51 protein-coding genes (2 of these 51 cut by a window edge) are annotated in these 57056 nt (G+C 67.5%); 28 read left to right on the top strand and 23 right to left on the bottom strand.

All coding sequences use genetic code 11. The annotated features are described in order from the left end of the window. Positions 1–338, top strand: the final stretch of a protein-coding gene (locus ACFVWL_RS16575) for a diacylglycerol/lipid kinase family protein (RefSeq protein WP_387185052.1). Its footprint begins 583 nt before the window's first position; 338 of the gene's 921 nt are visible here — the last part of the coding sequence; its start codon lies beyond the left edge, outside the window; its stop codon occupies positions 336–338. A gap of 35 nt (positions 339–373) precedes the next feature. Here the strand turns inward: ACFVWL_RS16575 and ACFVWL_RS16570 are convergent, their stop codons facing one another. Both ACFVWL_RS16570 and ACFVWL_RS16565 read right to left on the bottom strand, forming a co-directional pair. Then, positions 374–1522 carry an AI-2E family transporter gene (locus ACFVWL_RS16570; RefSeq protein WP_387185050.1) on the bottom strand — a complete coding sequence of 383 codons (1149 nt, stop codon included), beginning with the start codon at positions 1520–1522 and terminating at the stop codon, positions 374–376. A 91-nt stretch (positions 1523–1613) separates the two neighbouring features. After that, on the bottom strand, positions 1614–3089 hold the full coding sequence (locus tag ACFVWL_RS16565) for a LuxR C-terminal-related transcriptional regulator (RefSeq protein ID WP_387185047.1): 1476 nt from the start codon (positions 3087–3089) through the stop codon (positions 1614–1616). Between the two features lie 212 nt (positions 3090–3301). On the opposite strand from ACFVWL_RS16565, the gene ACFVWL_RS16560 reads away from it, so the two are divergent. The 4 genes from ACFVWL_RS16560 to ACFVWL_RS16545 are packed head-to-tail and all read left to right on the top strand — an operon-like array spanning position 3302 to position 7837. Continuing rightward, the gene (locus ACFVWL_RS16560) at positions 3302–3676 is read left to right on the top strand and encodes a hypothetical protein (RefSeq protein ID WP_387185044.1); all 375 of its coding nucleotides are present in this window, start codon (positions 3302–3304) and stop codon (positions 3674–3676) included. A 31-nt stretch (positions 3677–3707) separates the two neighbouring features. Beyond that, positions 3708–4661 (top strand): DUF1214 domain-containing protein, encoded by a 954-nt coding sequence (locus ACFVWL_RS16555; protein ID WP_387185043.1) that lies wholly within the window; start codon positions 3708–3710, stop codon positions 4659–4661. 40 nt (positions 4662–4701) lie between these two features. Beyond that, positions 4702–5505 carry a tyrosine-protein phosphatase gene (locus ACFVWL_RS16550; protein WP_387185040.1) on the top strand — a complete coding sequence of 268 codons (804 nt, stop codon included), beginning with the start codon at positions 4702–4704 and terminating at the stop codon, positions 5503–5505. A 28-nt stretch (positions 5506–5533) separates the two neighbouring features. After that, positions 5534–7837 (top strand): arylsulfatase, encoded by a 2304-nt coding sequence (locus ACFVWL_RS16545; RefSeq protein ID WP_387185038.1) that lies wholly within the window; start codon positions 5534–5536, stop codon positions 7835–7837. A gap of 109 nt (positions 7838–7946) precedes the next feature. On the opposite strand, the gene ACFVWL_RS16540 is transcribed toward ACFVWL_RS16545, so the two are convergent. Continuing rightward, entirely contained in the window at positions 7947–8375 is a 429-nt protein-coding gene (locus tag ACFVWL_RS16540; protein ID WP_387185345.1) for an Hsp20/alpha crystallin family protein, read from the bottom strand. Between the two features lie 478 nt (positions 8376–8853). Here ACFVWL_RS16540 and ACFVWL_RS16535 point away from each other — a divergent pair, with 478 nt between their 5' ends. Together ACFVWL_RS16535 and ACFVWL_RS16530 are read left to right on the top strand one after the other, a co-directional pair. Then, positions 8854–9198, top strand: coding sequence for a MerR family transcriptional regulator (locus tag ACFVWL_RS16535; RefSeq protein WP_387185035.1), 345 nt, complete (start codon positions 8854–8856; stop codon positions 9196–9198). A gap of 1 nt (position 9199) precedes the next feature. Beyond that, positions 9200–9538: an ATP-dependent DNA ligase gene (locus ACFVWL_RS16530; RefSeq protein WP_387185032.1), complete on the top strand. Its 339-nt coding sequence runs from the start codon at positions 9200–9202 to the stop codon at positions 9536–9538. Positions 9539–9704: 166 nt separating this feature from the next. On the opposite strand, the gene glnA is transcribed toward ACFVWL_RS16530, so the two are convergent. Continuing rightward, positions 9705–11129 (bottom strand): type I glutamate--ammonia ligase, encoded by a 1425-nt coding sequence (glnA, locus tag ACFVWL_RS16525; RefSeq protein WP_029262830.1) that lies wholly within the window; start codon positions 11127–11129, stop codon positions 9705–9707. A gap of 147 nt (positions 11130–11276) precedes the next feature. On the opposite strand from glnA, the gene ACFVWL_RS16520 reads away from it, so the two are divergent. Continuing rightward, on the top strand, positions 11277–11705 hold the full coding sequence (locus tag ACFVWL_RS16520; protein WP_387185028.1) for an RDD family protein: 429 nt from the start codon (positions 11277–11279) through the stop codon (positions 11703–11705). 16 nt (positions 11706–11721) lie between these two features. Here ACFVWL_RS16520 and ACFVWL_RS16515 read toward each other — a convergent pair whose 3' ends face one another. Next, entirely contained in the window at positions 11722–12213 is a 492-nt protein-coding gene (locus ACFVWL_RS16515; protein ID WP_029260308.1) for an ATP-dependent zinc protease, read from the bottom strand. Between the two features lie 20 nt (positions 12214–12233). Between ACFVWL_RS16515 and ACFVWL_RS16510 the strand changes: the two genes are divergently transcribed. Then, positions 12234–13421 carry a RimK family alpha-L-glutamate ligase gene (locus ACFVWL_RS16510; protein WP_029265073.1) on the top strand — a complete coding sequence of 396 codons (1188 nt, stop codon included), beginning with the start codon at positions 12234–12236 and terminating at the stop codon, positions 13419–13421. A 57-nt stretch (positions 13422–13478) separates the two neighbouring features. Here the strand turns inward: ACFVWL_RS16510 and ACFVWL_RS16505 are convergent, their stop codons facing one another. After that, positions 13479–14189: a DUF4191 domain-containing protein gene (locus ACFVWL_RS16505; RefSeq protein ID WP_387185025.1), complete on the bottom strand. Its 711-nt coding sequence runs from the start codon at positions 14187–14189 to the stop codon at positions 13479–13481. Between the two features lie 163 nt (positions 14190–14352). Between ACFVWL_RS16505 and ACFVWL_RS16500 the strand changes: the two genes are divergently transcribed. After that, positions 14353–15825, top strand: coding sequence for a hypothetical protein (locus ACFVWL_RS16500; RefSeq protein WP_387185022.1), 1473 nt, complete (start codon positions 14353–14355; stop codon positions 15823–15825). A 9-nt stretch (positions 15826–15834) separates the two neighbouring features. Here the strand turns inward: ACFVWL_RS16500 and sucB are convergent, their stop codons facing one another. The 3 genes from sucB to ACFVWL_RS16485 all read right to left on the bottom strand — a co-directional run bounded on the left by sucB (position 15835) and on the right by ACFVWL_RS16485 (position 20470). Further along, on the bottom strand, positions 15835–17553 hold the full coding sequence (gene sucB, locus ACFVWL_RS16495) for a 2-oxoglutarate dehydrogenase, E2 component, dihydrolipoamide succinyltransferase (protein ID WP_387185019.1): 1719 nt from the start codon (positions 17551–17553) through the stop codon (positions 15835–15837). A 67-nt stretch (positions 17554–17620) separates the two neighbouring features. Beyond that, positions 17621–18994, bottom strand: a complete 1374-nt coding sequence (lpdA, locus tag ACFVWL_RS16490; protein WP_387185017.1) for a dihydrolipoyl dehydrogenase — start codon at positions 18992–18994, stop codon at positions 17621–17623. Positions 18995–18997: 3 nt separating this feature from the next. Then, positions 18998–20470, bottom strand: coding sequence for a leucyl aminopeptidase (locus tag ACFVWL_RS16485; protein ID WP_387185014.1), 1473 nt, complete (start codon positions 20468–20470; stop codon positions 18998–19000). 113 nt (positions 20471–20583) lie between these two features. Here ACFVWL_RS16485 and ACFVWL_RS16480 point away from each other — a divergent pair, with 113 nt between their 5' ends. The 3 genes from ACFVWL_RS16480 (at position 20584) to ACFVWL_RS16470 (ending at position 23624) form a co-directional block, all read left to right on the top strand. Further along, positions 20584–21525, top strand: a complete 942-nt coding sequence (locus ACFVWL_RS16480; protein WP_387185011.1) for a proteasome assembly chaperone family protein — start codon at positions 20584–20586, stop codon at positions 21523–21525. 168 nt (positions 21526–21693) lie between these two features. Further along, positions 21694–22932 carry an RNA polymerase sigma factor gene (locus ACFVWL_RS16475; protein ID WP_105670126.1) on the top strand — a complete coding sequence of 413 codons (1239 nt, stop codon included), beginning with the start codon at positions 21694–21696 and terminating at the stop codon, positions 22930–22932. After that, the gene (locus ACFVWL_RS16470; RefSeq protein WP_387185008.1) at positions 22929–23624 is read left to right on the top strand and encodes a coenzyme F420-0:L-glutamate ligase; all 696 of its coding nucleotides are present in this window, start codon (positions 22929–22931) and stop codon (positions 23622–23624) included. The genes ACFVWL_RS16475 and ACFVWL_RS16470 overlap by 4 nt, the downstream gene beginning before the upstream one ends. A 75-nt stretch (positions 23625–23699) precedes the next feature. On the opposite strand, the gene ACFVWL_RS16465 is transcribed toward ACFVWL_RS16470, so the two are convergent. After that, the gene (locus tag ACFVWL_RS16465) at positions 23700–24716 is read right to left on the bottom strand and encodes a sugar-transfer associated ATP-grasp domain-containing protein (protein WP_387185005.1); all 1017 of its coding nucleotides are present in this window, start codon (positions 24714–24716) and stop codon (positions 23700–23702) included. A gap of 80 nt (positions 24717–24796) precedes the next feature. On the opposite strand from ACFVWL_RS16465, the gene ACFVWL_RS16460 reads away from it, so the two are divergent. Both ACFVWL_RS16460 and ACFVWL_RS16455 read left to right on the top strand, forming a co-directional pair. Continuing rightward, complete coding sequence (locus ACFVWL_RS16460) at positions 24797–25501, top strand: alanine racemase (RefSeq protein WP_387185002.1); 705 nt, start codon at positions 24797–24799, stop codon at positions 25499–25501. Then, complete coding sequence (locus tag ACFVWL_RS16455) at positions 25498–26538, top strand: alanine racemase (protein ID WP_387185000.1); 1041 nt, start codon at positions 25498–25500, stop codon at positions 26536–26538. Before ACFVWL_RS16460 ends, ACFVWL_RS16455 begins: the two co-directional genes overlap by 4 nt. Positions 26539–26596: 58 nt before the next feature. Here ACFVWL_RS16455 and ACFVWL_RS16450 read toward each other — a convergent pair whose 3' ends face one another. Beyond that, a complete protein-coding gene (locus ACFVWL_RS16450; protein WP_021200689.1) occupies positions 26597–26815 on the bottom strand; it encodes a hypothetical protein in 219 nt (72 codons plus the stop codon). Between the two features lie 181 nt (positions 26816–26996). Here ACFVWL_RS16450 and ACFVWL_RS16445 point away from each other — a divergent pair, with 181 nt between their 5' ends. After that, positions 26997–29117 carry a type IIA DNA topoisomerase subunit B gene (locus ACFVWL_RS16445; protein ID WP_387184996.1) on the top strand — a complete coding sequence of 707 codons (2121 nt, stop codon included), beginning with the start codon at positions 26997–26999 and terminating at the stop codon, positions 29115–29117. A gap of 81 nt (positions 29118–29198) precedes the next feature. Here ACFVWL_RS16445 and ACFVWL_RS16440 read toward each other — a convergent pair whose 3' ends face one another. After that, entirely contained in the window at positions 29199–31640 is a 2442-nt protein-coding gene (locus tag ACFVWL_RS16440) for a DNA topoisomerase (ATP-hydrolyzing) subunit A (RefSeq protein ID WP_387184993.1), read from the bottom strand. Between the two features lie 44 nt (positions 31641–31684). Here ACFVWL_RS16440 and ACFVWL_RS16435 point away from each other — a divergent pair, with 44 nt between their 5' ends. Next, positions 31685–32806, top strand: coding sequence for an alkaline phosphatase family protein (locus ACFVWL_RS16435; RefSeq protein ID WP_387184990.1), 1122 nt, complete (start codon positions 31685–31687; stop codon positions 32804–32806). Between the two features lie 70 nt (positions 32807–32876). Here the strand turns inward: ACFVWL_RS16435 and sepH are convergent, their stop codons facing one another. Further along, positions 32877–33926, bottom strand: coding sequence for a septation protein SepH (sepH, locus tag ACFVWL_RS16430; protein WP_387184987.1), 1050 nt, complete (start codon positions 33924–33926; stop codon positions 32877–32879). A 198-nt stretch (positions 33927–34124) separates the two neighbouring features. On the opposite strand from sepH, the gene ACFVWL_RS16425 reads away from it, so the two are divergent. Beyond that, positions 34125–34418, top strand: coding sequence for a DUF4193 domain-containing protein (locus ACFVWL_RS16425; RefSeq protein WP_029259298.1), 294 nt, complete (start codon positions 34125–34127; stop codon positions 34416–34418). A gap of 105 nt (positions 34419–34523) precedes the next feature. Here the strand turns inward: ACFVWL_RS16425 and ACFVWL_RS16420 are convergent, their stop codons facing one another. Then, positions 34524–34988, bottom strand: a complete 465-nt coding sequence (locus ACFVWL_RS16420; protein ID WP_387184985.1) for a DUF3093 domain-containing protein — start codon at positions 34986–34988, stop codon at positions 34524–34526. A gap of 12 nt (positions 34989–35000) precedes the next feature. Here ACFVWL_RS16420 and dut point away from each other — a divergent pair, with 12 nt between their 5' ends. From dut to dxs, 5 genes are all read left to right on the top strand, one after another. Continuing rightward, the gene (gene dut / locus ACFVWL_RS16415; RefSeq protein ID WP_387184983.1) at positions 35001–35474 is read left to right on the top strand and encodes a dUTP diphosphatase; all 474 of its coding nucleotides are present in this window, start codon (positions 35001–35003) and stop codon (positions 35472–35474) included. Then, positions 35467–36054 carry a DUF3710 domain-containing protein gene (locus ACFVWL_RS16410; RefSeq protein ID WP_387184981.1) on the top strand — a complete coding sequence of 196 codons (588 nt, stop codon included), beginning with the start codon at positions 35467–35469 and terminating at the stop codon, positions 36052–36054. The genes dut and ACFVWL_RS16410 overlap by 8 nt, the downstream gene beginning before the upstream one ends. Next, the gene (locus ACFVWL_RS16405) at positions 36051–36785 is read left to right on the top strand and encodes a DUF3159 domain-containing protein (RefSeq protein ID WP_387184979.1); all 735 of its coding nucleotides are present in this window, start codon (positions 36051–36053) and stop codon (positions 36783–36785) included. Before ACFVWL_RS16410 ends, ACFVWL_RS16405 begins: the two co-directional genes overlap by 4 nt. Before the next feature lie 153 nt (positions 36786–36938). Next, positions 36939–39773, top strand: coding sequence for an aconitate hydratase (locus ACFVWL_RS16400; RefSeq protein ID WP_387184976.1), 2835 nt, complete (start codon positions 36939–36941; stop codon positions 39771–39773). 156 nt (positions 39774–39929) lie between these two features. Continuing rightward, a complete protein-coding gene (dxs, locus tag ACFVWL_RS16395; RefSeq protein WP_387184972.1) occupies positions 39930–41870 on the top strand; it encodes a 1-deoxy-D-xylulose-5-phosphate synthase in 1941 nt (646 codons plus the stop codon). A gap of 50 nt (positions 41871–41920) precedes the next feature. Here dxs and ACFVWL_RS16390 read toward each other — a convergent pair whose 3' ends face one another. From ACFVWL_RS16390 to ACFVWL_RS16380, 3 genes are all read right to left on the bottom strand, one after another. Then, positions 41921–42616, bottom strand: a complete 696-nt coding sequence (locus tag ACFVWL_RS16390; RefSeq protein WP_387184969.1) for an SPFH domain-containing protein — start codon at positions 42614–42616, stop codon at positions 41921–41923. Between the two features lie 140 nt (positions 42617–42756). Next, entirely contained in the window at positions 42757–44208 is a 1452-nt protein-coding gene (locus ACFVWL_RS16385) for an FAD-dependent oxidoreductase (protein WP_387184966.1), read from the bottom strand. Then, positions 44205–44783, bottom strand: a complete 579-nt coding sequence (locus tag ACFVWL_RS16380) for a TetR/AcrR family transcriptional regulator (protein ID WP_387184963.1) — start codon at positions 44781–44783, stop codon at positions 44205–44207. The genes ACFVWL_RS16385 and ACFVWL_RS16380 overlap by 4 nt, the downstream gene beginning before the upstream one ends. Positions 44784–44803: 20 nt before the next feature. On the opposite strand from ACFVWL_RS16380, the gene ACFVWL_RS16375 reads away from it, so the two are divergent. From ACFVWL_RS16375 to ACFVWL_RS16365, 3 genes are read left to right on the top strand one after another with little or no spacing between them, the layout of a single operon-like run. Then, a complete protein-coding gene (locus ACFVWL_RS16375; RefSeq protein WP_387184960.1) occupies positions 44804–46426 on the top strand; it encodes an FAD-binding oxidoreductase in 1623 nt (540 codons plus the stop codon). A gap of 1 nt (position 46427) precedes the next feature. Beyond that, positions 46428–47336, top strand: a complete 909-nt coding sequence (locus tag ACFVWL_RS16370; protein ID WP_387184957.1) for a YegS/Rv2252/BmrU family lipid kinase — start codon at positions 46428–46430, stop codon at positions 47334–47336. Then, the gene (locus ACFVWL_RS16365) at positions 47333–48955 is read left to right on the top strand and encodes an FAD-dependent oxidoreductase (protein ID WP_387184954.1); all 1623 of its coding nucleotides are present in this window, start codon (positions 47333–47335) and stop codon (positions 48953–48955) included. Before ACFVWL_RS16370 ends, ACFVWL_RS16365 begins: the two co-directional genes overlap by 4 nt. 61 nt (positions 48956–49016) lie before the next feature. Here the strand turns inward: ACFVWL_RS16365 and ACFVWL_RS16360 are convergent, their stop codons facing one another. The 4 genes from ACFVWL_RS16360 to ACFVWL_RS16345 form a co-directional block, all read right to left on the bottom strand. Continuing rightward, on the bottom strand, positions 49017–51176 hold the full coding sequence (locus ACFVWL_RS16360; RefSeq protein ID WP_387184952.1) for a 3-hydroxyacyl-CoA dehydrogenase NAD-binding domain-containing protein: 2160 nt from the start codon (positions 51174–51176) through the stop codon (positions 49017–49019). Between the two features lie 8 nt (positions 51177–51184). Then, positions 51185–52390 (bottom strand): thiolase family protein, encoded by a 1206-nt coding sequence (locus ACFVWL_RS16355; protein ID WP_387184949.1) that lies wholly within the window; start codon positions 52388–52390, stop codon positions 51185–51187. 72 nt (positions 52391–52462) lie between these two features. Further along, complete coding sequence (locus tag ACFVWL_RS16350; protein ID WP_387184946.1) at positions 52463–53656, bottom strand: ribonuclease D; 1194 nt, start codon at positions 53654–53656, stop codon at positions 52463–52465. Next, positions 53649–54230: a DUF3000 domain-containing protein gene (locus tag ACFVWL_RS16345; protein ID WP_387184943.1), complete on the bottom strand. Its 582-nt coding sequence runs from the start codon at positions 54228–54230 to the stop codon at positions 53649–53651. The genes ACFVWL_RS16350 and ACFVWL_RS16345 overlap by 8 nt, the downstream gene beginning before the upstream one ends. A gap of 25 nt (positions 54231–54255) precedes the next feature. Here ACFVWL_RS16345 and ACFVWL_RS16340 point away from each other — a divergent pair, with 25 nt between their 5' ends. Continuing rightward, positions 54256–55410 carry an alpha/beta hydrolase family protein gene (locus tag ACFVWL_RS16340; protein WP_387184941.1) on the top strand — a complete coding sequence of 385 codons (1155 nt, stop codon included), beginning with the start codon at positions 54256–54258 and terminating at the stop codon, positions 55408–55410. On the opposite strand, the gene ACFVWL_RS16335 is transcribed toward ACFVWL_RS16340, so the two are convergent. Together ACFVWL_RS16335 and ACFVWL_RS16330 are read right to left on the bottom strand one after the other, a co-directional pair. Next, positions 55394–55825, bottom strand: coding sequence for a SufE family protein (locus tag ACFVWL_RS16335; protein ID WP_387184939.1), 432 nt, complete (start codon positions 55823–55825; stop codon positions 55394–55396). The genes ACFVWL_RS16340 and ACFVWL_RS16335 overlap by 17 nt on opposite strands. 19 nt (positions 55826–55844) lie before the next feature. Further along, positions 55845–56738, bottom strand: a complete 894-nt coding sequence (locus tag ACFVWL_RS16330) for a sulfurtransferase (protein WP_387184936.1) — start codon at positions 56736–56738, stop codon at positions 55845–55847. Positions 56739–56883: 145 nt separating this feature from the next. Between ACFVWL_RS16330 and zapE the strand changes: the two genes are divergently transcribed. Then, on the top strand, positions 56884–57056 hold the 5' portion of the coding sequence (gene zapE / locus ACFVWL_RS16325; RefSeq protein ID WP_387184933.1) for a cell division protein ZapE. It continues 865 nt past the right edge of the window; only the first 173 of its 1038 coding nucleotides appear in the window; its start codon is at positions 56884–56886; its stop codon lies beyond the right edge, outside the window.

The following is a 57056-nucleotide window of genomic DNA, read 5'->3' as shown; positions in this document are numbered from 1 at the left end:
CCATGCTCATCGGCAACTGCGGGATGGTGCAGGGGGGCATTCGTCTGCTCCCCGACGCCGTTCTCGACGACGGCAAGCTCGATGTGCTGATGATCAGCGCCGACGGCGCGTTGCAGTGGCTCGACACGCTCCGCTCGTTCGTCTGGGACAACGGCATCCGTCGCCTCTTCGGAGCCACGGATGAGGCTGTCAGCACTGATTCCGCTCGCCACCTGCCTGTCGAGAGCATCTCGGTCGAGCTGAAGACGCCCCTCGTGTTCGAGATCGACGGCGAGGAGATGGGCGAGGTCACCGCGTTCGACGTGCGCGTCGATCCGGGTGCCCTGCTCGTCCGCTGAGACGAAGGGAGCGCGCCGTCTCGGCGGACGACGGTTCAGCGCGTGGCGGGTGGGGGAACGATCTTCCGGTCCTGCGCGGGGAACGTCACCTTCTGAATGATGATGATGATGCTCGCGGCGACGGGGATGGCGACGAGCGCGCCGAGGATTCCACCGAGCGCGGCACCGGCGACGGCCGCGATCACGACGAGCGCGCCCGGCACGGCCACCGCCTTGCTCATGATGCGCGGGGAGAGCACATATGCCTCGATCTGCATGTAGATCAGGTAGTAGATGATCGCGATCAGGGCGGTGAGCGGCGAGACGAAGAGGCAGATCAGCGAGTTGATGATCGATGCGGTCAGCGTGCCGACCAGCGGGATCATCGAGCCGATGAACGCGATGAGCGCGAGCAGGGCCGGAACGGGGGCGCCGATGATGCTGAGGAAGATGAGGCTCAGGATGCCGTTGATCAGCGCGAGGCTCACCTGCCCGATGACGTAGCGGCCGACGGCGCCGGAGACATCCTCGAGGAGCCCGCTGAAGGTGTCGCGCTGGTAGGCCGGGACGAAGCGTGCGGCGACGTGCTTCATGCTGCGCAGCGACGCCATGAAGTAGAGGGTCAGGATCAGGACGATCGTGATCCCGGTGAAGCCGCCGGCGATGCCCGCACCCACGGCGAACACGCCGCCGCCGATGTCGAGGAAGTTGTTCGGGTCCTGCACGAAGCTGAGGATGCCCTGCACCGCGTCGTCGATCGTGGAGCCGAACTGACCGCTGACGTCCTGGAACCAGTCGCTGGCCATGAAGTCCTTGATCATCTGCGGCCCGTCCTTGATCAGGTTGCTGATCTGCTCGACGAGAAGCGGGACGATGGCGAGGATGACGCCGGCGAACGCCAGCACGACGCCGGCCACCACGATCGTAACGGCGGCAGGGCGGGGGAGCTTCTTCTCGATGAAGGTGACGATCGGGTCGAGGCCGAGCGCGAGGAACACCGCGACGCCGACGTAGACGAGAACGGTCGCGAGCTGCCCGACGACGCTGCCGATCCCCAGGGCCACCAGAACGCCGAGGGCCCCCAGCAGACCGAACATGAACGGGTTGGTCCTGGCGTATGCGGCGACCGCATTCGACGGCTGCGACGACCGCGGCTCCGCGGATGTGCGCAGCTCGGTGTTCGCGGTGACTCTTCTACGGCGCATGATTCCCCCGGTCGACGGTCAGACTCACCAGTTGATCACCCCGGATCCCGCGCGGTCAAGCCGATGGCGCGGCGTGGCGATGTCTGAATCCTCACCTCGCGTCGGCGGTGAGGACGGCTGCTCGTCGTGAGGTGACGCCGAGCTTCCGATAGATCGAGCGGATGTGCGTCTTGACGGTGGGGTAGGCGACGCCCAGGCGCGTGGAGATCTCCTCGGCGGTCATCGTCGTGCGCAGATATGCGAGGACTTCACTCTCTCGAGGAGTGAGCACGCCCGTCCGCCGTCGGGCCAGCTCTCCACGTCGTTCGAGAATGGTTCCGAGGAATTCGTCGTGGCGGGATCCTCGATGGGCGTGGGCGATCAGGAGATCGCCGATCAGGGGGTCATCCGAGAGGAACGGCGTGAGGATCCGCTCGGGAGCCGCGGTTTCGAGGGCCCTGTCGAGGTGCTCGTGCGCGTCGGCACCATGCCCCGAAACGGAGCGCAGTGCCGCTGATGTGACGAGCGTGCTCACCCTCGCGTAGCGCGGGAGCGCGCCCGCCGCCGCCAGCCGCAGCGCCTGCGCAGCCAGCACAGGCTCATCGAGCACCCGATAGAGCTCGGCGAGCACCGCATGCGCGACGGCAGCGCCGGGGCGGGCGAGCGCCGGCGCGGCGATGGTGCGGGCGCGGTCGTCATGCCCCTCGGCGTGCGCGAGCAGGGCGGAGATCACGCGGCGCAGCGTGTCCCACGGGATGCCGTGCTTGTCGGCCTTGCTCACCCCGTGGAGCAGGCCGGCTGCGGCGAAGTAACGATCCTGCCGCTTGAGGGCGATGAGACTCATGACCAGATACAGGCGGGCGAGGGCTTCGAAGTTGTCACCGGGGCCGCTGTCGTCCACGACCTCTTCGAAGCGGGCGATCGCATCGTCGTAGTCGCCGCGCCAGTACGCGATGCTGCCGAGGTTGGCCTGGGGGAGACCGCCCTCGAAGATGTCCCAGTCGGACGGCGAGGACGAGACGGGAAGCCCATCGAGAGTCCGCTCGGCCTCGGTGAAGAGACCGGCGTGGGTCTGGGCGAAGGCGAGGTTGGACTGGGCGAGCCGGAAGGTCTCCGACCGTCCGCGCAGGCGGGCTTCGTCCGCGGCGGAGCGCAGAAGACCGATGGCTCCGGAGAGGTCGCGACGGAGGCGCACCTCGGTCCAACCGAGGAGGAAGAGTGCCGAGGGGTAGTCGTCATCGGGCCCGCACTCGGTCAGCGCCTCCCGCGCGCGATCGGCGGCCGCGGTCTTCGTCGGGGTGTCGGCAGCGAGGAGGAGCTCGGTGAAGCAGACGACGAAGTCGTCGTCCGCGATGCGCATTCCTTGGCCCCGCAGGAACTTCGCCCCGTGCGGGTCGCCGAGGAGGTCGCGACAGCAGGCGCGGATGAGGAGCACGTGCGGGGCGTGCGGCTCGGGGTGGGTGATGCAGAGCTGCTCGAGCTCGCGGGTACGGGACTCGAGGATGAGGCGGAGCCAGTTCCGGCGCAGCGACGCGCGGGCGAGTTCCGGATCACGGGGGGAAGGGTCCTCACGGACGGGGTCGATCACGGGTCAACGATATCGGCGTCGGAATCCCTCTGGATCGAGGATGACGGCGGATCTCATCCGGTGAGGATGACACCCGCGTTCAAGGCCTCTGCGACTGGCCAGACTCGCAGCGGAGCCTGTGCGTCCGGACGGCGTTCGGACACGGCTCCCGATACCTGACCTTCACCCCGCGGATCTCACGAGTGTGCCGCGGAGATCGGAATTCAACAGACATGCTCTTCTGGGAAACGCTCGGCTGGATGCTGTGGGCGACCGTCTTCATCGGCTACCTGTTCGCGCTGTCCGCGATCATCGGCGACCTGTTCCGCGACCGTGGTCTCAGCGGGTGGTGGAAGGCGGTCTGGGTCGTCTTCCTGATCTTCCTCCCGTTCCTCACCGTTCTCGTCTACCTGATCGCTCGTGGACAGGGGATGGCCGAGCGGAGCAGCAGAGCAGCGCGCGAGGCAGAGGATGCGACAGCGTCGTACATCCGCCAGGTGGCAGGAAAGACGCCCACCGAGGAGATCGCCGCCGCCGAAGCGCTTCGTGATGCCGGGTCGATCAGTGCACAGGAGTTCGAGGTCCTGAAGGCCAAGGCCCTCGCCTGATACTCGCCGACTCGCGACAGGAAGGAACGACATGTCCGCCACGAAGGTGAACATCGGCAATTTCGCCCGGGCCGAGTCCGATCTGATGTTCTCGCGCCTCGCCGCGGGGGTCGGACTCGGAACGTGGAACCACACGCGGGGGCTGACCTCTCTCGACGAGCAGCCGATCATCCGCCAGAATCGCGACACCCTCTACAGCAGCGCCATCGTCGATGTGCGTCAGGGGGTCGCGCTCGTGCTGCCGGACACCGATGGTCGTTACATCTCCGCGTTCGTCGTGAATCAGGATCACTATGCCGCGTACCTGCTGAGCGAGCCGGGCGAGCACCTGCTCACCCGAGAAGAGGTCGGTACCGACTACGCGGCGGTCCTGATCCGCATCCTCGTCGATCCAAACGATGCCGAGGACGTCGCGAAGGTCAACCGGCTGCAGGACCGGCTCGGCCTGGTGGGTGGCGGAGGGGAGGACTTCCCCCTGCGGGCGTACGACGTGCCGTCACACATCGAGACGCGCGAAGCGCTGCTCGTTCTCGGACGCGGTATCTCCACCTATGGCCGCGCGTTCGGCGCCAGGGACGAGGTCGATCCCGTCATGCACCTGCTGGGCACGGCGGGTGGGTGGGGCGGCCTGCCCGAGTACGAGGCCACCTACATCAGCGTGGACGAGGGGCTACCCGTCGCCGACTACCGTCTCGGCCTGAAGGACGTGCCGGTCGAGGCGTTCTGGTCGGTGTCCCTCTACAACGCGGCCGGATACTTCGAGGAGAACGAGCTCGGAGTGAACAGCATCAACAGCCTGACAGCCGTCACAGACGATGACGGGGGAGTGACGATCCATTTCGGTGCACACCCCGCCGGGGCGCCGAATGCACTGCCCATAATGCCCGGCTGGAACTACACGCTGCGACTCTATCGACCGCTGTCCGCCGTGCTCGACGGCAGCTGGGTCGCTCCGCGGCCCCGGGCGATCGAGTCCGACGAATGACGACGACAGCAGCGGCTGTCACCGACGGGGGGAGACCCGGATGACCACCACCGATCGCCGGATCGCGCTGCGCAGCGCCCCCAACCTCCGTGACCTCGGCGGGCTGCCGACAACGGGTGGCGTCGTACGTGCTCGCGTGATCTATCGTTCGGCGACTCTCGCCCGGCTGCAGGACGATGACCGGGAAGCGTTCCGTCGCCTCGGTATCACCACCGTGTATGACCTGCGGACCGTCGGTGAGCGCAGCACGTCACCCGATCAGCTTCCCGACGGCGTGAGGCTCGTGGGGTTGGATGTGCTGGCCGACAGCACCACCGACGTCGCAGCGGGGGTCGACCGACTCGCGAGCGACCCCGCAGGTCTCGCCGCCTCACTCCGCGAGGGACGCGGGTCCGCTCTCATGCGGGAGTCGTATCGGAACATCGTGAGCCTGCCCTCCGCACTCGCTGCGTACCGGTCCTTCTACTTTGATCTCATCGATCCCACGCGGTCCGGTGCGGCGCTGTTCCACTGCACGACCGGCAAGGACCGCACGGGGTGGGCCGCGGCGTCACTGCTGCTGTTGCTGGGCGTGAGCGATGACGACGTGCGTGCCGACTATCTGGAGACCAACGCCGATCTGCTTCCGGCCCTGCAGCCGCTCCTCGCTGCGGCGACCGAGAGGGGAGTCGATACACAGCTGCTGCTGCCCGTGCTCGGGGTGCGCGGCGAGTACCTCGACGCCGCGATCGACGAGGCGCGCACACGGTTCGGCAGCGTCGAGGGCTATGCGACGGAAGGCCTCGGACTCCACCTCGCTGACCTCGATGCGCTGCGTCGCCGATTCGTCGTGGCGCAGGCCTAGATCCGCCACCCGCTGAAAGGTCTCCCTCATGAATCCGCAAGATGTCCTTCCCTTCCCTCCGACGCCGTCCGCGAGCATCGCCGGGCGGACGATGCAGGAATCCGTGTACGGCCAGCGGGTCCCGCCGTCACGACTTCCGGACGATGCCCCCAACATCCTGATCGTCCTGATCGACGACGCCGGCCCCGGACTCCCCGACACTTTCGGCGGCGAGGTGAAGACCGACACCCTGTCCCGGGTCATCGACGAAGGAATCGGCTTCAACCGGTTCCACACCACGGCGATGTGCTCGCCGACGCGCGCCTCGCTGCTCTCCGGTCGCAATCACCACCGGATCGGCAACGGTCAGATAGCCGAGCTCGCCAACGACTGGGACGGCTACGCGGGCGAGATCCCCCGCTCCAGTGCCCTGGGTGCAGAGATGCTGAAGGACTACGGCTACTCGACGGCGGCATTCGGCAAGTGGCACAACACGCCCGCGATCGAGACCGGAGCGACGGGCCCGTTCCACAACTGGCCGTCCAGCATCGGGTTCGAGTACTTCTACGGCTTCCTCGCCGGTGAGGCCTCGCAGTACGAGCCGCACCTGGTGCGCAACACCACGAGCGTCCCCCCGCCGAAGACGGCCGCAGAGGGATACCACCTGAGCGAAGACCTCGCCGACGACGCCATCGGGTGGCTCCGCGATCACAGGGCGCTCGCGCCCGACACGCCGTTCTTCCTGTACTGGGCATCCGGCGCGATGCACGGGCCGCATCACATCATGAAGGAGTGGGCGGACAAGTACGCCGGACGATTCGACGGCGGCTGGGATGCCTACCGAGAGCGGGTCTTCGAGCGCGCGAAGGAGAAGAACTGGATCCCCGGTTCTGCAGAGCTGACGGCGCGGGATCCGCGTATGCCGGCGTGGGATGACATTCCGGAGGACGAGCGGGAGTTCCAGGCTCGGTTGATGGAAGTGGCCGCCGGTTTCGGTGAACACGCCGACGTGCAGGCGGGGCGGGTCATCGATGAGATCGAGGCGCTCGGATACGGAGACAACACCCTGATCCTCTACATCTGGGGAGACAACGGCTCCTCCGGCGAAGGGCAGAACGGCACCATCAGCGAGCTCCTCGCGCAGAACGGCATCCCCTCGACCGTGCAGATGCACGTCGAGGCCATGAACGAGATGGGAGGTCTGGACGCCCTCGGCACGGCGAAGGCCGACAACATGTATCACGCGGGCTGGGCCTGGGCGGGAAGCACCCCCTACAAGGGAATGAAGCTGCTGGCCTCGCATCTCGGTGGCACACGCAACCCGATGGCTGTGCGATGGCCGGCGCGGATCACGCCCGATGCCACGCCTCGTTCGCAGTTCGTGCACTGCACGGACATCGTTCCCACCATCTACGATCTTCTCGGCATCCATCCTCCCCGCGAGGTCGGCGGCGTGCCTCAGGATCCCCTCGACGGATCCAGTTTCGCCGCGGCACTCACCGACGCGGAAGCCGAGGAGACGCACCGCACGCAGTACTTCGAGATCCTCGGCAGCCGGGCGATATACCACGACGGCTGGATGGCATCGGCCTTCGGTCCGCGGGCGCCCTGGGTTCCCGGGCTGCCGGAAGGGATCGCCGACTGGACGCCCGACCACGACACTTGGGAGTTGTACCACCTCGACGAGGACTGGACACAGGCGCACGACCTCGCCGACGAGCATCCGGAGAAGCTGGCCCAGCTCAAAGAGCTCTTCGCCATCGAGGCCGCGAAGAACAGCGTCTACCCGGTCGGAGGCGGTCTGTGGGTGCCGATCTATCATCCCGAGTTCCGGATATCGACGCCGTATCGGCGCTGGAACTTCACCGGCAGCCTTCGACGCATGCCGGAGTTCATCGCACCGGCCTTGGGTAATCGGGCGAACACCGTGACGATCGACGCCGACCTGCCGGAGAAGGCCGACGGCGTGCTCTACGCACTGGGCGGCGCGGGTGGCGGACTCACCTGCTACCTGGACGACGGCTACCTCTGCTACGAATACAACACGTTCATCATCCACCGGACCAAGATCCGATCCTCGGAGCGTGTGGCGGCCGGGAGCGCCAGGATCGTCGTGGAGACCAGTTACATCGATCCCCGGCCGACGGGCCCCCTTCGCATCGACATCTCGATCGGTGGACGGCAGATCGCGACCGGCACGGTGCCGGTGAGCGTCCCGTTGCTGTTCACCGCGAACGATTGCCTCGACATCGGCGTCTGTCTCGGGGGGTCGGTCTCGCTCGACTACTTCGACCGCGCCCCGTTCCCCTTCACCGGCGAGATCCACTCGGTCGACGTGCGATACACGAACTGACCTCTGCGGAAGTGTGGGCGGAACGTGGGATCGATGCGCCGTCGTGGGTGGCCGCCGGCATGCCGGCGACCACCCACGACGGCGATCTTCTTCGTGACCTCAGCTCGGATCAGGCGGTGACGGCCTTGGCGCCGTGAGCGCCCATCGATTCGATCTGGATCTTGCGCGGCTTGGCGCGTTCGGCGATCGGGATCACAACGCTGAGCACGCCGTTGTCGTATGTCGCGCTGATGCCCTGCGCATCGACGTCGTCACCGATGGTGAAGCGGCGGACGTAGGAGCCGAAGGGGCGCTCCTGTGCCAGCCAGCGCGAGTTGTCGCGGTTCGCTTCCGTTCGTTCCGCACGGATCGTCAGCAGGTGACCGTCGACATCCACGTCGACCGAGCCCGGATCGACGCCGGGAAGGTCAGCATTGAGGACGTACCGGTCGCCTTCCCGGAACAGGTCGACGGGCATCAGGCGGGGCTGTCGGCTGGTATCGAATACGCTCTGCGCGATCCGGTCGAGCTGGCTGAAGGGATCGAATGACATCGACATGGTGGGGTTTCTCCTTCCGGTGAGTGACGGCGTGACGAGCCGTCCGATGAGGGTGGTCATGACGGCGGCCTCGACGGCCGCGTCGAGTGGGGGGGCGCACGCACCCTCTCCGGAAGCTCTTCGGGCCGAGGGCTCTCGGCGCCTGCCGTGAGACATCGCCGTACGGTGGCGTGATCGCCGACCGCCGGTGGAGCCGTTGCCGTGCACGTCGATACCGTGATGAGCAGGTCGGACACGACCTGTTCGAACTCCGCTAGGAGCAGGTCCGCATCGGCATAGACGATGTCGGCGAACGCCATCGCGTCGTCGATCAGGCAGCTCGCTGCCACGGAACATCACCTCCATACCTGTCGTCGCTTACCGTCGCGGCACCGAAAGAGGATCGGCCCCGCAACCCGGATAGATGTGGATCAGTTGATGCATATTTTGTACACCTAGGGGTTGACCAAATGCAAGGGGGCGGAGCAGAATTCCTGTCATGACCACGACGCCACCCAGTCGACCGGTGTACACGATGGGCATCGCCGCCGAACTCCTCGATCTGCCCCCGGCGACCCTGCGGCTCTATGAGCGAAAGGGCCTCGTCTTTCCCGCGCGAAGCGAGGGAGGAACACGGCGGTACAGCGAGGACGACATCGACCGCATGCGCCGCATCTCGACGCTGCAGACCGACGGCGTCAACCTCACCGGTATCGGCAAGGTGATGGGTCTCGAAGACGAGAACGCCGAGCTCAGAGCGACTCTCGACGGTCATGAAACCGGCCGGGAAGCGGCCACACATCCAGATGACGACGCGCGACGACGTGAGAACGGAGAACAGTGACGTGGGAAAGTTCATCTACGAGGGCGGGCCGAAGGTCGAGATCGAGGACCGTGCCCTCCTGCATCTGCAGCTGGTGATGTCGACGAAGCTGCGCCGCGGTGAGCCCTTCGCCTTCACCTGGCGTGAAGACCAATCCGTCGGCGGCGGGCGGACCACGGTGTGGATTCATCCCGGAAGTGCGCTGGTGTTCAAGTTCGCCGGGAGCCGCCAGCCTTCCATCAGCCGCGCGTGGACCGAGGCGCTCGCATTCACGGCGAACTCGCCCGGCGGTCTCCACCTCGTTCCGGAGCCCGCCGAGAACGCACTGACAGGGCCTGCCGCCGAGCCTGTCTCTGTGTGAGCGTCGCCCGATGGGCTCCGCGACATCCGCGCCACGTCATGGGACGGATAGCCACATCCGCACCCGGCTCGGACGCACGAAAGAGCCCGCCTCAGCGCAACGCTGGGCGGGCTCTCTCGAACTCGGACTTCCTGCGGGCTAGGCCCCGGACCTCCGCGTCATCCGACTAGACGCCGAAGTACAGCTCGTACTCGAACGGGTGCGGGCGCTGGGCCATCGGCAGGATCTCGTTCTCGTACTTGTAGGAGATCCAGGTCTCGATGAGCTCCTTGGTGAACACGCCGCCCTCGAGGAGGAACTGGTGGTCGGCCGCCAGCGCGTCGAGCGAGTCGAGCAGCGAGTTCGGGACCTGCGGGATGTCCTTGGCCTCCTCGGGCGGAAGCTCGTAGAGGTCCTTGTCGACCGGCTCGTGCGGCTCGATGCGGTTCTTGATGCCGTCGAGGCCCGCCATCAGCTGTGCGGCGAAGGCGAGGTACGGGTTGCCCGAGGCGTCGGGCGCACGGAACTCGATGCGCTTGGCCTTGGGGTTCGAGCCCGTGATCGGGATGCGGATCGCGGCGGAGCGGTTTCCGGCCGAGTAGACCAGGTTGACCGGAGCCTCGAAGCCCTTGACCAGACGGTGGTAGCTGTTCAGCGTCGGGTTGGTGAAGGCGAGCAGTGCGGGCGCGTGGGCCAGGATGCCGCCGATGTACCAGCGCGCGATGTCGCTGAGCTGGCCGTAGCCGGCCTCGTCGTAGAACAGCGGCTTGCCGTCGCTCCACAGCGACTGGTGGGTGTGCATGCCCGAGCCGTTGTCACCGTAGAGGGGCTTGGGCATGAAGGTCGCGACCTTCCCCCACTCCTCGGCGGTGTTCTTCACGATGTACTTGAACTTGAGGATGTCGTCCGCCGCGTGGACCATCGTGTCGAAGCGGTAGTTGATCTCCTGCTGGCCGCCCGTGCCGACCTCGTGGTGCGAGCGCTCCAGGATGAAGCCGGCGTCGATCAGCTTGAGGGTGATGTCGTCACGGAGGTCGGCGGTCTTGTCGACCGGGCTGACCGGGAAGTAGCCGCCCTTGTAGGGGGTCTTGTTGCCGAGGTTTCCGCCCTCTTCCTCGCGGCCCGTGTTCCAGGCCCCCTCTTCGGAGTCGACGCTGTAGAAGCTGGAGTTCGACGTGACGTTGTAGCGGACGTCGTCGAAGATGTAGAACTCGGCCTCGGGAGCGAAGAAGGCGGTGTCGGCGATGCCGGTCGAGGTCAGGTACTTCTCGGCCTTCTTGGCGACCTGACGCGGGTCCTTCGAGTAGATCTCGCCGGTGCGCGGGTTGTAGATGTCGAACAGCATGACGAGCGTGCTCGCCTCGCGGAACGGGTCGACGTACGCCGTCGTGACGTCGGGGATGAGCTGCATGTCGGACTCGTGGATGCTCGCGAAGCCGCGGATCGAGGAGCCGTCGAACAGCTGACCGTCGGTGAAGAAAGCCTCGTCGACCGTCGATGCAGGAATGTTGAAGTGCTGCTGTACACCCGGGAGATCGGTGAAACGGATGTCAAGGAACTTGACGTCGTTCTCCTTGATGTAGGTCAGTACCTCGGACGAATCTTTGAACATGTACGACTCCTGTAATGCGGATCGATGGCTTCACGGCCACTCTGCAGAGTACGGACGGGGGATTTCTCTACGGTATCCGCTTTGTTTCGGGCGTGTTACAGGCGCGAGGGCGTCAGTGCGGCATTTCGTGCTCGGTAGGCTGGGGGAGTGACGGATGCAGTGAACGCGTACCCCGGTGAACGACTCGGACTCCCCGAATCCGGCTCCGGGAGCATCGCCCGTCCCGGACGCCGCATCGGTGCACTCCTGATCGACTACACGGCGGCGACCATCATCGCCACGGGATTCCTCGGATTCGACCAGTTCGCGCTGCCGACCGAGGCCGGTCTGAGCCAGTTCGCCCCGATGCTGGTGTTCGCCGTCCTGCAGATCGTCTTCATCCCGACCGCCGGCGGCAGCCCGGGACACCGCATCCTCGGTATGCGTCTGGCGCGTATGGACGGCAGCTGGGTCGGGCTGTGGCGTCCGATCGTCCGCACGCTTCTCCTCGTCGTCGTCGTACCGGCCGTGATCTGGGACGCCGATCAGCGAGGTCTGCACGACAAGGCGGTCGGTACGGTTCTGATCCGCACCTGACTTCCGAGGGGCGGAGTCAGTCGCGGCCGCGGTTGCGCCGACGTGCTTCGCGAGGCGCCCGTCCGCCGAGGAAGGAGCGCGCGGGGTCGACGACGTAGCCCCGGCGCAGGGCCTCACGCCCGATGAGCATCCGGAAGCCCATCTCGTCGCGGTTGCTCAGGGTGACCTCCGCCAGCACTTCGCGATCCACGAGACGGATCAGGAGCTCGACCACGAGGCGCTCCTGGGCGTGACCGGAAGAGCTCCGCACCGCGCGACGATCATGGATCGGGCACTCCACGACGACCGCGTCCTCCTGGCTGTCCTGCCAGGGCTTGACCTTGAAGCGGACCCAGGGCTGCTCATCCTGTTCGAACTCGACGATGTCGAAAGCATGGAGAGATGAAGTGCGCGCACCCGTGTCGATCTTGGCTTTGAGCCAGTCGACTCCGAGATCGGGCAGGCTCACCCATTCTCGCCACCCCGTAAGGGTGTTTGAATGGGGGGTAGTCCTACTCACCTGATACATCCTGGCAGGAAAAATCCCCCGTGAAGATCGCAGTGCTCTCCCGCGCGCCGCAGGCGTACTCCACCCAGCGTCTGCGTGCAGCCGCGCTCCAGCGTGGGCACAACGTCAAGGTGCTCAATACGCTGCGCTTCGCGATCGACCTCACGGCCGATGAACCGGACCTGCACTACAGAGGGCGCCAGCTCAGCGACTACGACGCGATCCTGCCGCGCATCGGCAACTCGATCACGTACTTCGGCACAGCGGTCGTGCGACAGTTCGAGCAGATGGACGTCTATACCCCGAACACCGCGAACGGGATCTCGAGCGCCCGCGACAAGCTGCGCGCGAACCAGATCCTCTCGCGTCACAACATCGCGATGCCGCCGACCGCCTTCGTCCGCAACCGCGCGGACGTCCGACCCGCGATCGAGCGCGTCGGGGGAGCCCCGGTCGTCATCAAGCTTCTCGAGGGCACGCAGGGGATCGGGGTGATCCTCGCTCCTCAGGTGAAGGTCGCCGAGGCGATCATCGAGACGCTGCACTCCACCAAGCAGAACGTGCTCATCCAGAAGTTCATCTCGGAAAGTCGGGGGCGCGATATCAGGGCTCTCGTCGTCGGTGACCGTGTCGTCGCCGCCATGCGACGCTCAGCGGCCGGAGACGAGTTCCGATCGAACGTGCACCGCGGCGGATCGGTCGAGGCGATCGAGCTCGACCCTGTGTACGAGCGCGCGGCCGTGCGCTCCGCCCAGATCATGGGCCTGCGCGTGGCTGGCGTCGACATGCTGGAAGGCGATGACGGTCCGCTCGTCATGGAGGTCAACTCCTCGCCGGGGCTGCAGGGTATCGAGACGGCCACGAAGCTCGACGTCGCCGGCGCCATCATCGACTACATCGCCGGCCAGGTCGCCTTCCCCGAGATTGATGTCCGGCAGCGTCTGACGGTCTCGACGGGGTACGGTGTCGCCGAGCTCATGGTCCACGGCGCCGTCGACTTGGTCGGGAAGACGCTGGGCGAGGCGGGTCTCTGGGAGCGGGACATCACTGTTCTCACGTTGCACCGTGGCGTCAGCGTCATTCCCAACCCGCGCAAACACGTGGTCTTGGAAGCCGATGATCGGTTGTTCTGCTTCGGGAAGCTCGACGAGATGCGCTCGATGGTTCCGGAACGTCGTCGTCGTCGCGCGAAGGTCCGTCGGCTGCCCCGGCAGCCGCTCTCCGAGTGAAAAAGAGCGCGGCCGTCCTCGTAGGAGGACGGCCGCGCTCTTGGCGTGTGCGAGTGCTCAACGAGGCCGCTGGGAGCGCACCTTCGTCGGGTCGATGCCCTTCGGGATCGGCAGTGACGACAGCGACTGCGAAACCGAGTCCACGCGGCGGATGACGGCGGCCATCGTGGCCTTGTCGATCGCCTTGGGGAGCTTCTTGATGGTCTTCGAGAGATCGGCGATCGCCACCTCGTCCTCGCCGTGTCCGACGTAGAGGACGGTGACGGGGACGCCGTGCGCGACGCGCTGGGCTTTGCTGCGCTCTTCGTTCACGAGACGGGTCAGCCGGCCGCGCGCGCCTTCGCCGACCACGACGATGCCACCGCGGCCGATGGTGCGGTAGACCGCTTCCTGCGTCTTCGGGTTGATGCCGACGGGCGTCTCGGATGCCTGCCAGCTGCGACCCAGGCTGGTGCTGAGCACGTGGCCTGTCGCACCGGGCATGCCGTCGATCTTGCTGTACATGGCGGACGTCGACAGTCGCGTCATGAGGAACAGGGCGCCCAGGATGCCCAGCATCAGACCGGTGATGCCCCAGAGGACGAGGGTCCACACCTGGAACGGCGGGATCAGGTACCCGGCGACGAGACCGAGAAGCACGCCGCCGATGAGGATCGCGGCCTGCGCCCACGGCAGCCACGAGTAGGCCTCACGTGTGAACCGGAAGAGGGACTTGATCTGGGAGAAGAACCCAGGACGCTTTTCGGGTTCAGGAGCACGCTTTGCCATGAGGACCAGCCTACCGAGTCTGGCGGCGTCGTGATGTCGGCGTTCGCGCGAAGCGGAGCAGAGGGTGGTCCACTCTTCCTCCACATCGGTGACCCCGGGCGGAATCCGTCCGGATTGCCGCAGAGGCGGTCGATCGTTGTGATCCCTGCGCTGTGATGGAGGAATGGACGACAACGCGATCGACGACGGCGGGGGGACGCCGCTCGTACCGGGGGCGCATCGCGCGGTGAGGACACTCGATCCTACGGAGGGGCCGTTCGCGGGAACACTCGTCACTCACGGCGAGGGTGTCGCGGTGCGGGTGGATGCGGCGACTCTCGGCGGGTGGGCGGGGTGGCGGTTCTCCGGAGCCGAACATATCGCGGCTCCGATCGATGTCTGTCGTCGCAGGGGAGGGCACGACGCCCTGCTTCCCTGGTGCACGGATCGAGTGCTGGGGTTCCTGGTCCGTCGCTCAGCGGGAGGCGGGAGCATCGCACCCGGGGAATCCAGCACCCTCGTCGTCAGTCTTCTGCGAGGCCTCGACGAGCTGGGAGAGGGCGTCGACGGCGTCCGTACCGGTACGTGGTGGATCACGGATGGTGGCCGTCCGGTCTTCGTCGTGGGGCGCGGCCCCGGTGCCAGGGCTGGTGTCCTGGAGATCCTGGAGCATCTGACGGAGCAGAGCTCTGACAAGGTGCTCCGACGGGCGCTGGGGGTGATCGACGAGGGGCTGCGGAAGACACTCACCCAGCCGCGCCTCCCACGCAGGCTCACGGAATCGTGGGAGCAGTCGATGCTCGACGTCGCTGCGCCCCAGCCGCTCGCGCGAGAGTTCCAGGCTCCGGGGCGGGCACGGGATCTCGCTCGTACGGTCGCCCCGCGGGCGCCCCTCGAGCGTGAGAGCACACCTCGTCTTCGCGCGGATCGGGTCCGCACCGGCGAAGCACGTCGTGGGGTTCGGGGGCTGAGGGCGATCCGCGACGCGGTGTACGCGTCTGTCCGCGAGACCCTTGCGTGGGGGGAAGCGGTGAGACGGAACCGTGCTGCGACAAACGGGCCGCAGCAGCGAGGCTCCGTGAGATCCGCCGCTGCCGGGCACCTGCGTCGGCGCTCTCTGCTCGTCGCGGGGGCGGCGGCGGTGATCGTGCTCGCGGCGGGGCTGCTCTGGCCCGAGGGCGAAGCATCGGGAAAGGCGGGGGATGCGGCTGGCGGCAGTTCCCCGACGCAGCCGTCGCCGTCGGCCGGAGGAGCGCTGCCGAAGCCCACACCGTCCGCGACAGGAGGTACGGGAGAGGAGGAGACCCCGAGGGACGAGCCCGTGGCGGAGGACGATCCTGTTGCGGCGGTCTCCTCGCTCCTCCGCACGATCGCGGACTGCCGTGCGCAGGGCGACACGTCGTGTGCAGCGGCCGTGGCGGGGGACGCGGTGGGGGTGATCGATGCTCTCGGCGTGGTGCCCTCCGCGCATTCGACGCCGGAGCTCGTGGACGAGTACGGAGACGTGGCGGTGACGCGTCTCCGGGCGACCGGGCCGGAAGACGGGCCGGGAGCGACGAAGGGCGAGGGTTCCGATCAGACGATCGTGGTCCTCATCCGCTCCGACGAGAAATGGCTGGTCCGCGACGTCTATGACGTCGCGGACCAGCCAGGATGACTCTCGTGGTCAGGCGCCGAGCTGCGCGGCGAACTGCGCGGACTCGAGGCGGGCCTTCACCGCACCCAGGAAGCGCGCTGCATCTGCACCGTCGATGATCCGGTGGTCGTAGGAGAGCGCGAGGTACACGTACGACCGGACGGCGATCGCATCTGCACCCCCGACCTTCACGAGACCCGGACGCTTGACGACCGTGCCGGTACCCAGGATGGCGGACTGCGGGAGGAACACCACCGGGGTGTCGAACAGGGCGCCTCGCGAACCCGTGTTGGTCAGCGTGAAAGTGCCACCGGCCAGCTCATCGGGCTTCAGCTTGTTATCGCGCGTGCGTGCGGCCAGATCGGCGATCTCATGTGCGATCTGCGCGATGTTCTTCGACGCGGCATCGCGCAGGACCGGAGTGAGCAAGCCGCGTTCGGTGTCCACAGCGATCGAGACGTTCTCACTCGCCGGGTAGACGATGTTCTCGCCGTCGACCGTCGCGTTCACGATCGGGAACGCCTGCAGCGCTTCCGCCGTGGCGAGTGCGAAGAAGGGCAGGAACGAGAGCTTGTCGCCGGTCTTCTCCAGGAACGAGGCCTTCACACTGTCGCGGTAATCCGCGAGAGCCGTGACATCGACCTCGACGACCGTGGTCAACTGAGCCGTCTGCTGCATCGACTCGACGGCGCGCTTGGCGAGAACCTTGCGCAGACGCGACATCGGCTGCGTCGTACCGCGCAGCGGCGAGACCTCGAGCGGAGCAGGGGCAGCGGCGGTCGCAGCGGGTGCTGCTGTCGCGCTCTCCGCAGCCTTCAACACATCTTCCTTGCGGATGCGTCCGCCCACACCTGTTCCGGTGACGGTAGCCAGGTCCACGCCCTGCTGGGACGCCAGGCGGCGCACGAGCGGGGTCACGTACAGGTTGTCGTTCTCGGTCGGGAGCGCGAGCTTCGGGGCGGCCGGTGCAGCAGCCGGTGCGGCAGCGGGGGCCGGTGCAGCAGCGGGGGCCGGTGCAGCAGCGGGGGCCGGTGCAGCAGCGGGGGCCGGTGCAGCAGCCGGGGCCGGTGCAGCGGCGGGCGCCTCAGCAGCAGGCGCCGGAGCAGCAGCGGGTGCTGCGCCAGAACCGACGCGTGCGAGCACCGCGCCGACGGCGACGGTCTCGTCTTCTCCGGCGATGATCTCCTGCAGCACGCCGGCGACCGGCGACGGGATCTCGGTGTCGACCTTGTCGGTGGAGATCTCCAGAAGAGCTTCGTCGACGGCGATGCTGTCGCCGACCTGCTTGAGCCAACGAGTGACGGTTCCTTCAGTCACGCTTTCGCCCAATTCGGGAAGCACGATATCCGTCGCGTCGCCCGCGGGCGCGGCTTCAGCGGCGGGCGCCGGTGCTTCTGCAGCCGGTGCGGGAGCTTCGGGAGCGGCTTCGGCGGCGGGGGCCTCTGCGGCCGGTGCCTCATCAGCGGCGGGCGCTGCGGCGGCCGGAGCATCTGCGGCCGGAGCTGCGGCGCTGCCATCGCCGATGCGCGCGAGAAGCGCGCCGACCTCGACGGTCTCGTCCTCGGCCACGAGGATCTCCTCGATCACGCCGCTGACGGGGGAGGGGATCTCGGTGTCGACCTTGTCGGTCGAGATCTCGAGCAGGCCCTCGTCCGCCTGCACGGTGTCTCCCACCTGCTTGAGCCAGCGGGTGACCGTACCCTCTGTGACGCTCTCGCCGAGAGCGGGGAGGACGACGGATGTGCTCATGACTGAGTCTCCTTCAGGAAGTTGTATGACGCTTGTCTAGCTTAGTGACTCGGGCACCGGTTGGTGCTCAGAGGGCGTGCAGGGGCTTGCCGGCCAGGGCGAGGAAGGCCTCGCCGAGCGCCTCGCTCTGGGTGGGGTGGGCGTGGATCAGGGGAGCGATGTCCTCCGGGTGCGCCTCCCAGGCGACGGCGAGCTGCCCCTCGGTGATGAGCTCGCCGACACGGTCGCCGAGCAGATGTACGCCGATGACGGGGCCGTCCTTGAGGCGGACGACCTTGACGAGACCACCGGTTCCGATGATCTCGCTCTTTCCGTTCCCGGCGAGGTTGTATTCGTAGGCCACGATCGCGTCGGCACCGTGTTCGTCGGCTGCGGCCTCTTCGGTCACCCCGACGGAGGCGACCTCGGGACTCGAGTACGTGACCTTGGGGATCTGCAGGTCGGGGATGTGGGCCGGTGAGAGACCTGCGATGCGCTCGGCGACCGCGATGCCCTGCTGGAATCCTCGGTGAGCGAGCTGGAGTCCGGGCACGATGTCGCCGACTGCCCAGAGCCCCTGAACACCGGTCCGGAGGTCTTCGTCGACGATCACGAAGCCGCGATCGAGGGTCACCCCGGCCTCTTCGAAGCCGAGGTCGGCAGTGACGGGACCGCGGCCGACGGCGACGAGGAGGTAGTCGGCCGTGAACTGCGTGCCGTCCTCGAGCGTGACGGTGACGGAGGATTCGTCCTGTGCTGCGCTCTGGAAGCGGGTTCCGAGGGAGTACTGGATGCCACGGCGGCGGAAGGCTCGCTCCAGGCCCTTGCTGAGCGCGATGTCCTCGTTAGGGACGAGGTGCGGCAGAGCCTCGATGATCGTGACCTCGGAGCCGAACGAGCGCCAGACGCTCGCGAATTCGACGCCGATCACACCACCGCCCAGGATGAGTACACGTTCCGGGATCACGTCGAGGGCGAGTGCCTGCTCGCTGGTGAGGATCCGTCCGCCGATCTCGAGGCCGGGAAGCGAGCGGCTGTATGAGCCGGTGGCGAGCACGACATCGGTGCCCACGTACACGTCATCTCCGACACTGACGCTGCGGTCCGGGTTCAGGCGGCCGAGTCCGGCGACGGTCGTGATCCCGCGTGCCTTGACGAGACCCTCGAGACCTTTGAACTTCTTGGCCACGATTCCTTCGCGATACGCGCGGACACCGGCGGGGTCGACGCCGTCGAGCGTCGCCTTCACGCCGACGGACGCGGCGTCGCGCACATGCTCGGCGACCTCTGCCGCATGCAGCAGCGCCTTCGTCGGGATGCATCCGCGGTGAAGGCAGGTGCCGCCCACCTTGTCCTTCTCGATCAGTGCGACGGACTTGCCGAGCTCACTGGCTCGCAATGCTGCGGCGTAACCGCCGCTCCCGCCGCCCAGGACGACGATGTCGTAGGTGTGGGTTGTCATATGTCATGCCTCCGTGTGGGATGCTGCGGCGAAGGCGACGATCGATCGGACCATCGCCCCGGTGGGACCCTTCTCAGTGAAGCCGTAGGGGGCACCGGCATGCTCGCCGGACCCCGCGATGTCAAGGTGCACCCAGGGGATGCGCGGGGCGTCCTCGGCGTCCGATGTGCGCCCGACGAAACGACGAAGGAACAATCCGGCGTACGAGGCGCCGCCCATCCGGTCGCCCATGTTCGCGTTCTGCAGGTCGGCGATGGGTGACTCGAGCGACTCCTCCATGTACTCCGGCAGCGGCATGTGCCAAGCCGCCTCGTCGACCTGCGCCGTCGCGGAGATGAACGAGGACACCGTCTCGATGTCGCCGAAGACGCCGGTGTGCCGGTGGCCGAGCGCAGCGACGATGGCACCGGTGAGGGTGGCCACGTCGATGATGACGTCCGGGTTCTCGCGGCTTGCCGCCACGAGTCCGTCAGCGAGCACGAGTCGCCCCTCGGCGTCGGTGTTCTGGACCTCCACGGTGGTGCCGTCGAGGATGCGGATGACGTCGCCGGGGCGCAGGGCCCGTCCCGAGGGCATGTTGTCGGTGATGCAGAGCCACGCCGTCACATGGACGGGAAGTCCGAGCGTGGCGATCGCGCGGATCGCGGCGAGAGAGGTCGCGGCGCCCGCCATGTCGAACTTCATGCCGACCATCGACGCCGCGGGCTTCAACGACAGGCCGCCGGTGTCGAACGTGATGCCCTTGCCGACCAGGGCGATGTGTCGCGTCGCGTCGGCGGGGGAGTAGTCGAGACGAACCAGTCGCGGGGGACGGTCCGAGCCCTGCCCCACGCCGAGGATGCCGCCGAACCCCTGCTCGGCGAGGGCCTCCTCGTCGAGGATCTCGACGGTGACGTCGAGGTCTGCGACGCTGTCGGCCGCGCTCTGCGCGAGCTGTGCCGGGCTCTGCCACTCGGCGGGAACGTTCACGAGATCCTTGATCAGAGCGACCGCGTCGCCGATGACCTGGGCGTGCTCGGCGTCTGCGTCGTCGAGCACGGCGTGCAGGGTCACCGCAGTGGCACGTGCCTTGCCCTTCTCGGTGCGGTAGCCGTCGAACTTGTGTCCGCCGAGCACTGCTCCCTCCGCTGCTGCCGCGGCGAAGGGCTCGAGGCCTTCGGCAAGGGCGACCGCGACGTGCTCGAAGCCGGTGAGCGTGCGCAGTGCCGTGCCGGTCGCGTTGCGCACCGCTGCGGCGTCGGGCTGGGCTCCGGCGCCGACGACGGCGAACGGCAGCGAGGTCACCTCCGGGGCGTACACCCGGGCGAAGGATCCGGCGGAGCCGGTGAATCCGATGCCGGCCAACGCGTCGGCGAGGCCGGGGTAGCCGGCCAGGGAATCCGCCGAATCGGGGAGAGCGGCGACGACGAGCACTGCGGCATCTGCAGCGCTTCCGGGGAACTGAGCGGTGGTGTGCGAGAGCACGGGAAGCGTCATGTCTCCATCCTAGGATCTCCGCCGCAGCATGGTCGCGCGCCCTCCCTGCGCGTGTTCGCTCTCAGCATGATGCTCCGGGCCCCGGTATCCGGCCCTGCTCGTAGCATGGAGGCATGCCCTTCTCCGGTGAGATCCACGAACGCGTCGCGAATGCGCCGACAGTGCCGCACGGCCTGCCCCTGGTGCTGCTTCTCACCGGTTTCACGGACGCAGGCAGCGCGGTGTCCGGCTTGATCGATCACCTCCGGGAGACCGCGTCGCCGGAGCCCATCGTGGTGTTCGAGAACGACGCGCTGCTCGACTACCGCGCACGTCGCCCGGTCATCTCATTCGATCAGGACCACCTCACCGAGTTCACGCCACCGCGGCTCGAGCTGTCGCTCGCAACGGACGCGCTCGGTCGTCCCTTCCTGCTCCTCGCCGGCTACGAGCCAGACTTCGCGTGGAACCTCTTCGCGAGCACCGTTCTCGCCCTGGCCACCGAGTTCGAGGTCTCAGGTCTGCACTGGGTGCACTCGATCGCGATGCCCGTGCCGCACACACGCCCGATCGGCACGACGGTCAGCGGCAACCGCCGCGAACTGACCGTCGCACATTCCGTGTGGCGTCCGCGCACGCAGGTGCCGGCGACCGCGGGTCACCTCCTCGAGTTCCGCTTCGTCGAGCGCGGCGACCGCGCAGTCGGTTTCGTCCTGCTCGTGCCGCACTACCTCGCGGAGACCGAGAACCCGGATGCGGTCATCGCCGCGGCGGAGAGGCTGATGGCCTCGACCGGCCTCGTGCTGATGCTGGACGCCGTGCAGGAGCGCCGCGAGGACTACCTGACGCGCGTCGACGAGCAGGTGGCGGGCAACGACGAGCTGCAGCAGATGGTGCACAACCTGGAGCGTCGCTATGACGCCTACATGGCGGGACGCAACCCTGACGACGACTCCTACGACGAGGGTGGCTTCAGTGAGCGCGACCTCCCCAGCGCCGATGAACTCGCGGCCGAATTGGAGCGCTATCTGGCCTCGCGTCCGTCGGGCGATGAGGACAAGCCCGGCCGCGGTTGAGACGGATCCACGAGAACTTCGTCGGAATGCGTCTGCATCGCCACACGTGTGCGATACTAGGACTCTGACCCGTTGTCAATCAGTGTTTTCGAGCGCTGGACTTGACAAGGGTCTTACTAGTGTCCGAAATGTCCCGGGGCTACACAGCAGCTCCGTGAAAGGCGAAACGTGACTCCTGCCACGACGAAGAACACCCGGACGAAGAAGGCTGCCGAAGAGACGACCGCCGACGCTCCGGTCGAGGCCGATGCGCCCGAGAAGCCCGCGCCCCTGAGTGCGGCGAAGCGTGCGGCCGCGAAGCGCGCCCCCGTCAAGAAGAAGAAGTCCGAGGACGTCGTCGAAGAAGACGAGGCGCCCGCAGCAGCTGCTGTGGAGGACGACGAAGACGAGGACGCGAAGCCGAAGTTCACCGAGCCGCTGCCGACCGGCGCGATCGTCATCTCGTCGAACGACGATGAGGACGTTCCCGTCTACTCGACGCAGATCACCGGTGCGACGGCCGACCCCGTCAAGGACTACCTGAAGCAGATCGGAAAGGTCGCGCTCCTGAACGCGGCCGAAGAGGTCGAGCTCGCGATGCGCATCGAGGCGGGTCTTTTCGCCGAGGAGAAGCTGTCGGCCATGTCTGCGGCCGAGAAGACGAGCCAGCTCGGCCTCGACCTGCAGTGGGTCGCCCGTGACGGTCAGCGCGCCAAGAGCCACCTTCTGGGCGCGAACCTGCGCCTCGTCGTCTCGCTCGCCAAGCGCTACACCGGTCGTGGCATGCAGTTCCTGGACCTGATCCAAGAGGGCAACCTCGGTCTCATCCGCGCGGTCGAGAAGTTCGACTACACCAAGGGCTTCAAGTTCTCGACGTACGCCACCTGGTGGATCCGTCAGGCGATCACCCGTGCCATGGCCGACCAGGCGCGCACGATCCGCATCCCGGTGCATATGGTCGAGGTCATCAACAAGCTCGCCCGAGTGCAGCGTCAGATGCTGCAGGACCTCGGTCGCGAACCCACTCCGGAAGAGCTCAGCCGCGAACTCGACATGACGCCGGAGAAGGTCGTCGAGGTGCAGAAGTACGGCCGCGAGCCGATCTCCCTGCACACCCCGCTGGGTGAAGATGGCGACAGCGAGTTCGGTGACCTCATCGAGGACACCGAGGCCGTGGTCCCCGCCGATGCCGTGGGCTTCACGATGCTGCAGCGTCAGCTCGAGCAGCTGCTCGACTCGCTCTCCGAGCGCGAGGCCGGCGTGATCCGCATGCGCTTCGGCCTGGGCGACGGTCAGCCGAAGACCCTCGACCAGATCGGCGACACGTTCGGTGTGACGCGTGAGCGCATCCGCCAGATCGAGTCGAAGACCATGGCGAAGCTGCGTCACCCGAGTCGCTCGCAGTCCCTGCGGGACTACCTCGAATGAGCCAGGCGAACGAAGGCAAGGCGCTCGAGGCGAACGTCGACGGCAAGAGCTATGCGCGCATCCCGTTGCGCACCCGCGTGGTCATGCCCGAGGACGACCTCGACGCGATCATCACGGAGTACGCGAAGGACGCCGTACAGCCGGGCGACCTGCTGTTCGTGACCGAGAAGATCGTGGCGATCACGCAGGGGCGCTCGTACCGTCTCGACGAGATCACGCCGCGCAAACTCGCTCTGTTCCTCTCCAAGTACGTCACCCGTACGCCGTACGGCATCGGGCTCGGTATGCCGGAGACCATGGAGATGGCGCTGCGGGAGTGCGGTACTCCGCGGATCCTGTTCGCGTCCGCCGTGGCAGCAGTCACCAAGGCTTTCGGTCGTCGTGGTGATTTCTACCGCATCGCGGGCGACAAGGCACGCGCGATCGACGGTCCGACCAAGCACACCATCCCTCCGTACAACGAGGCCGTCGTGCTCGGCCCGAAGGACCCGGACGGCGTCGCTGCACATCTGAAGACGCTGATCGGCGGACAGGCGGAGGTCGCGGTGGTCGACATCAACGACCTCGGCGGCAACATCCTCGGCTCGACGCTCGACAAGGACGGCGAGCGTCGGCTCGTCAAGATCCTCGGCGACAACCCGCTGGGACAGGGGCTGGAGTCCACGCCGCTCGGCATCGTCCGCGCGGTCTGAGTCGCACGGACTGATTCACACAGAACAACGAAGAAGGCCCCGGATACTCAGCATCCGGGGCCTTCTTCATTGCTCTCAGAAGCCGATGACTTCGCGGTAGCGGGGCTTGTGGCCCGTGCGGATGCCCGTGACGCTGGGCTTGTTCTCGTACACACCGGCTCCCCAGTTACCCTCGACGAGGACGGGACCGTCCGGTGAGACGACGATGTCCCAGCCGACGTACTGCACCTGCGGCACGACACGGGCGACCTTGTCGATGAACGCGCGCACCTCGTCCATGTAGGGCAGCTGGAAGTCTGCGATGCGGAAGCCCGAGTCCGGATGGGTCTCATGCACGTGTCCGTGCGAGTCGTAGCCGGCGCCGACGGCATGACCGTTCTCATCGAGCATCGTGTAGAAGCCGCCGAACGTCATCTGATCGCTCACCGCGCCGCGACCGAACTTCTGGGCCATCGCGAGGATGTGCGCCTTCTCACCGTCGAAGAAGGCGGTGATTCGTGTCGTGTTCACGGTGCCGGGGCAGACGGCCGCCAGCGCATCGTGCTGACGGATGACTTCTTCGATGAGCAGCTCACCCCGTGCCAGCAGTCCCCGGTGGAACTCGTTCCAGTCCTCGATGTTGGCGGCGTGGTAGCGGTGGACTCCCGTGCCGGCCTGTCCGACCGGCTCCTTCGTGACGATCGTGCCGAGGCGCTGCGTGAGCTCTCGGACGGCGTCAGCGTTGCCCTCTTCGACGATCATCCACTCGCGGTGCAGGTGCTCGGAGAACTGCTTGTCGAACTCCACTTTGTCCTGGAAGATCCAGCGGTAGTCCGGGTGGTCGTACTTTTGCGAGAGCTGGTTCGACACCGGGTGAGTCATATAGGTCTCGCGCTCGGCCTTCGTCAGCATGGCGAAGTCGTAGTCGATGTAGTCCTGGAACCCGACGTTGTGGCGCGCGGCCGACCAGAGCATGTCGACGACGATCGCGGGGACCGCCTTGTGGTGCTGCTCGGATGCCTCCTTGGCGCGTTCCACCACCGATCCGACGTCGATGCGGCGGGCACGTCCCATCAGGTAGCGGATGCGGGGCGCGAGGGAAAGACGAGACATGAGGCTCCAGGGTCGGGGTCCCCACCAGTCTACGGGGGCCGGGGAGGCCGACCTGGGAGCCGGAAGCTAGGCTGGAACACGTGTGTGACACGACTTCCAGCTCCCTGCCGCGTGCGATGATCTCCCGCTCCGCCCTTGCGGCAGGAGCGTCGGCGGCGGTGGCAGCCGGCGGTCGCGTGGCCGATCTCCGCCGCGACGCGTGGGGGCACGGTGTCCTCGCCGTCGCTCAGGTCGTGACCGCAGCCGGTGCCGAGCATGTGCTCGTCGATGCACAGGGTGAGGTCGAGGCATTGCAGCTCGAGGGAATCCACGGTGTCACCGTCGCTGAGCCGGATATCGACTCGGCTCTCCTCTACGGGCTTCCTGATTCGTCGGCGAGCCTCGCGACCCGTCCAGTGATGCGGCTGACCGGTCGTGTTCTGTCCACCAAGCGCCTCCGCTCGGGAGACGCCGTCTCCTACGGCTACACATATCGCGCGGCTCAGGAGACCACCGTGGCACTCGTGACCGGCGGGTACGCGCAGGGCGTCGTACGGGCGCTGGGCAATCACGCCGACGTGGAGATCGATGGCGTGGCCAGGCCCATCGTCGGACGAGTCGCCATGGACGTCTGCGTGGTAGACCTGCAGGGTGCCGACGTCGTTGCGAACGCGGAGGTCACCTACTTCGGGGGCGAGGGGCCGGCAGCCTCCGGCGTCTCGCGCTGGGCAGACATCACCGGGATGAGCCCAGCGGAGCTGATCACGGTCGCCGGCGCGCACGCCGTGCGGGGGTGGGAGGCATGAGCCGTCCCGAGATACGTCTGAGCAGCGCCATCTTCCGAGCCAACATCGCTGCGGTGCGCGCGCGAGTAGCCCCGTCGACATTGATGCTCGTGCTCAAGGACGATGCGTACGGTCACGGACTCTCCTGGGCGGTGGACGCGGCATTGGATGCGGGCGTCGACTGGTTCGGCAGCTACGACATCCGCACCGGACTCTCCGTGCGCAGGATCGCCGGCGGCGACGCCCGGATCTTCGCATGGGCGACGTCGACCGATGCCGAGATCGACGATGCGATGATGCAGCGGATCGACCTCGGTGTCGGCACGATCGACTACCTGCGGCGCATCATCGCGCGCGCGGAGGCGCTCGGAACTGCGGCCCGCGTGCACCTGAAGATCGACACGGGGCTGCACCGCAACGGGATACTGCCGGAGGACTGGGCATCGGCGGTGGTCGAAGCGCGACGGGCCGAGCAGGCGGGGTTCCTGGAGCTCGACGGAGTATGGAGCCATATCGCCGAGGCGAGTGACGCTGACGACGACATCGCCCAACAGGCGTTCCTCGATGCGGTCCGCATCGTGGGGGAGTCCGGCGCGATCCCCGCTGCACTGCACCTGACCGCGTCAGCAGCCTCGTGGTGGCGCCCAGAGCTGCGGGGAACGGTCTCACGTATAGGAGCGTTCTGCTATGGAATCCGATCCGCGGACGGCCCGGAACTCGAGGGAATCCGTCCGGCGGCAAGCCTGATCGCGACGGTCACCGACCTCGATGGCGATCGCGTGACGATCGGCATCGGGAGCTTCGACGGACTTCCCTCGACGCTGTCCGGAAGCCTCGTCGGCACCCCCGGTGGAGCGCGCACGCTGTTGTCGGTCGATCACACGTCGTCGAGCGTCGAAGGGTGGCCCGGAATGCGCGTCGGTGACGAGGTCATGCTGTTCGGCCCGGGGGACCATGGTGAGCGCTCGGCGACGACGCTCGCCGAGCGGATCGATACCGTGGGAGAAGAGATCCTCACCCGGCTCACGCCGCGCGTGCGAAGGGTCGTCGCCGACTGATCAGCGCCTGCCGGCCAGTGTCAGCTGATCGAACTCAGCGACAGGAGTCGGTGTTCGCTCAGACCGTCTCGACGAGGCGCGCGGTCTCGTCGTGCCAGCTGGTGGCGATGCTGCGGAGCTTCTCTTCGTACTTGCGCCCGTGGTGGGCGCAGAACAGAAGCTCGGATCCGTTGACCTCAGCGGCGATATACGCCTGAGCGCCGCATGAATCACAACGATCCATGGCGGTCAGGCGGAACTCGACGGTGGAGGTGTCACGTTCGGTCGTTGCGTTCATCTCGGTGCCTCCTCGGGTGTCGGCTTCGCTGGGGGATTTGAACAATACAACCACGATCCACCTGTAGGCATGCCCGGTTTGCGGCGTGTTTCGCTCAGCGCGTACGCGCTCCCCTCCGGGTCCTCTTTCCCGGGGAGTGTCTGCGGAGCCGGAGAGCCTCGCGAGATTAGACTCGGAGATTGTGAATGCCGAGTACTCCGCCCATCATCTCCAGGTGCTTGAAGGCCTCGAGGCCGTCCGCAAGCGCCCAGGGATGTACATCGGGTCGAACGGGTCGCCCGGGCTCATGCACTGCCTCTGGGAGATCATCGACAACTCCGTCGACGAGGCGGTCGCCGGCAACGGCACGAAGATCGACATCATCCTGCATGCCGACGGCAGCGTGGAGGTGCACGACCGCGGGCGCGGCATTCCCGTCGACGTGGAACCGCGCACCGGCCTGACCGGTGTGGAGGTCGTCTACACCAAGCTGCACGCCGGCGGAAAGTTCGGCGGCGGCTCGTACGCCGCATCCGGCGGCCTGCACGGCGTCGGCGCCTCCGTGGTGAACGCCCTCTCCGAACGCCTCGACGTCGAGGTCGATCGTGGCGGCAAGACCTACGCGATGTCATTCCATCGCGGTGAGCCCGGCATCTTCGCGGACACCGGCGAGAAGCGTCCGGACGCGCCCTTCACTCCCTTCCAGGAGAAGAGCGAGCTCCGGGTCATCGGCAAGGCGCCCCGCGGCGTGACCGGCACACGCGTCCGTTACTGGGCAGATCGGCAGATCTTCACCAAGGACGCCGCGTTCCAGCTCTCCGAGCTCGAGACGCGCGCACGACAGACGGCGTTCCTCGTGCCGGGACTCGAGATCGAGGTCGCCGACAAACGGACGAATCGTCCCGACGCTCCCGAGCTCGGATCCGAGGATGCGGATTCCACCGGAACGGTGACCTCCTACCTCTACGAGGGCGGGATCTCCGAGTTCGTCGACTACCTGGCGATCGATCCGCCGGTGACGGACAACTGGCGCATCCAGGGAGAGGGAACCTTCAAGGAGACCGTTCCGGTCCTGCAGGCCGACGGGCATATGGTCGCCACCGAGGTGGAGCGCGTGTGCGCCGTCGACATCGCGCTGCGGTGGGGCACCGGCTATGACACGCGAGTGCGTTCGTTCGTCAACATCATCGCGACCCCCAAGGGCGGAACCCATCAGCAGGGCTTCGAGCAGGAGCTCCTCAAGGTGCTCCGCACGCAGGTGGAGCAGAACGCCCGCCGTCTCAAAGTCGGGAACGACAAGCTCGAGAAGGACGATGTCCTCGCCGGATTGACGGCGGTGCTCACGGTGAACGTGCCCGAGCCGCAGTTCGAGGGACAGACGAAGGAGATTCTCGGCACTCCGGCCGTGCGTCAGATCGTTGCCCAGGTGATCCGCAAGGACCTGGCGCAGCGCTTCGGCTCGACCAAGCGCGACGACAAGAACCAGGCCTCTCAGCTGCTGGACAAGATCGTCTCCGAGATGAAGGCGCGCGTGTCGGCGCGTGCGCACAAGGAGACGCAGCGACGGAAGAATGCGCTGGAATCATCGACCCTTCCGACGAAGCTCGTCGACTGCCGCACGAACGAGGTCGAACGCAGCGAGCTCTTCATCGTCGAGGGCGATTCGGCGCTGGGCACCGCCAAGAACGCGCGCAACAGCGAGTTCCAGGCGCTGCTGCCGATCCGAGGGAAGATCCTCAACGTGCAGAAGGCATCCGTGGGCGACATGCTCTCGAACACCGAGTGCGCATCCATCATCCAGGTGATCGGGGCGGGTTCCGGCCGGACGTTCGACATCGACGCGGCCCGCTACGGCAAGATCATCCTGATGAGCGACGCCGACGTCGACGGTGCGCACATCCGCACCCTGCTGCTCACGCTGTTCTTCCGGTACATGCGACCGCTGATCGAGCACGGGCGCGTGTTCGCCGCCGTTCCGCCGTTGCATCGAGTCATCGTGATCAACCCCGGATCGAAGCCGAACGAGACGATCTACACCTACAGCGAGCAGGAGATGCACACGCTGCTGGCGAAGCTCCGCAAGGCGGGCAAGCGCTGGCACGAACCGATCCAGCGCTACAAGGGCCTCGGTGAGATGGATGCAGAGCAGCTGGCCAACACCACCATGGACCGCTCGGGGCGTCTGCTGCGCCGTGTGCGCATGGAGGATGCGGAGGCCGCCGGTCGTGTGTTCGAGCTCCTGATGGGTAATGAGGTCGCACCGCGTCGCGAGTTCATCATCGACTCCTCCGACCGGCTGTCGCGCGAGTCGATCGACGCCTGAGTCGGCCACACGAAAGAAGCCGGCCGGGTGGACACCCGGCCGGCTTCTTCGCTGCAGGCGGTCACGCCGCCCGCGGTGCACTCAGACGATCGTGCGGCCGATGCTGCCGATGACGCCTTCGACGGGTTGGCCGGAGGCGTCACGACGCGCACCGGTTTCCGGGAGCTTGCGCACGGCGCCGGTCGGGTCGACAGCCTGCGGCGGCTGGGGGCCGACCCACGCGACCGTGAGACGGTCCTCGCCCTTCAGGAACGCGTGAGCGCGCACACCGCCCGTGGCGCGGCCCTTGGCCGGATACTCGGCGAACGACGAGACCTTGGCGCGGCCCGGCTCCGTGCCGGGAAGCGCACTGTCGCCGCCGGAGACCGTGGCGACCACGGACTCGGCGGCGGGATCGACGACACCGAAGAACAGCACCGATGCCCCGGAGCCGAGCTTGACGCCGGCCATTCCGCCCGCCGGGGCACCCTGTGGGCGCACGGTCGATGCCGGGAAGTGGAGTAGCTGCGCGTCGGTCGTCACGAACACCAGCTCGGCATCATCCGGCGCCTCAGCCGCTCCTACGACCGTGTCACCCGGCTTCATTCCGATGACCTCGAGGTCGGGACGCACGGGGAGGGTCGACGGAACGATGCGCTTGACCGTGCCCTGGGCGGTGCCGAGCGCGATCGGGGTCTCGCTGTCGAATCGCACGAAGCCGAGGATGCGCTCGCCCTTGGTCGTGATGCCGAGGTAGTCGCGCAGCGGGGTACCCGCCGCGAGCTGCACGGAGGTGGCAGGCACGGACGGGAGGTCGACAGGGGAGAAGCGGACCACGCGACCGAGGCTCGTGAGTGCGCCCAGTTCGGCGCGGACCGTGGTCTCGACCGTGGTCAGGATCGCATCGTGCTTGCTGCGGCGCGCCGGAACGGTGAGTTCCTGGCCCTCGCCGAGGTCGACGCGGACGGTGCGACCTGTGGTCGAGAGCACGAGCACGGTGGGTGCATCGGCGATCTGCAGGTCGACCGCGCCCTTGGTCGCGCGGGGCTTCGGGGGAGCGGCGTTCATCAGCAGCGTGCGCCGCGGGGTGCCGTAGGCATCGGCCGCGGCGTCGAGTTCCTTCGCGACCGCGGCGCGAAGCAGCACGGGGCTGCCGAGGAGCTCGCGGAGGGCGGCGATCTCGGCCAGCAACGCGTCACGTTCGGTCTCGAGCTCGATCCGCGAGAACTTCGTCAGGCGGCGCAGGCGCAGCTCGAGGATGTACTCCGCCTGGAGTTCGCTGAGATCGAAGACCGAACGCAGCCGGGTGCGGGCCTGCTCGGAGTCGTCGGACGAGCGGATGACCTGGATGACCTCGTCGATGTCGAGGATCGCGATGAGCAGACCCTCCACCAGGTGCAGACGCTCCTCGCGCCGCTTCAGGCGGTATCGACTGCGTCGGGTGATGACCTCGAGGCGGTGGCCCACGTAGACGCTCAGCATCTCCTTGAGGCCGAGCGTGCGCGGCTGGCCTTCGACCAGAGCGACGTTGTTGATGCTGAAGGAGTCCTCCAGCGGGGTCAGCCGGTACAGCTGCTCCAGCACGGCGTTCGGGTCGAAGCCCGTCTTGATGCCGATCGCGACGCGAAGACCGTGGTTGCGGTCGGTGAGGTCGGTGACGTCGCTGATCCCTTGCAGCTTCTTCGCCTGCACGGCGTCGCGGATCTTCTCGAGCAATCGCTCGGGGCCGACCATGTACGGCAGCTCCGACACGATGATGCCGGTGCGCCGGGGGCCGAGAGGCTCGATCGAGGTCTTGCCTCGCACCTTGAGGGCGCCGCGTCCGTTCGTGTAGGCGTCCTTGACGCCGTCGAGCCCCATCAGGATTCCGCCGGAGGGGAAGTCGGGGCCGGGGACGAACTCCATCAGCTCTTCGGTGGTCGCATCCGGGTTCTCGAGCAGGTGCGTAGCCGCAGCGACGACCTCGATGAGGTTGTGCGGCGCCATGTTGGTCGCCATGCCCACCGCGATGCCGCTGGCGCCGTTGACCAGGAGATTGGGGAAGGCAGCCGGAAGCACGGCCGGCTGCTGGAACTGCCCGTCGTAGTTCGGGATGAAGTCGACGACGTCCTCGTCGAGGTTCTCGGTGAGCGCCAGGGCGGCAGCGGCGAGCCGTGCCTCGGTGTATCGGGCGGCCGCCGGCCCGTCGTCGAGGGATCCGAAGTTTCCGTGCCCGTCGACCAGGGGGACGCGCAGCGCCCACTCTTGAGCGAGGCGCACCAGCGCGTCGTAGATCGCGGAGTCACCATGGGGGTGAAGCTTTCCCATGACCTCGCCGACGACGCGCGCGCTCTTGACGTGACCACGGTCGGGACGCAGGCCCATCTCGGCCATCTGATAGAGGATGCGGCGTTGCACCGGCTTCAGACCGTCGCGCGCGTCGGGCAGAGCGCGCGAGTAGATCACCGAATATGCGTACTCGAGGAACGAGCCCTGCATCTCGGTGGAGAGGTCGATGTCCTGGATGCGCTCCTCGACAGGCTCGGGCGGCGGGGTTTTCGGCATGGACTTCCTGAGGGCATACGGGAGCCTGTGTCAGACTGGCTCGGATGTCCTTCATGCTACCGTCCGCGCCGCTGAGTGCCCGGAGTGTCGTCGGGGTGGCGGACGACCTGTTCACCGCACTCCGAGGCGAATCCGAGGTGCTGCCACGCGCGGACTCGGTCGTTCTCGTCGTGGTCGACGGGCTGGGTGCGATCAGCTTGCGCGGTCATGCCGGACATGCACGGGCGCTGACGTCGGGAATGGCGAAGAAGGACGTGGCACAGTCGGTCTTCCCCTCGACCACGGCGGCGGCGCTCACCAGCATCGTCACCGGGGTGTGGCCGGGGGAGCACGGACTCGTCGGCTACCGCGTGCTCGATCCGAGCCGTGACGTGCTCGTCAACCAGCTCAGCGGCTGGGAGACCGACGGGATCGATCCCTTCACCTGGCAGGCGGCCCCCACCATCTTCGAGCGGGCGGGCCGCGACGGGCATGCGAGCTTCGCCGTCGGTTTCGCCGGGTACGCGCACAGCGGCTTCACCAAGGCCACCCTTCGCGGCGCCGAGTTCGTGGCAGCGACCACGGCCGCATCGCGGGTCGAAGCCGCGTATGACCTCGCCCAGGCTCACCCGGGATCGCTGGTCTACTGCTACCTTCCCGAGGTCGACAAGGCCGGCCACAAGTACGGCATCGCCTCGTCGGAGTGGGTCGCGGCGTTGGAGGACGTCGATGCCGCACTCTCCGCACGCGTGCCCCCGGGTGTCGGCGTCGTGGTCACCTCGGATCACGGCATGGTCGACGTGGCGCCGAACCGACAGGTCGTCCTGGAGGAGGCTCACCTCGAGGGCATCCGACACGTCGGCGGAGAGCCGCGCATGCTGCACGTCTACCTGGAGCCAGAGTCGAACGCCGACGCGGTGACCGCACGATGGCGTGCCGACCTCGAAGGAGTGGCCGACGTGGTCACGCGCGATGAGGCGGTGCAGGCAGGACTCTTCGGGCCGACGGTCAGCGATGCGGCATCGTCCCGGATCGGCGACCTGCTGGCGATCGCCCGCGGATCCTGGGCGGTGTACGACGGTACGGCTGCCGACCAGCGCGGACGGGGGATGGTCGGCCAGCACGGAGCGATCACGCCCGAGGAACGGCAGGTTCCCGTGATCAGGCTCGGTGCTTTCGCACGCTGACGCAGATCTCCGGAACTGCGGTCAGATGAAACTCACCGGACACCGGGACGAACTCACGTCGGTGCGAGTCTCACTCATCGGTGCGAGCGCCGAAGACGATCTCGTCCCAGGACGGCATCGCGTTCCGACGGCGTCGCCGACCGGGGGAGTCGCCGGAGTCGGAACTGGTCGGCTGCGGCGCAGGCTGCTGCGGCTCCGGCTCGTCATCCGGCTCCTCCAGAGACTCGAACAGGGAGATCGGACTCGGGTTCGGGCGGTCCGTCTCCTCGACATCGTCGAGCAGGGGCGCCGTCTCCCTCTGGCCGCGACGCCGACGAAGCGCCTCCAGGAGGTCGGCCGTCTCCGGACTCGTGGTCTGGGCGGCCGGAGCGCGCTTGATCGCCGCATCCTGCGCAGCGGCGTCGGAGCGCTCGGGCAGGGACGGGTCTTCGACCTCTGCGTCGGGCGCGGGCAGCAGACGAGGGCCGAAAGCGCCGGAGTCGAAGCGACTCTCGTCCTTGTACGGCGAGGTGATCCGGTCGGCGTCCACGGCACGCAGGCGGGGGATGAGGCCTTCCGGCAGGGAACCCTGCCGGGACAACTGCGTGGCGTCGGCGTTGAGGGGCGACAGTGCGCTGCGGCGCGGATCGAAACTCCAGCGGGCATCGTGCTCGACGTCGTTGGCCGTGAACTCGAGCTTGATGGTCCAGCCCGAGTCCTCCTTCCAACTCGCCCAACGCTCTGACGTGGCCTCGACTTCAGCGAGCTTGGCGCGGACGGCGACGCCGAAGGTCGGCTGGGCATCGGGCTCGACCTCGCTGCCGATGAGTACCGGCACCGCGAGCGCCTGTCCGATCACATGCTCACGCTCGGCGAGAACGGGTCCTTCGAAGCGGGCGACGTCGTCGACGCTGATGCCGAGCAACTCGGCGACCTCGGGCGCGGTGAGGCCGGCACGGATCTGCGCCTGGATGTCGCGCGGGCTGGCGGCGAGCTTCTGGGCGGTCGGCTCGCTCTGACGGGTGGCGCGACGGATCTCGCGCTGCAGCATGTCGTCGATGGGCAGCGCGAACCGCTCGCCCGACTCGGTCGCGAGTACCAGGACTCCTGCTTCTGTGCCGACGATGGTGACGTTTTCCATGCGAATGCCCCTCTGATGGGTGTTCGTTCATGGTGTCACGCGCGGGGCGTCTGGGCCGGGAATACCCTGGGCGTGCCGTGAGTTTCCTCTGTCGCACGGACGAGCATTTGCGTTATGTCGTCTGGTCGTGCAAACTATGGCCGCCGAATACCCGACGGCGCACCACCCACTCGCACCATGAAAGTGGAGATCTACCGCATGGCAACCGATTACGACGCCCCCCGAAAGAGCGAAGACGACTCCGAGTCGATCGAAGCCCTGAAGGAGCGTGTGCCGGACAAGCTTTCCGGCTCAAGCGGGGACGAAGACTCCGACAACCCGTCGAGCTTCGACCTTCCGGGTGCCGACCTCTCCGACCTCGAGCTCGACGTCGTCGTGCTGCCCGCGCAGCAGGACGAGTTCACGTGCATGAGCTGCTTCCTCGTGAAGCACCGCTCACAGCTCGACCACGAGGGCGCATCCGGGCCCATCTGCAAGGAGTGCGCTGCGTAAGCAGTCCTCCGAGCGACGTATCACGCGCCCCCGACCACCACGGTCAGGGGCGCGCTGTCGTATGCGGGTGGCCTGTGCCGGTGCTGTCCGCTGTAACGGTTCTGTTCAGGGCTGAGAAGCACGGATCGCCGCGACCAGACGGTCCGGCGTTCGAGTGGAGATCGTCCAGGCCTCGACTGGATCGTCCTGGTCGAGGTTCGGGACCACGACGATGCCGTCGATGCCGCCGCGGATCAGGTGCCACCCGCGCGCCGGGAGTCCGGGGCCACGGGCATGGCGGGCCTCGTCGCCGGTCAGAGCGACGGGTTCGCCGAGGTGTTTCGTGTCGATGTGTGCGCGGCCGGCCCTCAACTCCGATCCGACGACGGAGACGACCGGTGTGGCGACGATGAAGGCCAGCACCAGCAGGGCCGACACGGCCGCACCGAGGATGAGTGCGACGGTCGAACCGATCGGCACGAAGACCAGCGAGACCATGGGCCCGGCGACCGCGACGGTCACGAGCAGCCAGAGGCTCGGTGAGAGTCTTTCGCGGTAGCGGGGACGTGTGTCCGTGGTGGGGTTCTGCATTAGCCTCATGGGGTGACCGATTCCGTTGATGTCCCCATTATCGCTGCAGTGGTGCCCGGGTATGCGCATCCGGGCGACGCCGGTGCCGATCTGGTCGCGGCGGAAGCCGTGCACCTCGAGCCGGGGGAGCGCGCCCTCGTGCCGACGGGCGTCAGCATCGCTCTGCCTGACGGGTACGCCGCGTTCGTCGTCCCGCGCAGCGGCCTCGCGGCGAAGCACGGTATCTCGATCGTGAACTCGCCGGGCACCGTGGATGCCGGGTACCGCGGCGAGATCAAGGTCAGCCTGATCAATACGGATACCAAGAGCGCGTACGATGTGGCGGTCGGCGATCGTATCGCGCAGCTGATCATCATGCCGGTCACGCGCGCCACGTTCATCCCGGTCGACGAGCTGCCGGACAGCGTCCGCGGTGCCGGTGGGTTCGGTTCCACCGGGTACCAGGCGGCGACCCACCAGAACGAAGCAGGACAGGCCAATGACTGACAACAACGAGACCCCTTCGAAGTCGGCACCGCTGAATCGTGCCACCGACGGTCCCTTCGACGATTCCGAGGCGAACCCGGTCCGCCCGTACATCGACCTCGGCGGCATCAAGATCCTGCCGCGCGAGGGCCTGAACCTGCGCCTCGAGGTCGAGGAGCAGTCGAAGCGCATCGTGGCGGTCGGCCTCGACTACGCGGATTCGTCTCTCCAGGTGCAGCCCTTCGCAGCTCCGCGAACCGGCGGTTTGTGGGACGAGACGCGCGTACAGCTGCGCGAGCAGGTGAAGGCGCAGGGCGGACGCGTCGAAGAGCGCGAAGGCCCGCTGGGCAAGGAGCTCCTCGCTGAGGTCCCCGCCACGGCGGCGGAAGGATCCGGTCTGCGTCTCGCTCGCTTCATCGGTATCGACGGTCCGCGCTGGTTCCTCCGTGGCGTGATCGGTGGAGCAGGCGCCTCGGACCCCGATGCGGCGGAGAAGGTGGAAGACCTCTTCCGCTCGATCGTGGTCGTCCGCGGCGGATCTCCGATGCCTCCGCGTGACTTGATCCCCCTCAAGATGCCGGCGACCCCGGGTTCGGCGTGAGCGCTCCCGAACCCGACGCCGAACGCGAGAAGAGCACCTCCGAGATCCTCGGGGAAGCTCTCGGCGGCGTCGCGCGTCGCGCAGGTCTCGACCCTGCGGAGAGCTCGACCACGCACAAGGTCGTCTGGTCCGCGATGGGAGGGTGGCGCGGCATCCTCGAGTCGGTGCTGCCCAGCCTCGCGTTCGTCATCATCTTCACGATCCGCCCCGAGCCGCTGATCCTCTCGCTCGGGATCTCGGTCGGCCTGGCGGCGGTCTTCACGATCGTCCGGCTCGTGCAGAAGTCGCCGCCGTCGGCCGCGCTCGGCGGTCTCATCGCCGCAGTCGCCGCTGCCGCGCTGGCGCTGTGGACCGGACGAGGCGCGGACAACTTCGTCCCCGGACTCATCACGAACGCGGTCTACGGATCGGTGATCCTGGTGTCGGCTCTGATCGGGTGGTCGCTGATCGGCCTCGCCGTCGGATTCCTGATGGGGGAGGGCACCACCTGGCGCGACGATCGTCGAAAGCGTCGGGCCTACTTCTGGCTCGGGATCGCCTGGGCCGCGCTGTTCTTCGCCCGTCTGGCCGTGCAGCTGCCGCTCTATCTCGCCGGGGACGTCACGGCTCTCGGCACGCTCAAGCTCATCATGGGGCTCCCGCTGTTCGCCCCGCTCATCGCCGTCACGTGGCTGGTCGTTCGCGCGCTCCACCCGCGCGTGCCCGCGCGCGAGGATGCTCCCGAGGCGTGATAGATTTATCTTGACATCAAGATAAATCGCAGGCTTTCGCCGGTGAGCTGCGCGGAGCAGACTGGTTAGGTCCGCCTTGCTAGCCGCAGGGGCTCGCTGGCGAGCAAGATGGAGGCGCCTGTCGCTCCCATCCGAATAGAAGGAGACGGATTCGTGTCCACGGTGAACAGCTTCGGTGCCAAGAGCACCCTGACAGTCGGCAGCACCGACTACGAGATCTTCCGCATCGACACGGTGCCCGGTTTCGAGAAGCTCCCCTTCAGTCTCAAGGTCCTCTTGGAGAACCTGCTTCGCACCGAGGACGGCGCGAATGTGACGAAGGCGCAGATCGAGGCGCTGGGTTCGTGGGATGCCGCGGCCGAGCCGAACACCGAGATCCAGTTCACGCCGGCCCGTGTGGTCATGCAGGATTTCACCGGTGTTCCCTGCATCGTCGACCTCGCGACCATGCGCGAGGCCGTGACGGCGCTCGGCGGTGACGCGAACAAGATCAACCCGCTCTCGCCCGCTGAGATGGTCATCGACCACTCCGTGATCGCGGACCTGTTCGGCTCGGAGAACGCCCTCGAGCGCAACGTCGAGATCGAGTACGAGCGCAACGGCGAGCGCTACCAGTTCCTGCGCTGGGGTCAGACGGCCTTCAGCGACTTCAAGGTCGTCCCGCCGGGAACCGGCATCGTCCACCAGGTGAACATCGAGCACCTGGCCAAGGTCATCTACGACCGCGATGTCGACGGCGTGCTCCGCGCCTACCCCGACACCTGTGTCGGCACCGACTCGCACACCACCATGGTCAACGGTCTCGGCGTGCTGGGCTGGGGTGTCGGCGGTATCGAAGCAGAGGCGGCCATGCTGGGCCAGCCCGTGTCGATGCTCATCCCGCGCGTCGTCGGATTCAAGCTCTCCGGCGAGATCCCCGCCGGCGTCACCGCGACCGACGTCGTGCTCACGATCACCGACCTGCTGCGCAAGCACGGCGTGGTCGGCAAGTTCGTCGAGTTCTACGGTGAGGGCGTCGCCTCGGTGCCGCTGGCCAACCGCGCGACCATCGGAAACATGTCTCCCGAGTTCGGTTCCACGGCCGCGATCTTCCCGATCGACGACGTGACGCTCGACTACCTGCGTCTCACCGGTCGCAGCGAAGAAGCCGTCGCGCTGGTCGAGGCGTACGCCAAGGAGCAGAAGCTCTGGCACGACTCGAACGTCGAGCCGACCTTCAGCGAGTACCTCGAGCTCGACCTCGGCACCGTCGTGCCGTCGATCGCCGGCCCGAAGCGCCCGCAGGACCGCATCCTGCTCTCGGAGGCCAAGTCGCAGTTCGAGCAGGACATTCTCAGCTACGCCTCGCCGTCCACATCGGACTCGATCGTCGATCTGGAGTCGAAGCACTCGTTCCCGGCGTCCGACCCCGGCCAGACGCCCGGTGACGAGGAGCCGACCACGCGCCCGGTGCACATCAACAGCGGAGCCCCGGCGAACGCCTCGAAGCCCGTACCGGTCACGACGCCGTCGGGGGAGAAGTACATCCTCGACAACGGCGCGGTCACTCTCGCGGCCATCACCTCGTGCACCAACACGTCGAACCCGTCGGTGATGATCGCCGCCGGTCTCGTCGCACGCAAGGCGCTCGAGAAGGGCCTGAAGCAGAAGCCGTGGGTCAAGACCACGCTCGGCCCGGGGTCGAAGGTCGTCACCGACTACTACGAGAAGTCCGGTCTCGACAAGGACCTCGAGGGCCTCGGCTTCTACACCGTCGGCTACGGCTGCACGATCTGCATCGGAAACTCGGGTCCGCTGATCGAAGAGGTGTCGGAGGCGATCAACTCGCACGACCTCGCCGTCACGGCCGTCCTCTCGGGAAACCGCAACTTCGAGGGGCGCATCAGCCCCGACGTGAAGATGAACTACCTCGCCAGCCCGCCGCTGGTCATCGCGTATGCACTCGCAGGGTCGATGCACTTCGACTTCGAGAACGACGCGCTCGGCAAGGGCACCGACGGTGAAGACGTCTTCCTGAAGGACATCTGGCCGACCCCGGCCGAGGTGCAGGAACTGGTCGACTCCTCGATCTCTCGCGAGCAGTTCATCAAGCAGTATGCGACGGTCTTCGACGGCGACGAGCGCTGGCGCAGCCTGCCCACCCCGGATGACGCGATCTTCCAGTGGGACGAGCACTCGACCTACGTGCGCAAGGCACCGTACTTCGACGGCATGACGATGGAGCTCACCCCGGTGAAGGACATCGAAGGTGCACGCGTCATGGCGACGCTCGGCGACTCGGTCACCACCGACCACATCTCGCCCGCCGGAAACATCAAGGCCGGCACACCTGCGGCCCAGTACCTCACGGAGCACGGCGTCGACCGCAAGGACTTCAACTCCTTCGGCTCGCGTCGCGGCAACCACGAGGTCATGATCCGCGGCACCTTCGCCAACATCCGTCTGAAGAACGCGATGGTCGCGGCCGTCAACGACGGGCAGGTCGTCGAGGGTGGATTCACGCGTGACTTCACCCAGCCCGGTGGCCCGCAGTCGTACATCTACGACGCGAGCATGAACTACCAGGAGCAGGGCACGCCCCTCGTCATCTTCGGTGGCAAGGAGTACGGCTCGGGCTCGTCGCGTGACTGGGCGGCCAAGGGCACGAGCCTGCTGGGTGTCAAGGCGGTCATCACCGAGAGCTTCGAGCGCATCCACCGCTCGAACCTGATCGGCATGGGTGTCGTCCCGCTGCAGTTCCCCGCCGGCGAGAGCTGGGAGTCGCTGGGCCTCGACGGCACCGAGATCGTCTCGATCTCGGGTCTGGAAGAGCTCAACAACGGTGTCACCCCGAAGACGGTCAAGGTCACGGCGACCCCGAGCGAGAACTCACCTGAGGGCAAGCAGCCGGTCGAGTTCGACGCGGTCGTGCGCATCGACACCCCCGGCGAGGCCGACTATTACCGCAACGGCGGCATCCTGCAGTACGTTCTGCGTTCGCTGGTCTGATCGCACGGAGGACGGGGCTCGGGTCTTCGGATCCGGGCCCCTTCTTCGTGTCAAGGGGGTGCTTGTTCACCGGGTTCTCCCGCGAGAGGGCGGTAGGATCGGGAGCGCGTCGGAAGCCTGTCCGACGCATCTGACGGAACCTGTGAGGAGGCGCAGATGCCCATTCTTCCGAGCATCTCAGGACCCCGTGATCTGGACGCGCTGTCGACGGATCAGCTCGACGAGCTCGCCGCGGAGATCCGCACCTTCCTTGTCGAGAACGTGTCCCGGACCGGCGGTCATCTCGGCCCCAACCTCGGTGTCGTCGAGCTGACGATCGCTCTGCACCGCGTGTTCTCGTCGCCGGACGATCCCTTCATCTTCGACACCGGACATCAGTCGTACGTGCACAAGCTCCTCACCGGACGTCAGGACTTCTCGGACCTGCGCGTCCGCGGTGGCCTCGCCGGCTACCCTCAGCGCGGCGAGAGTGCCCACGATGTGGTGGAGTCCTCGCACGCGTCCAGCTCGCTCAGCTGGGCCGACGGCATCTCTCGAGCGCTCACGGCGACCGGGCGCGCAGACCGCCATGTGGTCGCGGTGGTCGGTGACGGCGCGTTGACCGGTGGCATGACCTGGGAGGCGTTGAACAACATCTCCGACGACAACGACCGCAACCTCGTCATCGTCGTCAACGACAACGGGCGCTCCTACGCACCGACCATCGGCGGCATGTCGCGGTATCTCAACCGGGTGCGCACCGCAGCGGCCTACAAAGACCTCCATCAGCGTTCTGACCGCCTGTTCCGGGCTTTCGGTCCCGTAGGGCGTGCGGTGTTCCGCGGTGTCCGTGGTGGCACGCACGGCTTCCTCTCGCGGTTCACGAACAACGAGGCGCTGTACTCCAACCTCGACATCAAGTACCTCGGTCCCGTCGACGGGCACGACCTCCCCGCGCTTCTCGAGACGCTGGAACTGGCGAAGTCCTACGGCGCCCCGGTCATCGTCCATGCGATCACCGAGAAGGGGCGGGGCTACCAGCCGGCTCGTGACGACGAGGCCGACCAGTTCCATGCCGTCGGCAAGATCGATCCGACGACCGGGGAGACACTGTCCTCCGGCGGACGTGGTTGGACGGATGTGTTCTCCGACGCGCTCGTCTCCGTCGGCGAGCAGCGCAGCGACGTGATCGCGATGACGGCTGCCATGCTGCGGCCGACCGGGCTCGCGCCGTTCGCCGAGCGCTTCCCGGATCGGGTGTACGACGTGGGCATCGCCGAGCAGCACGCGGTCGCATCCGCCGCCGGATTGGCTTATGGGGGCCTGCACCCGGTGGTCGCGCTCTACGCGACCTTCATGGGGCGCGCCTTCGATCAGGTGCTGATGGACGTGGCTCTGCACCGCGCCGGCGTCACCTTCGTCCTCGACCGGGCCGGCGTGACTGGACCGGACGGCCCCAGCCATCACGGCATGTGGGACCTCGCGATGCTGCAGATCGTCCCGCACATCCGCATCGCCGCGCCTCGTGATGGCGCACGACTGACCGAAGCCCTTCGCGAGGCCGTCGATGTCGAGGACGCTCCGACGGTCATCCGCTTCCCGAAGGGCGAGGTCGCGGCAGATCTCCCGGCGCTCGAACGTCTGACCGACGGTGTCGATGTGCTCGCCCGCGGAGAGTCCGAGGACGTCCTCATCGTCGCCATCGGCCCGTTCGCCGAGCTCGCACTCGACGTCGCCGACCGCCTTCGTGCGCAGGGGATCGGCGCGACGGTCATCGATCCGCGCTGGGCGATCCCGGTGCAGCCGTCGATCGTCGAGCTCGCCGCCCATCATCGCCTCGTGATCACGCTCGAGGACGGCATCCGCGTCGGCGGCATCGGCACGCGCGTGCGCCAGGTGCTTCGCGAGGCCGGCATCGACACCGCGGTGGACGAGCTGGGCCTGCCCGACGAATTCATCGACCACGCCTCGCGTGACCAGATCCTCGCCGACGCGGGCCTCACTCCCTCGAAGATCGCGCAGGACATCGTGTCGCAGGTGCTCGGGACGCGTATTCCGAAGGCGCGTCACGCGGGGGAGACCGGAACCATCGACCTTCCGCTGCACGAGCGGCACTGAGTCCCGCCCCGATCTTTCGGAGCATCGCGGCGTCGGCGTCGGCGTTGGCCTCAGTTCAGGGCGTGCAGCGCCGCGACGGCCTGTGCTCCACGATCGACGTCGCGAAGCGCCGTCGACAGCAAGTAGCCGTCGGTGAGTGCATCGCCGGTGACCATGACGCGCACGAGTTCCACCCCGCAGGCACGGCGGACCTCCTCGGCGCTGGCTGCGATCACCCGGGTGTTGATCTCGTCATTGTGCGGCAGCTCGGCCCCTTCGAGCCCGCGGATGACATCTCTCAGAGCCGCGCCGACGATGTTCGAGGCTCGCTCCTTGACGTTCACGACATCGAGCTCGAAGACCCGAAGGTCGCTTCCCGTCGGTATGGGGCGCCATTCGAACGACGCGTGAACGCGATGCTGGTGGCCGCCGGCACCGCTCATCTCGCGCGCGGGTAGATCCGTCGCACGGCACCGCACATCGATGAGCTTGTACCAGTAGAACAGGGGGAACGCGCCGTGCGAGCCCGGGTCCAGGACGACGACCTCGCCGACCGCACCGCCGCGGCCTGTCGGACGACGCTGTGGGCGATTGCGGATGATCGGCTTGCCGTTGCGGGTCCGGATCGCGGCCCAGCCCTCGTCGACCGTGACGATGAAGAGTTTGAGGAGGGCGGGGAGGACCAGAAGCGTGGTGAGGATCGCCGTGCCGGTCTTCAGCAGCCCCGACATCCCCTTGCCGCCCAGCATCGTGAAGAGCATGTCCATGTCACCACTGTGCAGGGTCGGGGAGTCCCCGCGTGCCATCGGGCGGCATCGTTCGGGGGAGTTCATGCGCTGTTCTCCGCACGTTCCCCGCGACGCCGGGCGGTGGATACGCGCCGGCCCGGACCGGCGATGGGACGGGCTCAGCCGAGGTCGGCGACGGTGCGGGCGACGACGGCCTCGACCGCCGCGTGACAGCGCGCGCGGTCTGCGTCCACGAGCCCGATTCGCGTGCGGCGATCGAGGACGTCGTCCACGGTCATCGCCCCCTCGACCCGGACGGCGAACTCGACCTCGGCGGTGGTCAGACCTGTCGCGTCGTCCAGCAGCTCCTCGGAGGCGGGCACCACACGATCGACGAGTCGCAACGACGCCGTCCGACTCGGTGCTGCCTGGATGCCGCGGGTCTGTACAGCGAGATCGACCGCATCTTCGGCCATGCGTCGGTAGGTCGTGAGCTTCCCGCCGAGCACGGTGACGAAACCCGTCTCGGACGCCGACACCAGGTGCCTGCGCGAGACGTCGGCGGTCGAGTCCGTGCCGCTGTCGACCAGCGGCCGCAACCCCGCGAACGCGCCCCGCACCTGATCGCGTCCGACGGGTGCGGCGATCACGCGGTTGAGACTCCTCAGGAGGAAGTCGATCTCCGGCTCGGTCGGCTGAGCGATCCGCGGCACGGCGCCGGGGGAATCCTCGTCGGTGAGCCCGACGATCACGCGGCCATACGCCTGCGGCAGTGCGAAGACGTAGCGGCTGATCGAACCCTCGTGCGGGATCGTGAGCGCCGTCGACGGAGTCCCGAGGTCGGCGGTGTCGAGGACGATATGGGTGCCTCGGCTCGGACGCACGCTGATCGCCTGGTCGAGCGTGCCTGCCCAGACGCCCGTCGCGTTGACGACGGCTCGGGCACGGATCTCGAACCGCTCGCCGGTGGTGGTCTCCTCGACCGCGGCACCGTCCCCGCGCAGCGCGACGGCTCGCACCCGGGTGAGGATGCGCGCTCCGAAGGACGCCGCGGTGCGGGCAACGGTCGCCACCAGGCGGGCATCGTCGACGAGCTGTCCGTCGTAGGACAGCATCCCCCCGCGCAGGCCCCGAGGATCGAGAGCGGGCACCAGCCGGGTGGCGGTGCCCGCCGACACGAGAGCGGGGGCAGGGAGCACCCCACGGGGCGTGTGCGCCCGCATGCGAAGCAGATCGCCCATCCCCATGCCGATGGCTCCTGCGGTGCGCTGACGGAATGTCACACCGCACGAGAATGGCAGGAGCTGCCCGAGCGGACGGATCAGATGCGGGGCGATGGCGGTCATGAGGAGATGACGCTCGAGAGCGCTCTCCCTCGCGGTCGCGATGTCGCCGGTCGCGAGGTAGCGCAAGCCCCCGTGTACGAGTTTCGAGCTGAACCGGCTGGTCCCGAAGGCGAGATCCTCGGCCTCGATCAACGTCACACGGAGACCGCGCGATGCGGCGTCGAGGGCGACTCCCGCGCCCGTGATCCCACCTCCGATGACGAGCACGTCGACCTGTTCATCGGCCGCGACCGCGAGCTCGATCTTCCGTCGCGCGACGTTGAGCGCGGATGGATCCCGGGTCATGGACGCAACAGCCCGTCGAGCGCGGTTCGCAGCTCGCGCTCCCACGCGTCGTCCGAGATGAGGTCGGCTACCGTGCCGTGGGAGAGGACTGCGGACTGCGCGATGAGCAGCAGCATGACCGCGATCTCCTGCGGCGCGCCCGGCCTGACCGAGCCGTCGGCCTGTGCGGTGCCGATCGCCGTGGCGAGCCACTCGAGGATCATGCGCTGACTCGATCCCACCCGCTGCAGCGTGTATCGAGTGAAGGCCTCGGGCTCGTCGGCGAGCAGGCGCCCGTAGAGGGCATCGTTGCGGAAGAGGGTGGTGAAGCGCAGGACGTCGTCGACGAGGGCGGTTCGCGTGCGCGCACCCGCCGAGAACGTGGCCAGGATGCCGTCGACGCGTCGCAGCAGAGCTGCGCGGACGACGTCGTCGGCATCGCTCCAGTTGCGATAGATCGTGGGACGGCTGAGATCGGCGCGGCGGGCGAGCTCGGCGATCGTGACGCCGTGCACACCGCGCCGTTCGATCAGCGCATCGGCGGCATCGAGGATCCTCGTCTGCGTGGTATCCCACAGAGGTTGACGTTCTTCCATGATGTGTCACACTGTAACGCATGGGCCAAGACAATGGCAGGGTCGATGCGGACCCGTCGATGAGATGGAACGGCTGGGGCGATCCGGCCAAGGCGAAGGACCTGCCGCTAGCGGTGCGTGCACTGCTGCCGATGCTGCTCGGACGCGTGCGCAGGCCTGCACCGGCCATCGAGCTCGCACACGTGCAGCTGGAGCCGTCGCGGTTGACCGATGCGGACCATGCGGCGTTCTCCTCCGCTGTCGGTGCCGCACACGTCGACGACACCGCCGAGGCGCGTGTCCGCCATGCCGGGGGGCGTTCGACTCCCGACCTCCTCCGCCGTCGTGAGACCCGTCAGGATGCTCCGGATGCCGTCATCCGTCCCGCTGACCACGGCGAGGTACGCGCGTGTCTCGACGTGGCGGTCGCACAGGGAATCGCCGTCATCCCGTTCGGCGGTGGCACGAGTGTCGTCGGTGCCCTCGCCCCGGAGCGGGGCGCGCACCATGCGGTCGTGAGCCTCGACCTACGGCGTCTCAGCGGCCTGATCAGGCTCGATGAGGTCAGTGGTGAGGCCGTGCTCGCCGCGGGGACGACAGGACCCGAGTCTGAGGCGCTGCTGTCCGCGCACGGGCTCGAGCTCGGACATTTCCCGCAGAGCTTCCGCTATGCCACGATCGGCGGGTTCGCGGCCGCTCGCTCGTCCGGGCAGAACTCGGCGGGGAACGGCCGCTTCGACACGATGGTGACCGGGATCAGAGTTGCGACGCCGACCGGTGACATCGAGCTGGGGCGATCACCGGGTTCGGCCGCCGGCCCCGACCTGATCAGGGTCTTCCTCGGGTCGGAGGGGATCTTCGGCGTGATCACCGAGGTGCGAGTGCGGGTGCATCCGACTCCACGCCACCGCGTGTTCGAGTCCTGGTCGTTCCCCGACTTCGCCAGCGGAGCCGACGGTCTGCGCCGTGTCGCGCAGCAGGGCAACGGGCCCACGGTCATCCGACTGTCCGACGAGGCGGAGACGGCGGTGAGCCTCGCTCAGGTCGGCAAGATCGGGAAGGCTCTCGCAAAGGGTGCGAGCGTGGTCACCGTATATGAGGGCGATGGGATCGACGAACGACGGGCTCGTACCAGCGCCCACCTCGCTGCGGCCGGAGGAATCTCCTCGGGGGAGGGCCCGGCGGAGGACTGGCTGAAGGGTAGGTTCGACGGCCCCTATCTGCGGGACTCGCTGCTCGATGCCGGCGTGTTCTGCGAGACGCTGGAGACCGCGACGACCTGGTCGAACCTGCAGACGCTGCGGTCGGCCGTCGAAGCGGCGCTCAAAGAGGGTTTCGCCGATGCCGGAGCGAAGTCGTACGTCATGTGCCACGTGTCCCACATCTACCCGACCGGGGCGTCGCTGTACTTCACCGTGCTCGCCGGCGTCCGCGTGGATCCGCTCGGGGTGTGGGAGCCGGTGAAGGCCCGCGTCAACGACGCGATCATCGCCTCGGGCGGAACCATCAGCCATCACCACGCTGTCGGCAGGGACCATGCACCCTGGCTCGGCCAGGAGATCGGCGAGACCGGCATCCGCATCCTCACAGCCATCAAACGCGAACTCGATCCCGCCGGTGTCCTCAATCCCGGCGCCGTGATCCCCGTCGAGGGAACGCACTGACGTGGCCGAGCACATCGCCGTGCTCGCGAATCCGTTCTCCGGCAAGGGCCGGGGCGGGAGAGCAGCCGAAGCCGCCGTCCGGTACCTCCGAGATCGTGGCGCCGAGGTGCGTGTCTATGCGGGCGGTTCCGCGGCGGATACAGCTCGGCTCGCCCTCACAGCCCTGGCAGATGATCCGCGAGCGCTGGTGGTCGTCGGCGGCGACGGGACGCTGTCGGGGATTCTCGACACGGTCTGCGCCCGCACCGTCCCGGTGGTCCTGGTGCCGGCGGGCACGGGGAACGACCTCGCACGTGCTCTCGGACTGCCGCGCAACGACGCTGCCGCCGCCGCGGAGCTCGCACTCACGGGCGTGCCGCGGCCGATCGATGTCGGCGAGGTCAGCACGGCATCCGGGAAGCGGAAGTTCCTCACGATCGCTGCGTTCGGGTTCGATGCGAAGGTCAGCGATCGCACGAATCGACTTCGCTGGCCTCACGGCGCGCCACGCTACTACCTCGCGCTGCTGATCGAACTCGCACGGCTGCGCGCCATGGACTTCACGCTCGCCATCGACGGCGAGCCGACGCGACGTGCCCCGGGTACGCTGATCGCCGCCGGAAGCACCTCGAGCTACGGGGGCGGGATGCCGATCTGCGTGGGAGCGGTGCCCGACGACGGGCTGCTCGACATCGTGCACGTCGCACCTCTCGGCCGACTGCGGTTGCTGCGTCTCTTTCCGCTGCTGCTGCGCGGATCCCACCTGAACAGGCCGGAGGTCGCTCATCGCCGTGCACGCACCGTGACGGTGGTAGCGCCTGGTCTCGTGGTCTATGCCGACGGCGAGCGGATCGGTGAGGACGAGTGCACCGTCGCCGTCCTTCCCGCTGCGCTCACGATGATGGTCCCGGAAGCGAAGGGGACGCGATGAAGGGCTTCGACGAGGAGGTCGTGATCGTCGGCTCCGGGTTCGGCGGGTCGGTCGCGGCGCTGCGGCTGGCGGAGAAGGGCTACCGGGTGCGCGTCTACGAGGCCGGCCGCCGCTTCGAGGACGAGGACTTCGCGAAGACCAGTTGGAATCTCCGCCGCTATCTGTGGGCCCCGAAGCTCGGCTGCTTCGGGGTGCAGCGCATCCATCGGCTTCCGCACGTGATGATCCTGGCAGGCGCGGGAGTGGGCGGCGGGTCGCTCAACTACGCCAACACGCTCTATCAGCCGGGTGCTGCCTTCTTCCAGGATGCGCAGTGGCGGGGCATCGCCGAGTGGGAGTCGGAGCTTTCACCGCACTACGTCACGGCGAAGAGGATGCTCGGCGTCGTGGAGCACTATCCGCACACCGGGCCCGTGGAACGGATCATGGCCGGTGCGGCAGACGATCTGGGTGTCGGCTCCACCTTCCGTCATGCGCCCGTCGGCGTCTGGTTCGGCAAGCCGGGGGAGCGCACGCCGGACCCCTTCTTCGACGGCGAAGGGCCGGACCGCACCGGGTGCACGCTCTGCGGCAACTGCATGGTGGGCTGCCGGATCGGCGCGAAGAACACACTCATGAAGAACTACCTCGCGCTCGCGGAGCGTCGAGGCGTCGCGGTCGAGGCGCTGCGCACCGTGAGCGAGGTGCGGGAACTGCCCGGCGGCGGCTTCGCGGTGACGACGCAGCGCAGCGGCGCCTGGTTCCGTCGTGCGCGCCGGACGGTGACGGCTGAGCAGGTCGTGCTCGCCGGCGGCACCTGGGGCACCCAGCACCTGCTGCATCGGATGAAGGCGTCCGGCGCGCTGCCGCGGGTCTCCGACGCCGTGGGGCGCCTCACCCGGACCAACTCCGAAGCTCTCGACGGTGCGGTGGCGACGGCGGTTCCCGACTCTCTGCACCTCGCTCGAGGCGTCGCGATCACGACCTCGTTCCACGTCGATGATCGCACCCACGTCGAGAACGTCCGTTACGGCCCCGGATCGAACCTGATGGGTGCTCTGGCGACCGTTCTCGTCCCCGGCGATCGAGGCCTCGGCGCCCGTCTCGGCAGCCTCGTGTCGCAGGTGCTCCGCTCGCCGGTGCGCCAGTTCCGCCTCGGGAACCTCCGCCGGTGGAGCGAGCGCGGAATCATCGCACTCGTGATGCAGACGGCTGACAACTCGCTCACCCTGTCTCTGCGACGGCGCTTCGGCCGATGGGTGATGACCAGTGCACAGGGGCATGGGGAGCCGAATCCGAGCTACCTTCCACAGGCGCACAGAGCCGCAGCGGCGATCGCGGCCCGCGTCCAGCAGGAGGGCGGGGTGTCGACGGCGGCGCGCGGATCGTGGCCGGAGGTCTTCGGCATCCCGCTGACCGCGCATTTCCTCGGCGGCGCGGTGATCTCGGCGACGTCCGAAGACGGCGTGATCGATCCGTATCACCGGGTCTGGGGGCATCCGGGGCTGCACGTGGTCGACGGTTCGGCCGTCCCCGCCAACCCCGGGGTGAACCCGTCTCTCACGATCACCGCTCTGGCGGAGCGGGCTCTGTCGTACTGGCCGGAGGCCGGAGAAGCGGATACCCGGCCGTCACAGTAGGCGATCGACCCCAGAGACGACGAAGGGGCCGCACCTCTCGATGCGGCCCCTTCGGGTGGGATCAGCGGCTTTCGACGCCGCGGATCTGCGGGGTGTGGAACGAGCCGCCGAACGCCCGCTCGGATGCGCCCTCGCGGTCGAGGTACGGAGAAGCGCCGCCATCGATGAAGGGCCAGCCGGCTCCGAGGATCAGGCACAGGTCGATGTCCTCGACCTCGGGCACCACGCCCTCGTCGAGCATCAGCTTGATCTCCTGGGCCAGACCGTCCTGCACGCGCTGAAGGATCGTCGCAGCCGTCGCCGGTGTCTTGCCCACAGCGGGCTTCAGGACCTTCTCGGCCTGCTTGCTCCAGCCGACGACACGTCCGCCCTTGTCCTTCTCCACGACTGTGTCGAGTTCAGCGAGGGCATGGAAGTTCTCGTTGGCGTAGAACCGCTCCGGGAACGCGTGCACCATCGTGTCCTGCACATGGGCGGCGACCTTCCAACCGACCAGGTCGATCAACTGGAACGGGCCCATCGGCAGCCCGAGCGGGCCGAAGGCCTTCTCGACGTCTGCGATCGGCGTGCCCTCGTACACCGCGCGTGCGGCCTCACCCATGACCTTGGCGAGCAGTCGGTTCACGACGAAGCCCGGGGCGTCGGCGGTGAGGACCGCGTTCTTGCCCAGGTTCTTCGCGACGACGAACGCCGTCGACAGTGCGGCATCGTCCGTTGCGGGTGTCTTCACGATCTCGATCAGCGGCATCACCGCGACCGGGTTGAAGAAGTGGAAGCCGACCAGTCGCTCGGGGTGGGCGAGCTTCGACCCGATCTCCTCGACCGACAGCGACGAGGTGTTGGTCGCGAGGATCGCGTCCTCGGCGATGATCTTCTCGATCTCGCCGAACACCTGCTGCTTGACGCCGACCTCTTCGAACACGGCCTCGATCACGAAGTCGCAGTCCGCGTAGAGGCTCTTGTCGGTGGTGCCGGTCACGAGGGCGCGCAGCTTGTTCGCGGAGTCGGAGTCCAGTCGTCCCTTGGCCTCGAGCTTGCCGATCTCCTCGTGGATGTAGGCGACGCCCTTGTCGACGCGCGCCTGGTCCAGATCGGTGATGAGCACGGGCACCTGGAGCTTGCGCACGAAGAGCAGCGCGAACTGGCTCGCCATGAGTCCGGCCCCGATGATGCCCACCTTGGTGACCTTCTTCGCGAGCTGCTTGTCGGGGGCGCCGACAGGTCGCTTCGCGCGCTTCTGCACCAGGTCGAAGGCGTACATCGACGCGGCGAACTGGTCGCCGGTCACGAGCTCGGCCAGGGCCTCGTCCTCACGGGCGAAGCCTTCCGCCTTGGTGCCGCCCTTGGCCTTGTCGAGCAGGTCGAGCGCCGCATACGGCGACTTCGGCATGGTGCCGATCTTCGACTCCAGCATTCCGCGCGCCATCTTGATGGCGATCGGCCACTTGGTGAGACGCTCGATCTTGCCCGGCTCGTTCTTGCGCTCGACCTTCTTGCCTCCGAGCACGGCGTCGGCCCAAGACAGCGAGTTCTCGAGATAGTTCGCGGCAGGGAAGATCGCGTCGAAGATGCCGAGATCGAACGCCTGCTGCGGCTTCAGCATGCGGTTCTGCTTGAGCGGGTTGGAGATGACCACCTCGAGGGCGTTCTCGATGCCGATCAGGTTCGGCAGCAGGTAGGCGCCACCCCAACCGGGGATGATGCCGAGGAAGACCTCGGGGAGCGCGACCGCGGCGGCAGACGCGTCGACCGTGCGGTAGCTGGAGTTCAGTGCGATCTCCAGGCCACCGCCGAGGGCGAGGCCGTTCACGAAGGCGAACGACGGGACACCGAGGTCGCCGAGCTTGCCGAGCACCTTGTGGCCGAGCTGCGCGATGAGACGTGCGTTGTCGCGCGAACCGACCTTGCTGATGTCGGACAGATCAGCGCCGGCCGCGAGGATGTACTGCTTCCCCGTGATGCCGACGGCCTGGATCTCGCCGGCCGCGGCCCGTGCCTTGAGCCCGTCGAGGGTCTCACCCAGCTGCGTGAGCGTCGCGGGCCCCAGGGTGTTCGGGCGGGTGTGGTCACGACCGTTGTCGAGCGTGATCAGGGCGAGCACCTTGCCAGAGGCCAATCGGATGTCACGTACGGGCGACTGCGTGATGACCTCGCCCTCGGTGAGCGCCTGGATGGGGGAGAAGTCGACCTTCGCGTACTGTTCGGAAACCGTGTTCGTCATGTCCGCGCTCACTTCTTCTTCTTGCCGTCGTAGTGCGGGTTCTCCCAGATGACCGAACCGCCCTGACCGAGGCCGACGCACATGGCGGTCAGGCCGTAGCGGACGTCGGGGCGCTCGGCGAACTGCGCCGCGAGCTGGATCATCAGACGCACACCGGACGCTGCCAGCGGGTGTCCGAGAGCGATCGCGCCGCCCCACTGGTTGACGCGGGGGTCGTCGTCGGCGATGCCGAAGTGGTCGAGCAGCGAGATCACCTGGATGGCGAACGCCTCGTTGAGCTCGAACAGGCCGATGTCGTCGATCGTGAGGCCGGCCTTCTTGAGAGCCTTCTCTGTCGACGGGATCGGTCCGATGCCCATGATCTCCGGCTGCACGCCGGCGAACGCGAACGAGACCATCCGCATCTTCGGCGCGAGTCCGAACTCCTTCACCGCGCCGCCACCGGCGAGGAGCGACATCGTCGCGCCGTCGGTGAGGGGGGAGGAGGTGCCGGCCGTGACGCGCCCGTGCGGGCGGAACGGCGTCTTGAGAGCCGCGAGGTCCTCCATCGTGGTCTGCGGGCGACGGCCCTCGTCCTCGGTGGCGAGCCCCCAGGCGCCGTCGGCGCTCTTGGTGGCCACGGAGACGAGGTCGGGCTGAATCTTGCCGGCGTCGTACGCGGCCTGCACCTTGTGCTGGCTCAGCATGCCGAACCGGTCCGAACGCTCCTTGGTCAGGTGCGGGAAACGGTCGAAGATCCGCTCTGCCGTGACACCCATGTTGAGGGCGCCGGGGTCGACCATCTTCTCGGCGACGAAGCGCGGGTTCGGATCCGCGTTGGCACCGATGGGGTGGTGGCCCATGTGCTCGACACCGCCGGCGAGGGCGAAGTCGTACATGCCGACGCCGATCGACGCGCCCATGGTGGTGACGCTCGTCATCGCGCCGGCGCACATGCGCTCGACAGCGAGGCCGGGCACGGTCTGCGGAAGCCCCGCGAGGATCGCCACCGAGCGCCCGAGCGTCAGCCCCTGGTCGCCGGTCTGGCTCGTCGCGGCGATGGCGACGTCATCGATGCGGTCGGCCGGGACGGCGGCGTTGCGCTCCATCAGGCCGATGGTCGCCTTCACGGCGAGGTCATCCGCGCGGGTGTTCCAGTACATGCCCTTTTCGCCGGCGCGCCCGAAAGGGGTGCGTACTCCATCGACGAAGAAGACGTCCGAGATCTCGGCCACTCTGCCTCCAAGTTAGTGCGTGGCCCCAGTCTATGAAGCCCGAGAAACGGGGAGGAATCGGTTGGTTCGAACCTACGAAGCGGGTGCGGGGGTCGTGTCGGGCGTTTGCGCGGCTTCTACAAAGGCGGCCGCGATCTTCTGTGCGGTCTGTTCAATCTGCCACGGGCGCGCGCCCAGAGCGGCCAGCGCAGCACCGATCTCCTCCGGCGTCTCACCGGGCAGGTCCCACGCGACGCGACGGAGGTGCTCGGGAGTGAGGAGGTTCTCCGTCGGCATCCCCAGTTCTTCGGCGACGGCTTCCACGACGGGTCGGGCTGCCTTCAGCCGTGCATCCGCTTCGGGGTTCCGATCGGCCCACGCTCGAGGAGGAGGGAGGGTGTCGCTGGGCACGCGTTCGCGGGGGAGCTCTTCCGAGGCCCGTCCGTCGACGATCGCCTGCCACCAGCGGTCCAGCTGCGAGCGGCTCGCGCGCCCCTGGAACTCCTTGATTCCCGCCAGTGCCTGCTTCGACGGCGGGTTCGCCATCACCGCCGCCACAAGGGAGCGGTCCGGCACGAGGCGTCCTGGGGACACATCCTGGTCCTGCGCGTACGCCTCGCGGGCATGCCAGAGTGAGCGGGCCACGGCGAGGTTCCGGGCTCCGCGCACCTGGTGCAGGCCGCTGAGCCGACGCCAGGGATCTTCGCGCGGCGGCTTGGGAGCGCGGGCCAGCGTGGCGGCGAACTCCTGGGCGGCGAACTCCGTCTTGCCCTGCTCCTCGAGCTCGAGCACGAGGATGTCTCGGACGTCGATGAGGTGCAGCACGTCGAGCGCGGCGTACTCGAGCCACGAGTCGGGCAGCGGTCGCGTCGACCAGTCGGCCGCGGAGTGCTCTTTCTTCAGCGTGATGCCCAGGGTGTCCTCGACGACAGCGCCGAGTCCGACGCGCTCATGCCCCAGAAGACGCGAGGCGAGCTCGGTGTCGAAGATCACCGGGGGCTCGAGGTGCAGTTCCCGCAGCGACGGCAGATCCTGGCTCGCAGCATGGAGCACCCACTCCACGTCACCGATCGCCTCCTGGAGAGGCGTGAAATCACCGATCGCCGGCGGGTCGAACAGGAACACCCCGGCGTCACGACGGAACACCTGCACCAGGTAGGCCCGCTGCGAGTAGCGGAACCCGGACGCGCGCTCCACGTCCACGGCGACGGGTCCGGTGCCGGCGGCGAGCACGGCGCAGGCAGCGCGGAACTCCTCAGCATCCGAGATCACGGAGTATTCAGTCACGTACAGCCTTTCGCGCGCCGATCACGGCGATGCCCTCGGAGCCGGGCGGAAGTCCCGCCAGCATTCCGACCAGCTCGGCCCATGCTTCGACGTGCGGTCGGAACGGGCCCTCCGGAGTCCAGGACGCCCGCAATTCTATCTGGGCGCCGTCTCCTTCGACGGCGAGCCCACCGAATCCCTTCGACAGCGTCTTCGTCGAGGTGCCCGATTCCGAGTGATAGACCGCCTCGCGCGAGTCGAGTGCATCGACCAGCCACGACCAGGTCACGTCGGCGAGAAGCGGATCGGTCCCGATCTCGGTCTCGAGCGGAGCCTGCGCGAACATGACGACACGCCACGACCCGCCCCAGGCGCCGGGCTCGTCCGGATCGTGCAGCAGGACGAACCGGCCGGTGCCGTAGACGGACTCGCCGTCACCCTCCGGGCGCACGTCGGCGGCGAGCGCGATGGCGAAGGGCGCGAGGCCCTGCGGTGTGGCGATCTCGCGCACCGTGATGTCATCGCGGAACTCGGTCTCGCGCAGTTCAGCCACGGCGCTCTCGAAAGGCGTCCCGGCCTCGGGGTGTGCGGTCACGGCAACAGGCTAGAGTCAGGAAGCGATGAAGAGTCTCAGGCACGCCGTTACGCTCCTTGTCCCCGCGCTGTTCGCCTTCGGGGCAGCATTCGCTCTCGTCGTGTTCGCCGTCGCCCGTCGGGTGGTCACACCCATGCGCCGCGCCAACGACACCGAGATCCTCGCCGTCGACACCGGAGCGCAGACCATAGAGCTGCAGCGCACCCTCGACACCGAGCTTCCCGGACGATACGGGCTGTTCACCACAGGCACTTACGGCTACGTCAAGCTCGGCGCCGTGCTCGGCGCAGACGGCACGACGGTGCGCCGCAAGCTCCTCACGCAGATCGAGCCCGGCGCTCGCGTCGATCGGGCGGCCGCGTTCAGCGGCTACTACTACTCATCCCCGAGCGAGCTCCACCTGCGCTGGGAGAGCGTCCTGATCGGATCTCCCGCCGGCCCGTGCCCGGCCTGGTTCTTTCCGGCGTCGTCGTCGACCTGGGTGATCCAGGTGCACGGACGCGGAGCGACCCGCGCGGAATGCCTGCGGGCGGTTCCGGTGATGCACGCCTCCGGTCTGCCCACCCTGGTCGTGTCGTACCGTAACGACGGCGAGGCTCCCCGCACCAGGGCCGGCGCCTATGCGCTCGGGGCGTCGGAATGGCGTGATGTCGATGCGGCGATCGCCTACGCGCTCCGACACGGTGCCGAACAGGTCATCCTGATGGGCTGGTCGATGGGGGGAGCGGTATCGCTGCAGGCGGCGGTGACTTCCGGACACCGTGATCGCATCGCCGGGATCATCCTCGAATCTCCCGTCGTCGACTGGCGCACGGTGCTGCGGTTTCAGGCGAAGATGGCGGGAGTGCGGGCGCCCCTGCCGGAGCTCGCGATGGGGGCGCTGCAGATGCCGCTGACCGCACGCCTCAGCGGGGCCGACGAACCGATCCTGTTCGACCGCCTCGACATGGTCGCCCGTGCGGACGAGCTGACCGCGCCGATACTGATCCTGCACAGTGACGACGACGGCTTCGTTCCGGCTGACTCGTCACACGCACTGCAGGAGGCGCGCCCGGATCTCGTGACGATGCCGAAGTTCACGGTGGCGCGCCACACGAAGCTGTGGAACTACGACCAGACGGGTTGGACCACCGCGATCACGGAATGGCTGGACACCCAGGGGTTCAGCGCTTCTGACTGACCTGGTTCTTGGCGCGCATCAGCATTCCGGTCATGCCTCCGATGCGCAGCGGCGACACCGCCTTGGTCAGCCCGATCGACTGCGGGTAGTCGTTCGGGATTGCGAGGACCTCGTCTGCGGTGAGGCCGGTGAGACCCTGTACGAGGATGCTCGCGAAACCACGGGTCGTCGGGGCCTCGGGAGGCGCTGACGCGTGCATCGTCACGATGTCGTCGTGCACCTCGACGTGGATGTAGACCGGAGACTGGCATTCCGCGACGCGCTCGTACATCTCCGGGTGCGCCGCGACCTCGTCGGAGACGTCCGGGAGCTCGTCCGAGAACTCGAGCAGCAGCAGGAGACGATCGGACTCAGGGGTCTCCAGGAAGCCGTCGCGGATCTCGGCGAGGGTGTCAGGAACGTCGCGTGTGCTCATCCCTGTCATTGTCACATGTTCAGAGCGTGCCCGGCTCGGTGCCGGTGACGATCGGCACGCGCACCGCGCTGCCCCATTCGGTCCAAGAACCGTCGTAGTTGCGCACATTCTCGAAGCCGAGGAGGTGCTTGAGCACGAACCAGGTGTGGCTCGACCGCTCGCCGATGCGGCAGTAGGCCACGACGTCATCGCCGTCGGTCAGGCCGGCGCCGTCACGGTAGATCGCGTCGAGCTCGGCTCTGCTGCGGAAGCCGCCGTCCTCGCCGACCGCCTTCGCCCACGGCACGCTCTGCGCAGTGGGGATGTGCCCCGCTCGCAGCGTCCCCTCCTCGGGGTACGCGGGCGCTGTGGTTCGCTCACCGGAGTACTCCTCGGGTGAGCGAACGTCGATCAGCGGGCTGCCGATGTGCGCCAGCACATCTTCCTTGTACGCGCGGATGACGGAGTCGTCGCGCTCGACCACGGGGTACTCCGTCGCAGGCCGGTTCGTCGCCTCACGCGTGAGCTCGCGCCCTTCGGTGATCCAGCGGTCGCGTCCGCCGTCGAGCAGACGCACGTCTTCGTGGCCGAAGAGGGAGAAGACCCAGAGGGCGTAGGCGGCCCACCAGTTGTTCTTGTCGCCGTAGATGACGACCGTGTCCGAGCGGTCGATGCCCTTGCGGCTGAGCAGCTCCGCGAAGCCCTCGCCGTCGACGTAGTCGCGCACCACCGGGTCGTTGAGCTCGGTGTGCCAGTCGACCTTCACCGCTCCCGGGATATGACCGGTCTCGTAGAGCAGCACGTCTTCGTCGGACTCGACGACCACGAGACCCGGCGTCCCCAGCCGTTCCGCGAGCCACTCCGTCGTCACGAGGCGGCCCGGTTCGGCGTACTCGGCGAACTTGGGGGAGGAGGAATCGAACTCGATGGCCATGGGATCTCCGAAGCGTTGAGCGGACGAGGGTGCGGCTGCAGACGGCGTAGTGTTGATCCGTCCCTTCGACGATAGATCCCCGCCGAGCACCCTGCGCCCGATTCGTAAGACTTCGACACAGGTGAGCACCTGATTCAGGACCGTGATGACCGACCAGACCAGCCGCACGGGAATCGTGCACCTCACCGAGCGTCAACCGACCGTCAGCGGACCAGAGATGCTGGCGAGCCTGGTGCCGCCGCCGCAGTTCGACACCGCGACGTTCGACAGCTACCGCGCTGACCCCGCGTATCCCTCGCAGGAGGAGGCGAAGGAGAC

It is taken from the genome of Microbacterium sp. NPDC058269 (genome assembly GCF_042881445.1).
Lineage (GTDB): Bacteria > Actinomycetota > Actinomycetes > Actinomycetales > Microbacteriaceae > Microbacterium.
Note: the sequence above shows the minus strand (reverse complement) of the source record. Positions and strands in the feature narration are given on the sequence as shown.

Bases quoted from the DNA above. Each gene is read 5' to 3' on its own strand.
- ACFVWL_RS16375 (WP_387184960.1), top strand. From the start codon at position 44,804: ATGGGCCAAGACAATGGCAGGGTCGATGCGGACCCGTCGATGAGATGG.
- ACFVWL_RS16545 (WP_387185038.1), top strand. From the start codon at position 5,534: ATGAATCCGCAAGATGTCCTTCCCTTCCCTCCGACGCCGTCCGCGAGC.
- dxs (WP_387184972.1), top strand. From the start codon at position 39,930: ATGCCCATTCTTCCGAGCATCTCAGGACCCCGTGATCTGGACGCGCTG.
- ACFVWL_RS16360 (WP_387184952.1), bottom strand. From the start codon at position 51,176: ATGACGAACACGGTTTCCGAACAGTACGCGAAGGTCGACTTCTCCCCC.
- lpdA (WP_387185017.1), bottom strand. From the start codon at position 18,994: ATGACAACCCACACCTACGACATCGTCGTCCTGGGCGGCGGGAGCGGC.
- ACFVWL_RS16455 (WP_387185000.1), top strand. From the start codon at position 25,498: ATGAGCCGTCCCGAGATACGTCTGAGCAGCGCCATCTTCCGAGCCAAC.
- ACFVWL_RS16555 (WP_387185043.1), top strand. From the start codon at position 3,708: ATGTCCGCCACGAAGGTGAACATCGGCAATTTCGCCCGGGCCGAGTCC.
- ACFVWL_RS16330 (WP_387184936.1), bottom strand. From the start codon at position 56,738: ATGGCCATCGAGTTCGATTCCTCCTCCCCCAAGTTCGCCGAGTACGCC.
- ACFVWL_RS16480 (WP_387185011.1), top strand. From the start codon at position 20,584: ATGCCCTTCTCCGGTGAGATCCACGAACGCGTCGCGAATGCGCCGACA.
- ACFVWL_RS16465 (WP_387185005.1), bottom strand. From the start codon at position 24,716: ATGTCTCGTCTTTCCCTCGCGCCCCGCATCCGCTACCTGATGGGACGT.
- ACFVWL_RS16485 (WP_387185014.1), bottom strand. From the start codon at position 20,470: ATGACGCTTCCCGTGCTCTCGCACACCACCGCTCAGTTCCCCGGAAGC.
- ACFVWL_RS16435 (WP_387184990.1), top strand. From the start codon at position 31,685: ATGTCCTTCATGCTACCGTCCGCGCCGCTGAGTGCCCGGAGTGTCGTC.
- ACFVWL_RS16500 (WP_387185022.1), top strand. From the start codon at position 14,353: ATGGACGACAACGCGATCGACGACGGCGGGGGGACGCCGCTCGTACCG.
- ACFVWL_RS16340 (WP_387184941.1), top strand. From the start codon at position 54,256: ATGAAGAGTCTCAGGCACGCCGTTACGCTCCTTGTCCCCGCGCTGTTC.
- ACFVWL_RS16380 (WP_387184963.1), bottom strand. From the start codon at position 44,783: ATGGAAGAACGTCAACCTCTGTGGGATACCACGCAGACGAGGATCCTC.
- ACFVWL_RS16535 (WP_387185035.1), top strand. From the start codon at position 8,854: ATGACCACGACGCCACCCAGTCGACCGGTGTACACGATGGGCATCGCC.
- ACFVWL_RS16515 (WP_029260308.1), bottom strand. From the start codon at position 12,213: ATGTATCAGGTGAGTAGGACTACCCCCCATTCAAACACCCTTACGGGG.
- ACFVWL_RS16570 (WP_387185050.1), bottom strand. From the start codon at position 1,522: ATGCGCCGTAGAAGAGTCACCGCGAACACCGAGCTGCGCACATCCGCG.
- ACFVWL_RS16425 (WP_029259298.1), top strand. From the start codon at position 34,125: ATGGCAACCGATTACGACGCCCCCCGAAAGAGCGAAGACGACTCCGAG.
- sepH (WP_387184987.1), bottom strand. From the start codon at position 33,926: ATGGAAAACGTCACCATCGTCGGCACAGAAGCAGGAGTCCTGGTACTC.
- ACFVWL_RS16540 (WP_387185345.1), bottom strand. From the start codon at position 8,375: ATGTCGATGTCATTCGATCCCTTCAGCCAGCTCGACCGGATCGCGCAG.
- ACFVWL_RS16440 (WP_387184993.1), bottom strand. From the start codon at position 31,640: ATGCCGAAAACCCCGCCGCCCGAGCCTGTCGAGGAGCGCATCCAGGAC.
- ACFVWL_RS16390 (WP_387184969.1), bottom strand. From the start codon at position 42,616: ATGGACATGCTCTTCACGATGCTGGGCGGCAAGGGGATGTCGGGGCTG.
- ACFVWL_RS16550 (WP_387185040.1), top strand. From the start codon at position 4,702: ATGACCACCACCGATCGCCGGATCGCGCTGCGCAGCGCCCCCAACCTC.
- ACFVWL_RS16450 (WP_021200689.1), bottom strand. From the start codon at position 26,815: ATGAACGCAACGACCGAACGTGACACCTCCACCGTCGAGTTCCGCCTG.
- glnA (WP_029262830.1), bottom strand. From the start codon at position 11,129: ATGTTCAAAGATTCGTCCGAGGTACTGACCTACATCAAGGAGAACGAC.
- ACFVWL_RS16560 (WP_387185044.1), top strand. From the start codon at position 3,302: ATGCTCTTCTGGGAAACGCTCGGCTGGATGCTGTGGGCGACCGTCTTC.
- ACFVWL_RS16470 (WP_387185008.1), top strand. From the start codon at position 22,929: ATGAGCCAGGCGAACGAAGGCAAGGCGCTCGAGGCGAACGTCGACGGC.
- ACFVWL_RS16420 (WP_387184985.1), bottom strand. From the start codon at position 34,988: ATGCAGAACCCCACCACGGACACACGTCCCCGCTACCGCGAAAGACTC.
- ACFVWL_RS16385 (WP_387184966.1), bottom strand. From the start codon at position 44,208: ATGACCCGGGATCCATCCGCGCTCAACGTCGCGCGACGGAAGATCGAG.
- sucB (WP_387185019.1), bottom strand. From the start codon at position 17,553: ATGAGCACATCCGTCGTCCTCCCCGCTCTCGGCGAGAGCGTCACAGAG.
- ACFVWL_RS16335 (WP_387184939.1), bottom strand. From the start codon at position 55,825: ATGAGCACACGCGACGTTCCTGACACCCTCGCCGAGATCCGCGACGGC.
- ACFVWL_RS16505 (WP_387185025.1), bottom strand. From the start codon at position 14,189: ATGGCAAAGCGTGCTCCTGAACCCGAAAAGCGTCCTGGGTTCTTCTCC.
- ACFVWL_RS16410 (WP_387184981.1), top strand. From the start codon at position 35,467: ATGACTGACAACAACGAGACCCCTTCGAAGTCGGCACCGCTGAATCGT.
- ACFVWL_RS16365 (WP_387184954.1), top strand. From the start codon at position 47,333: ATGAAGGGCTTCGACGAGGAGGTCGTGATCGTCGGCTCCGGGTTCGGC.